Below are 56,469 nucleotides of genomic sequence, written 5' to 3' on the forward strand. Positions count from 1 at the left end.
CACCGCGCCGCGTACCTCCTCTACCAGGACCGCCGGCGGTACGCGGGCGGGATCCTGATCGTCTCGCCGACGCCGCTGCTGGTGGCGTACACCGAGGGCGTGCTGCCGTCGCTGGGCGAGGAGGGGCAGGTGGCGATCCGCGCGGTCGGCAGCCTGGTCGACGGCGCGGAGGCGACCGCGTACGACGAACCCGCCGTGGCCCGCGTGAAGGGGTCCTCGCGGATGCTGCAGGTGTTGCGGAGGGCGGCGCGCGGTGCGCTGGAGGTGGCACCTGCCGCGCCCGCCGCACCGGTCGAGGACGACGGGCAGCTCTCGTTCGGGGACTTCGAGGACGCGGTCGACGAGGAGTCGCCGGCCCGTGCCGTACGGACCGACCTGCTGCGGGTGGTCGCCTTCGGGCGCCGGCTGGAGCTGGCGTCGGGCGAGCTGAAGCGGATCCGCCAGACCGTGCTCAGCGGCACCGCGCCCGTGAACCTGCTGCGGCCCCGGGCCCGTCGACTGCTGTTGGACGCGCTGTACGCGCAGTCCGGCGCGGTCGGCCGGCACGCGGACCCCGAACTCGCCGCCGAACTGCGGTCCTCCTTCGACGAGGACGTCACCGGCGAGGACTCGTTCACCGCCTTCCTGGACGCCTGGTGGCCCGAGTTGACGCCGCGTCGGGTGCTCGCCGCGATGGCCGACGAGCGCCGGCTCGGCCGCTGGGCGCGCCGGGTGCTGACCCCGGGCGAGGTCCGCCGGCTGGCGCGCTCGCTCAAGCGGGCCGGCGCGGACGGCACCGGGCCGCTGTCGGTGCACGACGTGGCCCTGCTGGACGAGCTGAACATCCTGCTCGGCACCCCGGCCCGCCCGAAGAAGAAGCGGGAGTACGACCCGCTGGACCAGCTCAGCGGCCTGGAGGAGCTGATGCCCCAGCGCGAGGAGACCCAGCGCGAGCGGGCCGAGCGCCTGGCCGCGGAGCGCACGGAGTACGCGCACGTCATCGTCGACGAGGCACAGGACCTCACGCCCATGCAGTGGCGCATGGTCGGCCGGCGGGGGCGGCACGCCACCTGGACGGTCGTCGGGGACCCGGCGCAGTCCTCGTGGCCGGAGCCGGAGGACGCGGCGCAGGCGCGGGACGAGGCGCTCGGCACCCGGCCGCGGCGGCGCTTCGAGCTGACGGTGAACTACCGCAACCCCGCGGAGATCGCCGAGCTGGCCGCGCGGGTGCTGGCGCGGGCGATGCCGGGGGCCGAGGCGCCGTCGGCGGTGCGGTCCACGGGCGTCGTGCCGCGCTTCGTGGCCGTGTCCGGCGACGGCGCGGGCCGGCGCGGCCGTGACGGTGCGGTGGGCGCGCTCGTACGGGCCGAGGCCGAGCGGCTGCTGGCACGGGTGGACGGCACGGTGGGCGTGGTCGTGGCCATGCACCGGCGCGCGGAGGCGGCCCGCTGGCTCGACGGCCTGGGGGACCGGGTGGTGCCGCTGGGCTCCCTGGAGGCGAAGGGGCTGGAGTACGACGCGACGATCGTGGTGTCCCCGGCGGAGATCGCCGACGGGACGGCGGTTGGCCTGCGGGTGCTGTACGTGGCGCTGACCCGGGCGACGCAGGAGCTGACGGTGGTCTCCGGGCTCCGGGACGAGGCGGACGGCGCGGGCGTGCCGGAGCTGCTGCGGCCCTAGGGGCAGCGGCCCGTGCGCCTCGCTCGTACGGCTTCGGGGGCACCTTCCCGGCGGGCCGCGCAACACGTGCTGGGCTGATGGGGTGTCAACCCGTGAGGGGGGAATCACTTACCGGGGTGGTTTGTTAGCCTGGGTGTGGCACCGGCTCGATCCAAGCCCCCGGGCCCAACCTTCGTCGCTTCGAGCGACCACTTGCCGCGAGGCGAGCATGGCGGGTCGGTGCCGCTTACGTCACGTACCACCAGGTCCGCGCCCCAGGAATGGGTGCGGACCTGGTGGCGTTTTGGGGTGCACCGGACGGTTGTGCTTCCAGTGCGGGGCGCTCATCTCGTATGGTGGAAGTTGGCTTTCGAAAACAAAACGACCACTATTACCAGCTACTCGCTGGTAGGTGCGACCATCGGATAGCGCTGCCGGGGCCATTCGTGCAAGAGGGCCGCGGCGGCGGTGCGGTCTTCAAGAAAAGCTAGGAAAGTTGAGGAATCCGGCCATGGCAACGGCGCCAAGCGTCTCGTACTCGATGACGGTCCGGCTGGAGGTGCCCGCGAGCGGAACCGCGGTCTCCCAGCTCACCACGGCCGTGGAATCCTCCGGCGGGTCCGTGACCGGCCTCGACGTGACCGCGTCCGGTCACGAGAAGCTGCGGATCGACGTCACCATCGCCGCCTCCTCCACCGCCCACGCGGACGAGATCGTCGAGGGGCTGCGCTCCATCGAGGGCGTCGTCCTCGGGAAGGTCTCCGACCGGACCTTCCTGATGCACCTCGGCGGCAAGATCGAGATGCAGTCCAAGCACCCGATCCGCAACCGTGACGACCTCTCGATGGTCTACACCCCGGGCGTGGCCCGGGTCTGCATGGCGATCGCCGAGAACCCCGAGGACGCCCGCCGCCTCACCATCAAGCGCAACTCCGTCGCCGTGGTCACCGACGGCTCCGCCGTGCTCGGCCTCGGCAACATCGGCCCCAAGGCCGCGCTGCCCGTGATGGAGGGCAAGGCGGCCCTCTTCAAGCGCTTCGCCGGCATCGACGCCTGGCCGCTGTGCCTGGACACCCAGGACACGGACGAGATCGTCGCGATCGTCAAGGCGATCGCCCCCGGCTTCGCCGGGATCAACCTGGAGGACATCTCCGCGCCGCGCTGCTTCGAGATCGAGGCCCGGCTGCGCGAGGCCCTGGACATCCCGGTCTTCCACGACGACCAGCACGGCACCGCGATCGTCGTCCTCGCCGCGCTCACCAACGCGCTGCGGGTGGTCGGCAAGGCCGTCTCGGACGTACGGGTCGTCATGTCGGGCGCCGGCGCCGCCGGTACGGCCATCTTGAAGCTGCTGATCGCGGCGGGCGTGAAGCACGCCGTCGTGGCCGACATCCACGGCGTGGTGCACGCGGGCCGCGACGACCTCGTCGACGCCGCCCCGGGCTCCGCCCTGCGCTGGATCGCGGACAACACCAACCCCGAGGGCGTCACCGGCACGCTCAAGGAGGCCGTCGTCGGCGCGGACGTCTTCATCGGCGTCTCCGCGCCCAACGTCCTCGGCGCCGAGGACGTCTCCGCGATGGCCGACGACGCGATCGTGTTCGCGCTCGCCAACCCGGACCCCGAGGTCGACCCGGCCGTCGCCCGGCAGACCGCCGCCGTGGTCGCCACCGGTCGTTCCGACTTCCCGAACCAGATCAACAACGTGCTGGTCTTCCCGGGCGTCTTCCGCGGTCTGCTGGACGCGCAGTCCCGCACGGTCAACACCGAGATGATGCTGGCCGCGGCCGCGGCCCTGGCCGACGTGGTGACCGAGGACGAACTCAACCCGAACTACATCATTCCGTCCGTCTTCAACGACAAGGTCGCCGGGGCCGTCGCCGGTGCCGTGCGCACCGCGGCGAAGGCGGCTGGCGCGGATGTGACGGGTTCCACGTCCGCCTGACCTCCGGCGCGTCGCGGGGTCCCGGGCCCCCGCCACCGATCTAGGGTGGCCGGACCACGGACCGGGCGGCTCCGGTGAGTCCCCGCCGTGTCGACGGAACGTCACCACCGCGAGGCAGTGGCGCTTTTCGTGTGACCCAGGAGGGTGCCGGATTGGCGTTCGCGCCGTCGGTGGAGGCAGGATGCTGCTCCGAGGACCTGCGTCCCTGGGGAGTTTCACCAGACAGGGCGGGGTTCACTGACGGACCCCCGGTTCGGGGGAGTGTCAGAGGGCCCTGGCAGCATCGGCTTCGACTCACGCCTCACAGGCAAGAAGAAACACGGGAGTAAGAACATGAACCGCAGTGAGCTGGTGGCCGCGCTGGCCGACCGCGCCGAGGTGACCCGCAAGGACGCCGACGCCGTGCTGGCCGCCCTTGCCGAGACCGTCGGCGAGGTCGTCGCCAAGGGCGACGAGAAGGTCACCATCCCCGGCTTCCTGACCTTCGAGCGCACCCACCGTGCCGCTCGCACCGCGCGCAACCCGCAGACGGGCGACCCGATCCAGATCCCCGCGGGCTACAGCGTGAAGGTCTCGGCCGGCTCGAAGCTGAAGGAAGCGGCCAAGGGCAAGTAAGTCCCCGGGTCCCTCCGGACACGCCCTCGGCCCGTGGCGCCCAGCGACGGGCCGGGCGCGGGACGCGGGAGCTTGCGGACGGACGCTTGAGCACAAACGCAAGGGCGGTCACCACCGGGTGGTGACCGCCCTTGGGCGTTGCTGCGGCCGTCAGCCGAGCCGGCCGGACGGCAGCTCGACCTTCGCGCCGAGGTCGCCCAGCTTCTGCATGAAGTTCTCGTAGCCGCGGTTGATCAGGTCGATGCCGTGCACCCGGGACGTGCCCTGCGCCGCCAGCGCGGCGATCAGGTACGAGAAGCCGCCCCGCAGGTCCGGGATGACCAGGTCGGCGCCCTGGAGCTTGGTGGGGCCGGAGACGACCGCGGAGTGCAGGAAGTTGCGCTGGCCGAACCGGCAGTCCGAACCGCCCAGGCACTCCCGGTACAGCTGGATGTGCGCCCCCATCTGGTTCAGCGCGGAGGTGAAGCCGAGCCGCGACTCGTACACCGTCTCGTGGACGATGGAGAGCCCGGCGGCCTGGGTGAGGGCCACCACCAGCGGCTGCTGCCAGTCGGTCTGGAAACCGGGGTGCACGTCCGTCTCCAGGGCGATCGCGCTCAACGAGCCGCCCGGGTGCCAGAAGCGGATGCCCTCGTCGTCGATCTCGAAGGCGCCGCCGACCTTGCGGTAGGTGTTCAGGAACGTCATCATCGAGCGCTGCTGGGCGCCGCGGACGTAGATGTTGCCCTCGGTCGCCAGCGCCGCCGACGCCCAGGAGGCGGCCTCCAGCCGGTCCGGCAGCGCCCGGTGCGTGTAACCGCCGAGGCGGTCGACGCCCGTGATGCGGATGGTGCGGTCGGTGTCCATGGAGATGATGGCGCCCATCTTCTGCAGGACGCAGATCAGGTCCTCGATCTCCGGCTCGACCGCCGCGTTCGACAACTCCGTGACGCCCTCGGCGAGGACGGCGGTCAGCAGCACCTGCTCGGTGGAGCCCACGGAGGGGTACGGCAGCCGGATCTTCGTGCCGCGCAGCCGCTGCGGGGCCTCCAGGTACTGCCCGTCGTCCCGCTTCTCGATCTTCGCGCCGAACTGCCGCAGCACGTCGAAGTGGAAGTCGATCGGCCGGCCGCCGATGTCGCAGCCGCCGAGACCGGGGATGAACGCGTGGCCCAGGCGGTGCAGAAGCGGGCCGCAGAAGAGGATCGGGATGCGGGAGGAGCCCGCGTGCGCGTCGATGTCGGCGACGTTCGCGGACTCGACGTGCGTCGGGTCGAGCACCAGCTCGCCCGGCTCCTCACCGGGCCGGACCGTCACCCCGTGCAACTGGAGCAGCCCGCGCACCACCCGGACGTCACGGATGTCCGGCACGTTGCGCAGTCTGCTCGGTTCACTGCCCAGGAGAGCGGCGACCATTGCCTTCGGCACCAGGTTCTTGGCGCCGCGGACGCGGATCTCGCCCTCCAGCGGGGTGCCGCCGTGGACAAGCAGTACATCGTCTGTGCCGGTCATGGATCTCGCGTTCCGGAGTGGTCGGGCAGTGGGACAGAGAAAAGGGTAAGGGGCGGGGGGCGGTGCCCCGTAAGGCCGAGGAGGGTCCCGGTACGTAATGATTTCGGTACAGCACGCTGTGTCCCCGCGCGGCGCCACAGCGTGACCCCCTGCGGGGTGCGCGTGCGGTCCGCGCTCTCGCCGTGCGGCGCGCTCCTGTCCGGCGTCCGCGGGCTGGGGCATGGGGCAGGGGCTTTTAGGGGCGCGGGGAACTGCGCGACAAGCTCACCACCGGGCCGCAGAGACCAAACTTGCCCGCAGGGCTACGGCGGGTATGTCAGGGTGCGCCGGAGGCGGGGCGCGGAGCGGAGCACCCGGCGCTGGGTGGGTTTCGCCGCAGCGGGCCCGCAGCCGGGCCCGATGCGGGATCATGTGTCGCATGACCGAGGTGTCCTCGCTCACAGGGCGACTGCTCGTCGCCACACCGGCACTCGCGGACCCGAACTTCGACCGCACCGTCGTCCTCGTCCTCGACCACGACGACGAGGGCTCCCTCGGCGTGGTCCTCAACCGCCCCACGCCCGTTGGCGTCGGCGACATCCTGGAGTCGTGGGCCGCGCTCGCGGGCGAGCCCGGGGTCGTCTTCCAGGGCGGACCCGTCTCGCTCGACTCCGCGCTCGGCGTCGCCGTCATCCCGGGTGACGAGGGCCCCATCGGCTGGCGGCGGGTGCACGGGGCGATCGGCCTGGTCGACCTGGAGGCGCCGCCCGAGCTGGTCGGCGCGGCGCTCGGGTCGCTGCGGATCTTCGCGGGGTACGCGGGCTGGGGCCCCGGCCAGTTGGAAGCCGAACTGGACGACGGCGCCTGGTACGTCGTCGACTCCGAGCCGGGCGACGTGTCGTCACCGCGGCCCGAGCAGTTGTGGCGGGCCGTCCTGCGCCGCCAGCGCAGCGAGCTGGCGATGTTCGCGACCTATCCGGAGGACCCCTCCCTCAACTGATGCCCGGGGACCACCAGCCCCGTCTCGTACGCCGCGATGACCAACTGGGCCCGGTCGCGCGCGCCGAACTTCCCCAGCAGATTGCTGACGTGCGTCTTCACCGTGGACAGGCCCACGTACAGCCGGCGGGCGATTTCGGTGTTGTTCAGGCCGCGGGCCACCAGCTCCAGGACCTCGCGCTCCCGGCCGGTGACCGCGGCCAGCGCGCCGGCGTCCGGGCGGCCCTGCGGCGGGCGCAGCGCGAACTCGGAGATCAGCCGGCGCGTCACGCCGGGGGCGATCAGCGCGTCGCCGGCCGCGACGACGCGTACCGCGGCGAGCAGTTCCGCGGGCGGGGCGTCCTTGAGGAGGAAGCCGCTGGCGCCCGCGCGCAGCGCGCCGTACACGTACTCGTCGAGGTCGAACATGGTGAGCATCAGCACGCGGGTGCCGGCCGTCTCGGGTGAGGCGCTGATGCGGCGGGTGGCCTCGATGCCGTCGGTGCCGGGCATCCGGACGTCCATGAGGACCACGTCGGGTCGGGTGCTCCGGGCCAGCCGCACGGCCTCGTCGCCGTCCGCCGCCTCCCCGACGGGGGAGAGGCCCGGCTCGGCCTCCACCAGCAGCCGCAGGCTGCCGCGGAGCAACGCCTGGTCGTCGGCGACGAGCACCCGGATCACGGGCCCACCTCGACATGCGTGCGGGCGGCGTCGGGGCCGGTCGCAGGGCCGTCCGCGGGGTGGCGGACGCGGTCGTACGGGATGGTCGCCCGGACCTCGAAGCCGCGGGGCGCTCGCGGGCCGGCCGCGAAGACGCCGCCGTACAGCGCGACGCGCTCGCGCATGCCCACGATGCCGTGGCCGTCGGGCGCGGGGCCGCGGGGCGGGCCCTCGTCGGTCACGACCAGGTGCACCGCCGTGCCGTCGGCCTCGACCGCGATCCGGCACGGGGTGTCCGGGCCGGCGTGGCGCAGGACGTTCGTCAGGGCCTCCTGGACGATCCGATGGACGGTGAGGCCGACCCCTTCGGGCAGTCCTTCGAGGCCGTCCGCGGTCAGCTCGGCGCCCGCACGGGCGGCCAGCTTCGGCAACTCGGCGACCGTGGGGGCGGGGGCGAGCTCCGCGGGGACGCGCTCGCCGGTCTCCGTGGCGCGCAGCACGCCCAGCATGTGCCGCAGCTCGGTCAGGGCCTCCCGGCCGGTGGCCTCGATGACCCGCAGCGCGTCGCGGGCCGCGTCGGGCCGGGTGCGCCCCACGTGGTTGGCCACCCCGGCCTTGACGACGATGACTCCCATCGAGTGGGTGACCACGTCGTGCAGCTCGCGGGCTATGCGCAGCCGCTCCTCGGTGACGGCCCGCTGCGCGAGCTGCTCGGCGGCACGGATCGCGAAGGCGCGCCGCTCCCGGGCCGCCCGGCCCAGCTCCCACGCGCCCAACAGCGCGCCGAAGCCGAGGAGGAGCAGGCCGAGGCCGCTCGACCACCAGGCGCGGCCGCCCTCGCGCACCGGGCTGATCAGGGAACTCAGCGACAGCGCGGCGATCGCGAGCGCGGGCAGCCATCGCTGCCACCAGTGCTCGCGTGCGCCTTCCACGGCGACCGTGTACAGCGCGAGGGCGGCGGGGACGAACGGGTCGTGCACCGCGTCCAGCAGCATGCCGACGCAGGTGGCGACCAGGACGCAGGCGAAGACCGGCAGCGGCCAGAGCCGGCGGACCAGGACCGGCGCCACCGTCGCCAACAGCAGCAGCGCCGCGAGCCCGTCGGGGAGGTCCGACGCGCCGGCGTCCGCCGAACTCCCGGCACCGGTGGCCGAGACGAGGAGGAGATACGCGGCGACCGCGAGCCCGTCCCGCGCCACCAGGGCCGCTTTCGGTCTTCGGTGGACGGTCATCCTCCGACGGTAGACCGGCAGTTGGCGCCGCGCCTCCCCCGCCAGAGGGAGACGTGCCTTTCCCCCCGGCGGGGGAGGCGCGGAGCCGGCGGCGTGCGTCACGGTGGAGAACGTGATCGACATCCACGACCTGACCAAGCACCGCGGCCGGACCCCGGCCGTGGACGGCCTGAGCTTTTCCGTGCAGCCCGGCCGCGTCACCGGTTTCCTCGGGCCCAATGGCGCGGGCAAGTCCACCACGCTGCGGCTGATGCTCGGCCTGGAGCGGCCCACCCGCGGCTCCGCCCTCTTCGACGGCGTGCCGTACGCCCGGCTGCGCCACCCGCTGCGCACGGTGGGCGCGCTGCTGGAGGCCAAGGCCGTGCACCCGGGCCACTCCGGCCGCTCCCATCTGCGCTTCCTCGCGCGTACGCACCAGATATCCGACGCGCGGGTGGACGAGGTGATCGAGCAGGTCGGCCTCGGGGCCGCGGCGCACCGCCGCGCGGGGACGTACTCCCTGGGCATGGGGCAGCGACTGGGGATCGCGGCGGCCCTGCTCGGCGACCCCCGCTATCTGCTGCTGGACGAGCCGGTGAACGGGCTCGATCCGGAGGGCATCGTGTGGATCCGCACGCTGATGCGCGACCTGGCGCGGCAGGGGCGGGCCGTGTTCGTCTCCTCGCACCTGATGGGGGAGGCCGCGCTGACCGTGGACCAGGTGGTGGTCATCGGCCGCGGCCGGCTGCTGGCCGAGGGCGGGGTGCAGGAGGTGGTGGCCGCGCACGCCTCACCCGGTGGCTCCCTGGAGGAGGCGTTCATCCGGCTCACCGCCGCAGGACCGCCCACGGACCGGGCCGACGGCACAGGCGCCGGCAGTGCAGGCGCCGGCGGCACCGGCGGCACCGGCGTCAGCGGGGGTGTGCGATGAGGGCGGGCGCGCTGGCCCCCGCGCTGGTCGCCGAGTGGTTCAAGCTGCGGACCCTGCGCTCCACCTGGTGGACGCTGGCGGCGGCCTTCGGGGCGAACGTCACCTTCGGGCTCCTGTACGGGACGATGATCCGGACGAACGCGGCGGACTACCGCACCGAGGACTTCGACCCGGTCCTGACGGGCTTCGCCGGGGTTTCCCTGGGGCAGCTCGCCGTGGTCTGCCTGGGCGTGATGGCCGTCGCCGGCGAGCACACGACGGGCCTGGTGCGCTCCTCGCTGATAGCCGTGCCGGACCGTACGGCGTACTGGACCGCGAAGGTCGCCGTGCTGGGCGCGGTGACGCTCGCGGTGGCCCTGCCCACCGCCTTCGCCACCTTCTTCACGGCCCAGACCGCGATGGGCGGGGAGCTGAACGCCTCCCTGGGGGACCCGGGAGCGCTCCGGGCGGTGTTCGGCTTCGCCCTCCACCTGACCCTGCTGTGCCTGGTCTCCGCCGGGGTCGCCGCGGTGCTGCGCAGCACGATCGCCTCGCTGGCCGTCCTGGTGCCGCTGTTCTTCGTGATCGGGGACGTGCTGGCGACGCTGCCGGGGATCACGGCGGCGGGTCGCTTCCTGCCGCACCTGGCCGGTTCGCGGCTGATGTCCACCGTCCCCTTCGACCGGATCGACTACGGCCCGCAGACGGGGCTGGTGGTCATCCTGACCTGGACCGCGGCGGCGGTGCTGGCCGGTCTGCTGGCCCTGCGCCGGCGCGATGCGTGACCCGGCCACACAAGGGCCGCGCCCCGCGGGCACCCGGGTACCCTTGGATTTCATGAGCACTCTTGAGCCCGATCGCGGGACAGGGACGGGAACCCTCGTAGAGCCGACGCCGCAGGTGTCGCACGGCGACGGCGATCACGAGCGCTTCGCCCACTACGTCCAGAAGGACAAGATCATGGCGAGTGCCCTCGACGGCACTCCCGTGGTCGCGCTGTGCGGGAAGGTCTGGGTGCCGGGTCGCGACCCCAAGAAGTACCCGGTCTGCCCGATGTGCAAGGAGATCTACGATTCCATGGGTCCCGGCGGGGACAAGGGCGGCAAGGACAAGAAGTAGGGCAGCGCCGCCGGGTACCGGCGGCGGGTCCACGACGGCCCCTGGGGCGCGCGATGAGTCGCGCCCCAGGGGCCGTTCTGTGTTTTCTGTGGCGATGTGCAGGTTTCTGGGGGGTTTTCGGCGGCCGTTGCACAGGATGCTCCGCCCGGTCACAGAGTGGTTGAGACCACTTGTCCCCAGGTTTGAGCCGTTCTATGTTCGCCTCCTGTTGTGCAGCACGAAACATGCGTTGCATATGTCGCAATGCATACCTCGCACTCACCCCGAGGGACCGCCCATGAAGATCCGCTCCCGCATAGCCGCTCCGGTCACCGCGCTCGTCCTCGCCGGCCTCACCGCCACCGCGTGCGCACCCCAGACCTCCGACAACAGCTCTTCCAAGGACGAGAAGTCCGGAACCCTGCGGGTCTGGCTCTTCCAGGAGGTCAACAACGGGCCCAAGAAGAAGGTGGTGGACGACGCCATCGCCGCCTTCACCAAGCGGAACAAGGACACCAAGGTCGAGGTGGAGTACATCCCCGTCGACACCCGCGCCCAGAAGATCAAGGCCGCCTTCAACGACCCGAAGAGCGCCCCCGACCTGATCGAGTACGGCAACACCGACACCGCCAGCTATGTGAAGGACGGCGGCCTCGCCGACGTCAGCAAGGAGTTCGGCGACTGGGCGGACTCCAAGGACACCGACGCGACGGCCAAGCAGTCCGTCACCGTCGACGGCAAGGTCTACGGCTCCCCGCTCTTCGTCGGCGTGCGCGCCCTGTACTACCGCACCGACGTGTTCAAGGAGCTGAACCTCAAGCCGCCCACCACCCAGGACGAGCTGATCTCCACCGCCAAGCAGATCCGCAAGGCCAAGCCCGAGCTGTACGGCCTCGCCGTCGGCGGCACGTACACCTACGGCGCCATGCCGTTCATCTGGTCCAACGGCGGTGAATTCGCCAAGCAGGACGGCAGCAGCTACAAGTCCGCGATCAACAGCCCCGAGGCCCAGAAGGGCATCACCGCCTACACCTCCCTCTTCGGCGACGACAACTGTCCCGCCGCCAAGTGCGCCTCCATGGGCGGCAACGCCACCATCACCGCCTTCGCCTCCGGCACCGCCGCCATGGCCATCGGCGGCGACTTCAACCACCAGGCCGTCGAGGCGGGCAAGGCGAAGGGCAAGTACGCCGTCGTCCCGCTGCCGGGCGTCAAGGCCGGCTCCATCGCCCCCGCCTTCGCGGGCGGCAACAACGTCGGCGTCCTCAAGAGCAGCGAGCGCCGCACCCTCGCCGTCGACCTGATGAAGGAGCTGACCGGCAAGGAGAGCCAGCGCAAGCTCTTCGAATCGATGGGCTTCCTGCCCACCTTCACCGACGTGCGCACCGAGATCGCCGCGAAGGAGCCCTTCGTGAAGCCCTTCGTCGACACCCTCGCCGCCGGCGCCAAGTTCGTCCCCGCCTCCGCCGGCTGGGGCCAGATCGACGCCTCCACCGTCCTGCCGACGATGTTCCAGGAGATCGTCAGCGGCAAGAAGGACGTGGCCGCCGCCTCGAACGAGGCCGCCAAGAAGATGGACGCGGCCTTCTCCGCCGCGGGCTGACCGGACGGGACGCGGACACCTCGACATGACGCACGAAGCGACAGCGGGGCCGGGCGCGGTGGCCACCACCACCGCCCCGGCCCCCGCCGAGAAGCTCTCCGGTCGGAACGGGAAGTCAGGGTCCGCGCGCCGGCGCGGGCCCGGCGGGCGGCACGGCAGCCGCTGGACGCCCTGGCTCTACCTCGTCCCCGCGCTGGTGGTCCTGGCGACCCTGCTGGTCTACCCGATCTACCAGCTCGGCCTGATCTCGTTCCTCGAATACACCCAGGCCCAGGTCAGCGGTGGCGAGCCCACCACCTTCAAGGGCTTCGGGAACTACCAGACCCTCTTCGCCGACAGCCAGTTCTGGCAGGTCCTGCTGGCGACGGTGGTCTTCGCCGCCGCCTGCGTGATCGCCACCCTCGCCGTCGGCTGCGCCCTCGCCGTGCTGCTGACCCGCATCCGGGCGGTGCCGCGGCTCGCCCTGATGCTCGCCGCGCTCGGCGCCTGGGCCACCCCCGCCATCACCGGCTCCACCGTCTGGGTCTTCCTCTTCGACCCGGACCACGGCCCGGTCAACCGGCTGCTCGGCCTCGGCGACTTCTCCTGGACGTACGGGCGCTACAGCGCCTTCGCGCTCGTCCTCTTCGAGGTCGTCTGGTGCTCGTTCCCGTTCGTCATGGTCACCGTGTACGCGGGCATCAAGGCGATCCCCTCCGAGGTGCTGGAGGCCGCTTCGCTCGACGGGGCGTCCCAGTGGCGCATCTGGCGCACGATCATCGCGCCGATGCTGCGGCCCATCCTGATCGTCGTCACCATCCAGTCGATCATCTGGGACTTCAAGGTCTTCACCCAGATCTACGTGATGACCTCCGGCGGCGGCATCGCCGGGCAGAACCTCGTGCTCAACGTGTACGCGTACCAGAAGGCGTTCGCGTCCTCGCAGTACAGCCTGGGCTCGGCCATCGGCGTGATCATGCTGCTGATCCTGCTGGCCGTCACCCTCGTCTATCTGCGCCTCATGCGACGCCAGGGAGAAGAGCTGTGAGCACTTCTACAAGCACTTCTACGAGCAAGTCGGCGGGCGACCCCACGAGCAGTCCGACGGGCAAGTCGACGGGCCGCACGCGCTCCTTCCGCATCCGGCGGCCCTGGCGACTGGCCGCCGAGGCGTCCGCGCTCCTCGTCGCGGTCGTCGTCGCCTTCCCGCTGTACTGGATGGTGCTCTCCGCCTTCAAGCCGGCCGGCGAGATCCAGTCGACCGAGGCGCGCCCCTGGACGCTCAACCCGTCGCTCGACTCCTTCCGCCGCGTCTTCGAGCAGCAGGAATTCGGGCGCTACTTCCTCAACAGCCTTTTCGTGGCCGGCACGGTCGTGCTCGCCTCCGCGCTGATCGCCTTCCTGGCGGCGACGGCGGTGACCCGATTCAAGTTCAAGTTCCGCACGACGCTGTTGATCATGTTCCTGGTGGCGCAGATGGTGCCCATCGAGGCACTGACGATCCCGATGTTCTTCCTCATGCGGGACCTCGGCCAACTGAACTCCCTCTGGTCGCTGATCCTGCCGCACATCGCCTTCTCGCTGCCCTTCGCCATCTGGATGCTGCGGGGATTCGTGAAGGCCGTTCCCGAAGCGCTCGAAGAGGCCGCCTACATCGACGGCGCGAGCCGCACCCGATTCCTGTGGCAGATCCTCTTCCCGCTGGTCTTCCCGGGTCTCGTGGCCACCAGCGTCTTCTCCTTCATCTCCACCTGGAACGACTTCCTCTTCGCCAAGTCGTTCATCATCAGCGACACCTCGCAGTCGACCCTCCCGATGGCGCTCCTCGTCTTCTTCAAACCCGACGAGAACGACTGGGGCGGAATCATGGCGGGCTCGACGGTGATGACGATTCCGGTGCTGGTCTTCTTCGTCCTCGTACAGCGCCGACTGGTCTCCGGACTCGGCGGCGCAGTGAAGGACTGATACCCCCTCCGGCCGTTCCCCCGCGGCCGGAGGGAATTCCCGGACCCCCGAAAGCCAAGGCTCACCCGGCCAAGGAAGGATCCACACCATGCCCGACGCCACGACGACCGGCGGCCCGACGCAAGGCTCCCCCGAAGGGCCGGCGGGCCCCCTGCTGGTCCCCGCCCCGCAGTCCGTCCGCCCCGCCGACGGCGGCGGATCGTTCGCCCCCGACGCGCACACCACCCTGTACGCCGCCCCCGGCACCGAGCGGGCCGAACGCTGGCTGCGCAGCACGGTCGGCGCGGCCCTCGGGCTGCCCCTGGCCCCCGGCGCCGCGGCCGCCCCCAACTCCCTCACCCTCCTCGTCGACGAGGACCTCCAGCCCGAGGCGTACCGGCTGACCGTCACCGACGGCACCGGCGTGGAGATCCGCGGCGGCAGCGGCGCCGGCGTCTTCTGGGGCGCCCAGACCCTGCGCCAACTCCTGGGCCCCACCGCCTTCCGCGCCGCGCCCGTCGGGCCCGCCGGCGCCCCCGAACTGGCCGCGCAGACCATCGACGACGCGCCCCGGTTCGGCTGGCGCGGCATGATGCTCGACGTGGCGCGGCACTTCACCCACAAGTCCGACGTGCTGCGGATGCTCGACCTGCTCGCCGCGCACAAGCTGAACGTCTTCCACTTCCACCTCACCGACGACCAGGGCTGGCGCATCGAGATCAAGCGCCATCCGCGCCTGACCGAGGTCGGCTCCTGGCGCCCGCGCACCAAGTGGGGCCACCGCTTCTCCGACCTGTGGGACGAGAAGCCGTACGGCGGCTACTACACCCACGACGACATCCGGGAGATCGTCGCCTACGCCGCCGAGCGGCACATCCGGGTCGTCCCCGAGATCGACATCCCGGGCCACTCGCAGGCCGCGATCGCCGCGTACCCGGAACTCGGCAACACCGACGTCATCGACACCTCGGCGCTCACCCCCTGGGACACCTGGGGCATCAACCCCAACGTGCTCGCCCCGACCGAGACCGTGCTGCGCTTCTACGAGGGCGTGCTGGAGGAGCTGCTGGAGCTCTTCCCGGCCGACGTCTCGCCCTACATCCACCTCGGCGGCGACGAGTGCCCCAAGGACCAGTGGAAGGCGTCCGCGACCGCGCAGGCCCGCATCGCGGAGCTCGGCGTCGGCGACGAGGACGGCCTCCAGTCGTGGTTCATGCGCCACTTCGACAAGTGGCTGACCCAGCGCGGCCGACGGCTCGTCGGCTGGGACGAGATCCTGGAGGGCGGGCTCGCCGCCGGTGCCACCGTCTCCTCCTGGCGCGGCTACGAGGGCGGCATCGAGGCGGCCAAGGCCGGTCATGACGTCGTGATGTGCCCCGAGCACCGGGTCTACCTCGACCACCGCCAGAGCGACGACCCCGACGAGCCCATCCCGATCGGCTTCGTCCAGACCCTGGAGAGCGTCTACCGCTTCGAGCCGGTGCCGCCGGAGTTGACGCCCGACGCGGCCAAGCACGTGATCGGCACCCAGGCCAACGTCTGGACCGAGGTCATGCAGGAGCGCGCCCGGGTCGACTACCAGGTCTTCCCCCGGCTCGTCGCCCTCGCCGAAGTCGCCTGGTCCGAACTGCCCGCGCCCGACGAGCGGGACTTCGCCGACTTCGAGCGCCGATTGGGGGCGCACTACCCGCGGCTTGACGCGCTCGGCGTCGGCTACCGGCCGCCCACCGGGCCGCTGCCCTGGCAGAAGCGGCCCGGCGTGACCGGATATCCCCGCGAAGCGCCGAACCCGAACGTGTGATCCGCCCAGGAGCCCGGTGCCCGCGCGCCGGGCTCCTGGCACCGTGGGAACCGTGCTGCGGAACAACTCGTCCCGACCCATGGCGAACCGTGTCGATCCGCGCGGTGCGCCGAAGGCCCGTCAACCCGCCAAACAGGGTGATCGCCCCAGCAAAGGCGCATCCGTCGCGGAAGTGCCCTTCGCGGACCCCCGCGGCGGGCGGCTCGGAAGATGTGCCAGAGTTGCCACGTCCGGGCTGTGAGCACGTACGGTACGGCAACACAGGCGGGATCGCCGGACACCGGGAAGGGGCAGCTGGGGTGACCACGCACGCACCGCAGACATCGCAGTCGGTGACGATGCCGGCTTCGCTCGACGAGGCCGTGGCAGCGCTGACCGACATGCCCGCCGCGGTGCCGGTCGCGGGCGGCACCGACCTCATGGCCGCGGTCAACAAGGGGCAGTTGCGCCCCGCCGGACTCGTCGGCCTCGGCCGCATCAGCGAGATCCGCGGCTGGCGCTACCAGGACGGCCACGCCCTCCTCGGCGCCGGTCTCACCCACGCCCGCATGGGCCGCCCCGACTTCGCCGCGCTGATCCCCGCGCTCGCCGCGTCCGCGCGCGCCGCGGGACCGCCCCAGATCCGCAACGCGGGCACCCTCGGCGGCAACATCGCATCCGCCGCCCCCACCGGCGACACCCTGCCGGTGCTCGCCGCGCTGGAGGCCGACCTCATCGTGGCCGGCCCCGGCGGCAGCCGCCGCGAGGTCCCGGTCGCCCATCTGCTGGCCGGCCGCGAGGCGCTGGCCCCCGCCGAACTCATCGGACACGTGCGCGTACCTCTGCTGCACGCGCCGCAGGTCTTCCTCAAGGCGACCGGACGCACCGGCCCCGGCCGCGCCACCGCGTCCGTCGCGGTCGTCCTCGACCCGCAGCGGCGCGGGGTGCGTTGCGCCGTCGGCGCCATCGCGACGATGCCGCTGCGCCCGCTGGAGGCGGAGCGGTGGATCGCCTCGCTGATCGACTGGGACGGCGAGCGCGGGCTCGCGACGGAGGCGCTGGTGGCCTTCGGGGAGTACGTAGCCGCCGCGTGCATCCCCGACCCCGAGCCGGCCGCCCAGGGCGAGGAGCAGCAGGTGCTGCCGCCCGCCGTACTGCATCTGCGGCGCACCGTCGCCGCGCTGGCCCGGCGTGCACTGGGGAGGGCGCTGTCGTGAACGGCAACACCAACAACACTGAGAACGGGGCCGGGGAGCAGGACCACCAGCCCCACGCTGACCACACCGCCCCGGCCGCCCAGCAGGGCGGGCACCACCCGCAGTACCCGGCGCCGCACGCCCCCGAGCACGGCGGCTGGCAGCCCATGCCGCAGGGCGCGTTCGAGCAGGACGCGACCGCCTTCGTCCAACTGCCCTCGGAGGAGGCGCTGCGCGCCGCGCCCCTGGAGGCGCCCGGACACGGCTACGTGCCGCCGATGATCCTGCCGCTGACGCCCGTCGCCGACCCGCAGGTGCCCCAGGAGGCGCTGGCGCAGCCGCACGGCCCCGAGGGCTGGCCGGAGGCCCCCGGCTCGGCATCCTCGGCCTCCGCCGCCTCAGCGGTGCCGTACACCGACGACCCGCACGCCACCGCCCAGTGGGCCTTCCCGGACGCCGACCAGTCGACCGCGCCGACGCCCGCGCCCGCATCGGACGTCACCGGACAGTGGACGATCCCGGTCGCCCACGGCGACCTGCCGGAGGAGACGGGGGAGTACACCGCCGCCATGCTCCAGGCGCAGCAGTGGAGTTCCGCCCCGCCGACCCTGCCCGGCGGCGCCCCCGCGCCCTGGGCCACCGATGCGCCCACGACCCTGCCGGGCGGTGCGCCCGCGCCGTGGGCGACCGAACCCGAGCCCCCGCAGACCGAAGCGCCCGCCGACGGCCTCGACGCCTCGGCGCCCCGGCCCGCGCCCGAGAACGGCGGGTACGACACGGCCGCGCACGCGCCGGCGGCGCCCGCGGCGCACCCGGCGCAGCCGCACCCGGTGCCCGCGGAAGCGCAGGAGGAGCAGCCCGATACGCCGGCGCCGGCCGACGGCCACCAGGCCGCCGTGGACGCCCCCGAGACCGCCGCGCCCGCGCCCGTCGCACCGGAAACCGTCGCCCCCGATCCCGTCGAGCCTGAGCCGGCTGCGTCCGAGACGCCCGCACCCGAACCCGAGGCTGCGCCCGAGGAACCGTCCGCGGGGGCGGTGCCCGCGCCCCGTACCGCCGCGCCCGAAGCCCCCGAGGGCCCCGAAGCCCCGGACGCCGCCGAAGCCCCCGCGGCCGTCCCCCCGCCCGCCTTCGAGGAGCACCCGCCCACCTCGTACGTCCTGCGCGTCAACGGCACCGACCGGCCCGTCACCGACGCCTGGATCGGCGAGTCGCTGCTGTACGTGCTGCGCGAGCGCCTCGGCCTCGCCGGCGCCAAGGACGGCTGCTCCCAAGGCGAGTGCGGCGCCTGCAACGTCCAGGTGGACGGCCGTCTCGTCGCCTCCTGCCTGGTGCCCGCGGCCACCGCCGCCGGCAGCGAAGTCCGTACGGTCGAAGGGCTCGCCACCGACGGCGAACCGTCCGACGTGCAGCGGGCGCTCGCCGCCTGCGGCGCCGTGCAGTGCGGCTTCTGCATCCCCGGCATGGCGATGACCGTGCACGACCTGCTCGAAGGCAACCACAACCCCACCGAGTTGGAGACCCGCCAAGCCCTCTGCGGCAACCTGTGCCGGTGCTCCGGCTACCGAGGGGTCCTGGACGCGGTGAAACAGGTCGTCACCGAGCGCGAGGCGAGCGCCGCGGCCCTGGCCGACGACGCAGCAGCCGCAGAGGCCACCGAGGGCGCTGATCCGCACGGCCCGACCGGCCCCGGCCCGGACCCACTCATTCCGCACCAGGCGCCTCCCGGCGCGGGTAGTGTGCAGCCCCACCCGCACGACGGAGGCATGGCGTGAGCAACGACGCGGCCACCACCGCGACGCCCCAAGCGGCCGGTTCGCCCGGGCCGGAACAGCCCGTCGACGAACGGGGCCTCGGCTCGTCCCTGGCCCCCACCGACGCGCGCGCGAAGACCGAAGGCACCTTCCCGTACGCCTCCGACCTGTGGGCCGAGGGACTGCTGTGGGCGGCGATCCTGCGCGCCCCGCACCCCTCCGCCCGCATCGTCTCCGTCGACACCTCGGCCGCCCTGGAGATGAAGGGCGTACGCGCCGTCATCACCCACGAGGACGTCCCCGGCGACAAGGGCTACGGGCGGCGCGTCGCCGACCGGCCCGTCTTCGCCTCCACCGCGGTGCGCCACCACGGCGAGGCGATCGCCGCGGTCGCCGCCGACCACCCGGACACCGCCCGGCTCGCCGCCGCGGCCATCGCGGTCGAGTACGAGGTCCTGGAGCCGGTCACCGACCCCGAAGCCGCCTTCGAGGCGCCGCCGCTGCACCCCGACGGCAACCTGATCCGGCACATCCCGCTGCGCTACGGAGACCCCGACGTCACCGGCGAGGTCGTCGTCGAGGGGCTGTACCGCATCGGCCGCCAGGACCCGGCGCCCATCGGCGCGGAGGCGGGCCTCGCGGTGCCCCGCCCCGACGGCGGGGTGGAACTGTACGTCGCCTCCACCGACCCGCACACCGACCGCGACCTCGCCGCGTCCTTCCTGGGCCTCGCGCCCGACCGGGTCAAGGTCGTGGTCACCGGGGTGCCCGGCGCCACGTCGGACCGCGAGGACCCCGGCTTCCAACTGCCGCTGGCCCTGCTCGCGCTGCGCACCGGCTGCCCGGTGAAGCTGGCCGCGACCCGCGAGGAGTCCTTCCTCGGCCACCCCCACCGCCACCCCACGCTGCTGCGCTACCGCCACCACGCGGACGCCGACGGCCGCCTGGTGAAGGTGGAGGCGCAACTCCTCCTGGACGCCGGCGCGTACGCCGACGACTCCTCGGAGTCCCTGGCCGCCGCGGTCGCCTTCGCCTGCGGCCCCTACGTCGTCCCGCACGCCTTCATCGAGGGCTGGGCGGTGCGCACCAACAACCCGCCCGCCGGCCACGTCCGCGGCGAGGGCGCGATGCAGGTGTGCGCGGCGTACGAGGCGCAGATGGACAAGCTCGCCGCGAAGCTCGGCCTCGACCCCACCGACGTCCGGCTGCGCAACGTCCTGGCGACCGGCGACCTCCTGCCCACCGGGCAGACCGTGACCTGCCCGGCACCGGTGGCCGAACTGCTGCACGCGGTACGGGACTACCCGCTGCCCGCGCTGCCGAAGGACTCGCCCGAGGACGACTGGCTGCTGCCGGGCGGCCCGGAGGGCGCGGGCGAGCCGGGCGCGGTGCGCCGCGGCGTCGGCTACGCCCTCGGCATGGTCCACATGCTCGGCGCGGAGGGCGCCGACGAGGTCTCCACGGCGACCGTCCGCGTCCACGACGGCGTCGCCACCGTGATCTGCGCCGCCGTCGACACCGGCTCCGGCTTCGCCACCCTGGCCCGCCAGATCGTGCAGGACGTGCTCGGCATCGACGACGTCCGCATGGCACCGGTCGACACCGACCAGCCGCCCGCGGGCCCGGCCTGCCACGGCCGGCACACCTGGGTCTCGGGCGGTGCGGTGGAGCGGGCCGCGAAGATGGTCCGCACCCAGCTCCTCCAGCCGCTGGCCCATCAGTTCGGGATGTCCACGGAGCTGCTCCAGATCGCCGACGGCAAGATCACCTCGTACGACGGGGTGCTCTCCGTGACGGTCGCGGAGGTGCTGGACGGCAAGGAGCTGTGGGCGACCGCGCAGTGCCGCCCGCACCCCACCGAGCCGTTGGACGACAGCGGCCAGGGCGACGCCTTCGTGGGCATGGCGTTCTGCGCGGTGCGCGCGGTGGTGGACGTGGACATCGAGCTGGGCTCGATCCGGGTCGTGGAGATGGCGGTGGCGCAGGACGTCGGGCGGGTGCTGAACCCGGCGCAGCTCGCGACCCGCATCGAGGCGGGCGTCACCTTCGGCGTGGGCACGGCGCTCACGGAGAACCTGCGCACCTCGCGCGGCACGGTCCGGCGCCCCGACCTGACGGGGTACGCCCTGCCGACGGCGCTGGACGCGCCGGACATCCGGATCGTGAAGCTGGTGGAGGAGCGGGACGTGGTGGCGTCCTTCGGAGCGAAGGCGGCGAGCGCGGTGCCGATCGTGACGTCGCCGGCGGCGGTGGCGGCGGCGGTGCGGGCGGCGACGGGCCGCCCGGTGAACCGCCTCCCCATCCGCCCCCAGGCGGCGGTGACCCACGCGTAACGCGCTTGCGCTGCGCTGTGCTGTGCCGGGCGCGGTGGACATGTCCGCCGTTTCCCTGCGGGTGCGCTGGTCTCTGCGGACCGTGCGTGGTTTCTCGCGCAGTTCCGCCCCCTACGCCCAGGGGGCATGGGGGGGACCCCCAGCGCCCCTGGACACCACCGCCGTAGCCCTGTGGGTGACTTGGTCACTGCGGCCCGGTGGTGGGTTGTTCGCGCAGTTCCGCCCCCTGTGCCCTGCGGGCACGGGGGGACCCCCAGCGCCCCTAAACCCTCTCCCCTGCAGGTGCGATGACAAGCTGAGCGAATAAGAACCCCGACGAACCGAAGACGATCCGCACTCAACCGACGGGGGCAGCGAATCAGGGGCGCTGGGGGTCCCCCCATGCCCCTGGGCGTAGGGGGCGGAACTGCGCGAACAACCACGCACGGTCCGCAGCGAGCAACGCACCCGCAGAGCAACGGCGCTGGGGCCAGGGGCGCTGGGGTCCCGCCGCGCCCTCTGGGCATTGGTAGGAGTGCCCGCGTGCCCGCAGGGCACAGGGGGGAGGAACTGCGCGACAAGCCCACCGCCGGGCCGCGGAGACCAATGCGCCGGGAGGGCAACGGTGCCAGTGTCCAAGTGGCTCGCCCAGGAAGCCGAAATCGGTTGAGCGCGAGCGGCAGCGAGCCTAGCGTCGGCGCATGCCAACGACCCCCAGCCCCCTCGACTCCGCCGTCCTCCTCCTCACCGGGATCATGGCCTCGGGCAAGTCCACCGTCGCCCAGCACCTCGCCGAACGGCTGCCCCGCGCCGCGCACGTACGCGGGGACGCGTTCCGGCGCATGATCGTGACGGGGGGCGCGGACATGACCGTCGAGAGCGGTCCGGGGTCGCCCGCCCGGGAGGAGTTGCGGCTGCGGCACCGGATCTCCGCCGCCGCGGCGGACCTGTACGCGGAGGCCGGCGTGACCGCCGTCGTCCAGGACATCGTCATCGGCGAGGACCTGGCGCACTACGTGGACCTCGTGCGCACCCGCCCCCTGTACGTCGTCGTCCTCGCGCCCGCGCCCGACGCCGTCGCCGCCCGCGAGGCCGGGCGGGCGAAGACCGGGTACGGCGGCGACTGGACCGTGGCGCGGCTGGACGCGGTGCTGCGGCAGGAGACGCCGCCGATCGGGCTCTGGCTCGACTCCAGCGCCCTGACGCCGGAGGAGACCGTGGACGCCCTCCTCGCGCGGCTGCCGGAGGCGAAGGTCTGAGAACGCGCCGGTGACCGCCCCCCTCCTCGCCGGGGGCGGTCACTGACGCGTCCTGGAGACCGTGACCGGATTCGAACCGGTGTACCTCGCGTTGCAGGCGAGTCCCTGAGCCTCTCGGGCACACGGTCGGGTGTTCGTGAGAAGAACGTAGATCGCGCGCCCCGGCCCGGCCAAGGATTCCCGACCCCCTGCAATGTGACTGCCATGTGCCGTTCACATTTCTCCCGCCGGTCGTACGACCAAGGGACCAGCCCGGGCCCGCCCAGCGACAGGGTCGATTTCGCTCCACGCCACTTACCCTGAGCGCATGACCCCCGCCTCCGAACCCCGTGACGTCGACGTGGACGTCGACGGCGCAGCCGCGCCCGCCGTGACATCCGTGAGCAAGCCCGTCGGGTCCCGGCCCGCACCGCCCGACGTCCCGGAGCCGGGCCCGGACCCGGAGCCCGCGGGGATACTCGGCCGGACGCACCGGGCGCTGAGCATCGGGATCATCACGGTCGTCCTGCTCGTCGCCTTCGAGGCCACCGCCGTCGGCACCGCCATGCCCGTCGCGGCGCGCGAGCTCGACGGCGTCGGGGTGTACGCCTTCGCCTTCTCCTCGTACTTCACCACCAGCCTGTTCGCGATGGTGCTCTCCGGGCAGTGGGCCGACCGGCAGGGGCCGCTGCGCCCGCTGGCCACCGGCATCGCCGCCTTCGGGGTGGGGCTGCTGCTGTCCGGGACCGCGAACGCGATGTGGCTGTTCATCCTCGGCCGGGCGGTCCAGGGGCTCGGCGGCGGCCTGGTCATCGTCGCGCTGTACGTGGTGATCGGCCGCGCCTACCCCGAGCGGTTGCGGCCCAAGATCCTCGCCGCGTTCGCCGCGAGCTGGGTGATCCCGTCCATCGTCGGGCCGCTGGTCTCCGGCACGGTCACCGAGCACCTGAGCTGGCGCTGGGTGTTCGTCGGCATCCCCGCCCTCGTCGTCTTCCCGCTGGCGCTCGCGCTGCCCGCGATCCGGCGGATGGCGTCGGGACCGGCCGACCCGGGCGCGCCGCTGCCCGCGTTCGACGCCCGCCGCATCCGGCTCGCGCTGGGCATCTCGCTGGGCGCCGGGCTGCTCCAGTACGCCGCGCAGGACCTGGCGTGGCTGTCCGTGCTGCCGGCCGTCGCGGGCGCGGCGCTGCTGGTGCCCGCGGTCCTCGGACTGCTGCCCAGGGGCACCTACCGGGCGGCCCGCGGACTGCCGTCGGTGGTGCTGCTGCGCGGTGTCGCCGCGGGCTCCTTCATCGCCGCCGAGTCCTTCATCCCGCTGATGCTGGTCACCCAGCGCGGACTGTCCCCGACGATGGCCGGCCTCTCGCTCGCGGCCGGCGGGGTCACCTGGGCGCTGGGCTCGTTCCTCCAGTCCCGCCCCCAGATGGAGCCGCACCGCGAGCGGCTGGTGGCCCTCGGCATGGTCCTGGTCGCCGTGGCCATCGCAGCCGCCCCGACCGTACTGATCGACTCCGTGCCGGTCTGGAGCCTCGCCGTCGCCTGGGGCGTCGGCTGCTTCGGCATGGGCATGGTCATCGCGTCCACCAGCGTGCTGCTGCTCAAGCTGTCCGCGCCGGAGGAGGCCGGTTCGAACTCGGCCGCGCTCCAGATCTCCGACGGGCTGTCGAACATCATGCTGCTGGCGATCGGCGGCGCGGCCTTCGCGGCGCTCGGCGGCGGCTCCGTCGCGCACCACGCCTCCACCTCCGCCGCACAGTCCGCCGGCTCCCACCCGGGCGCCTTCGCCGCGGTCTTCCTGCCGATGGCGCTGGTGGCCCTGGCGGGCGCCTGGATCGCCACCCGGCTGCGCACCCGTACCCCCGAACGGGCGGACGCCTGACGCGTACCCGGGCGTGCGTCGCAGTCCGTGTGAGGTAACTCGCACTCGCCCACGGGCCGGCCCGGTCCGAGCCGGAGCGGTCCGGGCACACCGGTAGGGTGGCCCGGTTGTCATACCGAGCCCCCGCCGGGCTCGGCTGGAACCGCCCGCGACCGCGTCGAGCCCCGTCGAGCCGGGGCTCCGTGCCCGTCGCGCCCGTCGAACCGGAGACCGTGACTACCACCGCCGCCCACTCCCACCACCTCTCTCCCGCCTTCCCCGGCCGTGCCCCCTGGGGCACCGCGGGGAAGCTGCGCGCCTGGCAGCAGTCGGCCATGGACAAGTACGTGCAGGAGCAGCCGCGGGACTTCCTCGCGGTCGCGACGCCCGGCGCCGGGAAGACCACGTTCGCGCTCACCCTCGCCTCCTGGCTGCTCCACCACCACGTGGTGCAACAGGTCACCGTGGTCGCGCCGACCGAGCACCTGAAGAAGCAGTGGGCCGCCGCCGCGGCGCGGATAGGCATCAAGCTGGACCCGGAGTACAGCGCGGGGCCGCTCAGCAAGGAGTACCAGGGCGTCGCCGTGACGTACGCCGGCGTCGGAGTGCGGCCGATGCTGCACCGCAACCGGTGCGAGCAGCGCAAGACGCTGGTCATCCTGGACGAGATCCACCACGCCGGCGACTCCAAGTCCTGGGGCGAGGCGTGCCTGGAGGCGTTCGAGCCGGCGACCCGGCGCCTGGCGCTGACCGGCACCCCGTTCCGCTCGGACACCAACCCGATCCCCTTCGTCACGTACGAGGAGGGCAACGACGGCATCCGCCGCTCCGCCGCCGACTACACGTACGGATACGGCAACGCGCTGGCCGACGGCGTCGTGCGGCCCGTCATCTTCCTCTCCTACAGCGGCAACATGCGCTGGCGCACCAAGGCCGGCGACGAGATCGAGGCCCGGCTCGGCGAGCCGATGACCAAGGACGCGGTCTCCCAGGCGTGGCGCACCGCGCTGGACCCGCGCGGCGAGTGGATGCCGAACGTGCTGCGCGCCGCCGACCAGCGGCTGATCGAGGTCCGCAAGGCGGTGCCGGACGCCGGCGGCCTCGTCATCGCCTCCGACCAGGACTCGGCGCGCTCGTACGCCAAGCTGATCCGGGAGATCACCGGCACCAAGGCGACCGTCGTGCTGTCCGACGACTCCGGCGCCTCCCAGCGCATCGACGAGTTCAGCGACGGCACGGAGCGCTGGATGGTGGCGGTGCGGATGGTGTCCGAGGGCGTCGACGTGCCCCGGCTCGCCGTCGGGGTGTACGCGACCACCATCTCCACGCCGCTCTTCTTCGCCCAGGCCGTGGGGCGCTTCGTGCGCTCCCGGCGGCGCGGCGAGACCGCGTCCGTCTTCCTGCCGACCATCCCCAACCTGCTCGGCTTCGCCGGCGAGATGGAGGTCGAGCGCGACCACGTCCTCGACCGGCCGAAGAAGGAGGGCGAGGAGGACCCGTACGCCGAGTCCGAGAAGGAGATGGACGAGGCGAACCAGGCGCAGGACGAGGACACCGGCGAGCAGGACCAGTTGCCCTTCGAGGCGCTGGAGTCGGACGCCGTCTTCGACCGGGTGATGTACAACGGCGCCGAGTTCGGCATGCAGGCGCACCCCGGCAGCGAGGAGGAGCAGGACTACCTCGGCATCCCCGGTCTGCTCGAACCCGACCAGGTGCAGATGCTGCTGCAAAAGCGCCAGGCCCGCCAGATCGCGCACAGCCGCAAGAAGCCGGACACCGAGGCCGACCTGCTGGAGCTGCCGGCCGAACGCCGGCCCGTGGTCTCGCACAAGGAACTGCTGGAGCTGCGCAAGCAGCTCAACACGATGGTCGGCGCGTACGTCCACCAGAGCGGGAAGCCGCACGGCGTCATCCACACCGAGCTGCGGCGGGTGTGCGGCGGACCGCCGAGCGCGGAGGCGACGGCCGGACAGATCCGGGAACGGATCAAGAAGGTCCAGGAGTGGGCCACCCGGATGCGGTGACCGGCGATCCGGTCGGCCCGGCTGATCACGGCGCGCTCCTCGGGGAGGAACGGGGAGGAACCGGTCCCATATCACAGTCGGGAGACCGGATTCTGGACGGGGTCTTCCGCTGAGCGGACCAGCTCGCTACTGTCCCGGTCACACAATCCAAGCGCCCCGTGGCAGCGCAGCCGCGGTGCCCAACCGGTGTGCCATGGCCCGGCGGTGGGCCTTCGGCGCGACGCCGACGGGACCGGTGCCGCGACGACCGGGGGACCCGCCGTCACTCACTCCGAAGGAGAAGGGCGTCGTGACCGCGGAGACCTCCCAGACGCTCGACCGGGGACTGCGTGTCCTCAAACTGCTCGCCGACACCGACCACGGGCTGACCGTCACCGAACTGTCCGGAAAGCTCGGCGTCAACCGCACCGTCGTCTACCGACTGCTCGCCACCCTGGAGCAGCACGCCCTCGTCCGCCGCGACCTCGGCGGCCGGGCGAGGGTCGGCCTCGGCGTGCTGCGCCTGGGCCGCCAGGTGCACCCGCTGGTGCGCGAGGCCGCGATGCCCGCGCTGCGGGCGCTCGCCGAGGACATCGGCGCGACGGCCCACCTCACGCTCGTGGACGGCGCGGAGGCGCTGGCCGTCGCCGTGGTGGAGCCGACGTGGACGGACTACCACGTCGCGTACCGGGCCGGGTTCCGCCACCCGCTGGACCGGGGCGCCGCGGGCAAGGCGATCCTCGCCGCCCGCCAGGCCCCCGCGGACGACCCGGGCTACACCCTCACCCACGGCGAACTCGAAGCGGGCGCGAGCGGCGCGGCGGCGCCCCTCGTCGGGGTGACCGGCATAGAGGGCAGCGTCGGCGTGGTGATGCTCGCCGACTCCATCCCCGAACGCGTCGGCCCCCGCGTGGTCGACGCGGCGCGCGAGGTGGCCGAGGCCCTACGGTGACGCGTGCCGCGCCCGCTGGGGCAGAACCGGGTGGAGAACCGCAAACGGCCCGCAGCCACCCGCCGGCAGTCCTTGGCACAGGGAGCCCCGGGGCGGCCCCGGCGGCCAAGACGTGGTCGGGGCGCTGCCCGCGTGGCGCTGGCACTAGATTGGCTCCGTGCTCTCCCGTCTCACTCGCCCCCGCGCCATCGCCCTCAGCAGCCTCCCCGTCATCGCGCTGCTCGCGGTCGCGGCCTTCGTGCCGTTGCCGTTCGTGATCGCCCAGCCGGGGACCACGGCCGACGTGCTCGGGACGCAGGAAGGCCAGCCCGTGATCTCGATCGAGGGCGCGCCCGTGCGCAAGACCAGCGGGCAGTTGCGGATGACGACGATCGTGGCGACCGGGCCGTCCACGGACGTGGACGTCGAGGACGTCGTGGACAGTTGGTTCCGCACGGACCGGGCGGTCCTGCCCCGGGAGTCCGTCTACCCCGCGGGCAAGTCCGACCAGCAGGTGGAGAAGATCAACCTGGAGGCGATGGAGGAGTCGCAGCACGACGCGGCGAAGGCGGCGCTGTCGTACCTGGACGAGGACCCCGCCAAGGTGAAGGTCTCCCTGCGGCTGGAGGACATCGGCGGGCCGAGCGCCGGGCTGCTGTTCTCCCTCGGGATCGTGGACAAGCTCGACGGGAACGGCGCCGGCGGCGACCTCACCGGGGGCCGCACCGTCGCCGGTACGGGCACGATCAGCCCGGACGGCGAGGTCGGCGAGGTCGGCGGGGTCTCCCTGAAGACGCAGGCGGCCAAGCGGGACGGAGCGACCGTCTTCCTGGTGCCCGAGGGGGAGTGCGCCGACGCCAACGCCGAGTTGCCGAAGGGGCTCCAACTCATTCCCGTCACGACGCTGGACGGCGCGGTGGACGCGCTGCGGGCGCTCCAGAAGGGCGAGAAGGTCCCGTCCTGCTGAGCGGACCGTTCGAGGGCGCCCGCGAACGGTCCGTAGGGGCCGATCAAGCGGTACCGCACATCAAGCGGTACGGCACATCCGGCCGTAGCGAACGTCTGGCCGTAGCGAACTTCAGGCCGTACGGGACCGCAACGGCACCGCCTGCCGCTGCACCAGCCGCAGTCCCACCTCCACCAGGGTCCATCCCATGCGCACCCGTAGCGGCGTGCGCGGCGGGCTCAGGGCCCGGGCCTGCGCGGCCAGCGCGGCCGCCGCGGCCCGGCCCCGCAGTCGCGCGGCGTGCTCCGCGGCCAGGCGGAGCCGGAAGTCCGGGTGGGCCTCGTTCATCGTCCGTCCCCTCTCGGATCGTCCCGCCGGCCCGCGCCGCGCGGGAAGGCGTGCAGGTGCACCCGGACCTTCTCCGCGTCCGCCGCGTCCGCCGCGTCGGGCTCGGCGTGCTGCGAGTGGAAGTCCTCGATCAGGGCGTGAACCCTGTCCCGCAGGTCCAGTGCCTGCGCGGGCGTCAGCCGCAGGGTGAAGTCGCTGAGGTCCGAGCTCCGCCGCCAGGCTTCGGGCCACTCGTGCGCGGTGCCGAGCCAGGTGCTGACCTCCTCGGTGTGGAGCGTCGCGATCTCGTGGATGAACAGGTCCGCAGCGCCCCGCACCGCGGGGTCGGGGTCGGTGAACAGCGAGTGGTCGATGCTCGTGCCGTCCGCGGACGCCCGCCACCACCGCTCCCTGCCCTTGCCGCGTTCGGGCGCGTCCTCGACGAAGCCGTGTGCGGCGAGTTGCCGCAGGTGGTAGCTGGTGGCCCCGCTGGACTCGCCGAGCTTCTCCGCGAGGCCCGACGCGGTGGCGGGTCCGTCGTGGCGCAGGGAGGCCAGCAGGCGGATGCGCAGGGGGTGGGCGAGGCCGCGCAGCGACCGCGGGTTCAACGGCCGATACGCGCGCCGGTCATCGGGGTCGTGCGGCGTGACGGGAGAGGGTTCGGAGCGGTCCGACATGATGCAAAGATAGCTTTGCATGCATCTCGTTGCAAAGCTTTCTTTGTAACGGGTTCCCGGGGTCAGGCGGGCCCCGGCTCGTCGGCCGCCTGCTCCACCAGCGGGATGATCCGCAGCGGTACCGGGTTCTCCATCACGATCGCCGTGGACGACCGGACGATCCCCTCGAAGCCCACCACCCGGTCGATCACCCGCTGGAGGTCCGCGTTGGAGCGCGCCACCAGCCGGCAGAGCATGTCGCCGTGCCCGGTCGTGGTGTGCAGTTCCAGCACCTCCGGCACGGACGCCAGATGGCTGCGCACGTCCGGCCCCTGCCCCTGCTTGATCTCCAGCGTCGCGAACGCCGTCACCGGATAGCCGAGGGCCGCCGGGTCGACGTCCGGGCCGAAGCCCCGGATCACCCCGTTGGACCGCAGCCGGTCCAGCCGTGCCTGGACCGTGCCCCGGGCCACCCCCAGGCGCCGCGACGCCTCCAGGACGCCGATGCGGGGCTCCCGGGCCAGCAGCACGATGAGCCGGCCGTCCAAATGATCGATCGCCATACCCGCTCCCCGATGGTCACCATGTACAGAAGGGGCCACCATCGTGGACCCGGGCTGGACAGATTGCCCAGGGGAATGACGAACTATTGCGCACCTTGTGGATCGGGTGGAGCCTGCAACCATGACTGAGACCATCGATCACCACCCCACCACCGCGCGCGAGGCCGACCCCTTCCCGGTGAAGGGAATGGACGCGGTCGTCTTCGCCGTCGGCAATGCCAAGCAGGCCGCCCACTACTACTCCACCGCCTTCGGGATGAAGCTCGTCGCCTACGCCGGGCCGGAGAACGGCAGCCGCGAGACGGCCAGTTACGTGCTGGAGAACGGCTCCGCCAGGTTCGTCTTCACCTCCGTGATCAAGCAGACCTCGGAGTGGGGCGCCTTCCTCGCCGGGCACGTCGCCGAGCACGGCGACGGCGTCGTGGACCTCGCCATCGAGGTGCCGGACGTCCGGGCCGCGTACGCCTACGCCACCGCGCACGGCGCCCGCGGCATCACCGAGCCGTACGAGGTCAAGGACGAGCACGGGACCGTCGTGCTCGCCGCGATCGCCACCTACGGCCAGACCCGGCACACCCTCGTCGAGCGCTCCGGCTACGACGGGCCGTACCTGCCCGGCTTCACCGCGGCCGCCCCGATCGTCGAGCCGCCGGCCCGCCGCACCTTCCAGGCGATCGACCACTGCGTCGGCAACGTCGAACTCGGCCGGATGAACGAGTGGGTCGGCTTCTACAACAAGGTCATGGGCTTCACCAACATGAAGGAGTTCGTGGGCGACGACATCGCCACCGAGTACTCCGCCCTGATGTCGAAGGTCGTGGCCGACGGCACCCTGAAGGTGAAGTTCCCCATCAACGAGCCGGCGATCGCGAAGAAGAAGTCGCAGATCGACGAGTACCTGGAGTTCTACGGCGGCGCCGGCGTCCAGCACATCGCGCTCGCCACCAACGACATCGTCGCCTCGGTGCGGACCATGCGGGCCGCGGGCGTCCAGTTCCTCGACACCCCCGACTCGTACTACGACACCCTCGGCGAGTGGGCCGGCGAGACGCGGGTGCCGGTGGAGACGCTGCGCGAGCTGAAGATCCTCGTCGACCGCGACGAGGACGGCTACCTGCTGCAGATCTTCACCAAGCCCGTCCAGGACCGGCCGACGGTCTTCTTCGAGATGATCGAGCGACACGGCTCCATGGGCTTCGGCAAGGGCAACTTCAAGGCGCTGTTCGAGGCGATCGAGCGCGAGCAGGAGAAGCGCGGCAACCTCTGACGCCCTGGGCCGCGTCCGCAAGTCCCGCGCACGCCCCTGTGCGTGGACGTGGCCCTCGTGGTCCGGCGGGAGCTTGGGTCTCCACCGGCCGGTGGAGACCCAAGCTCCCGCAGGGAAACGGCGGCTACGTCCAGAGGCGCAGGGGCGGACACGCCCTGGGTCGGGGCCCTGGGTGCGGAGTTATCCACAGGCCCGAGCGCGTGTTCGTTCCGCTGCCTACCATCGTTGGCGTGTGCGCACATGTGATGATCGCCGAGGACGACGACAAACAGGCCGAGCTGGTCCGCCGCTACCTCCAGCGGGAGGGCCACACGGTCACGGTCGTGACGGACGGCCGCGCCGCCGTCGAGCAGATCAGACTCCGGGCGCCGGACCTCCTCGTGCTCGACGTGATGATGCCCCGCACCGACGGGCTCGACGTGCTGCGCATCCTGCGGGCCGAGTCGTACGGGCTCCCCGTGCTGATGCTCACCGCCCGCTCCACCGAGGACGACCTCCTGCTCGGACTCGACCTCGGCGCGGACGACTACATGACGAAGCCGTACAGCCCGCGGGAGTTGATGGCCCGGGTGCGCACGCTGTTGCGCCGCACCGCGCCCGCCGCGGTGCCGGGCGCCGCAGCCGGCCCACTCCCCGTCCCCGTCGAGGAGCACCTGATCACCGTCGGCGCCCTCGTGATCGACCCCGAGCGGCACGAGATCACCCTGGACGGCGCAGGAGTCGAGTGCACCCCGGGGGAGTTCCGCATCCTCAGCGCCATGGCCGCCGAGCCGGGCCGGGTCTTCACCCGTCAGCGCCTCCTCCAAGAGCTCCACGGTTACACCCGCTACATCGGCGACCGGACCGTGGACGTCCACATCATGAACCTCCGCAAGAAGATCGAGCAGCAGCCGAAGAAGCCCCGACGGCTGCTCACGGTCTTCGGCGTGGGCTACAAGCTGGCCGACCCGGCGAAGGGGGCCGGCCGTGCGTCCTGACCGAGCCGCCGCCACCGGTGCCGGTACCGGTACTGGCACCCCGCGCGGGCGTCGACTGCCCTTGCGGAAGAGCCTGTTGGGCCGGCTGCTCGCCGTCTCCGCGCTCGTCGCCGTCTGTTCCGTCGCGGCGACCGCCTGGCTGGCCGCCCAGACCACCTCCGGCGCCATCAAGCAGGAGCAGGGGCGGAACCTCACCAATGACGCCGTGATCTACCGGACGCTCCTCGGTCGCGCCGCGACCAACGCGCAGTGGGACGGCGTGCAGGGCCAAGTCGCCGCGCTGGCAAAGAAGTACGACCGCCGGATCGCGCTCACCACCCGCGCCCGCGTCCCCATCGCGGACTCCGCGGCCGACGGCACGCCGCCCGCGCTGCCCGAGAACGCCTCCGCCGTCATCGACCCGCTCAACACCGAAGCCGTGCTCGACCCGACCGCGGAGCAGAAGGCCGACCAGCCGTCCGTCCCCGTCGGCACGGCCGGCAGCGGGACGGGCGGGCTGACCCCGGGCGGCATCGACGCCCGGGCCGTGGGTCCCTTCCGGCTGACCGCCGACGAGGGCGCCCGGCTGCGTTCCGTCGCGGACGCAGCCGTCGACTGCCTGCGCGATCAGTCCGTCACGGCCGAGCGGGTGACCGCCCCCAGCGGGCGCTCCTGGGTGCGGGCCGCGGGATACGAGAGCGGCGAGATCCGCGACCAGTGCGGGCTCAGGCGCCTGGAGGTCCCCACCGAAACCGAGAGCGCGGCGCTCAAGGCGCTCAACAAGCTGTCCGACGACTGCCTGAGCCGCAAGGGCCACAAGAGCGTTCCGCTCACGATGGAGTTCGGCTCCGGACCGGACACGAGGATCGCCGTGCTGGGCCAAACCCCCCGGGAGAAGATCCTGTTGGTGGCGCCGGCCGATCCGGACAGCGCCGTGCAAGCCGTCCCGCGGGCGGCCGAGCCGAGGAAGGAGGCGGAGGCCCGGGTCGTCGTCCGGTTGGACAGCGTCGTGGAGAACTGCGTCGACACCGCCCGCCGCGACCAACTCGGCTCGTACGTGTCGTCCCCCGCGCTGCTGTTCATCAGCGACCCCGACGGCGCGGAGGTCCCCGGCTTCGACCTCTCCCCGGAGAACACGGCGCGCATCGCCGGCGCCGCGGCGCTGGTGCTGGCGCTGACCGTGGGGGCTTCGGTACTGGCCGCCACCCGGCTCGTCCGGCCGCTACAGGCCCTCACCTCCGCCGCACAGCGGATGAAGGACGGCGGGGCCGCGGAGCCGGTGCCGGTCCGCGGGGACAACGAAATGGGCCGGCTGGCCGCCGCGTTCAACGACATGGCGGAGCACCGGACCCGGCTGGAACACCAGCGCCGCGAGATGGTCGGCGACGTCGCGCACGAACTCCGTACCCCGCTGAGCACCATCCGGGGCTGGCTGGAAGGCGCACAGGACGGGGTGGCGGACCTCGACCCGGCCTTCGTCTCCTCCCTCCTGGAGGAGGCCGTCCAGCTCCAGCACATCATCGACGACCTACAGGACCTGGCCCAGGCGGACGCGGGCGAGCTGCGGCTGTCCCCGGTGCCGGTGCGCATAGCCGAGCTGCTGCCGCAGGTCGCCGCGGCACACGCGCCGCGCGCGGAGGCGGCGGGCGTCACCTTGACGGTGTCGGAAGCGGGCGCCGACGCGGGGGAGTTGGCGGCCGATCCCGTCCGGCTGCGCCAGGCCGTCGACAACCTGGTCTCCAACGCCGTGCGCCACACCCCGCGCGGCGGCACGGTCACCCTGCGGGCGTACGGGGCGGGCGCGGGTGAGGGCGAAAGTGAGGGCGCGGGCCGCCGGGTGGCCATCGAGGTCGCCGACACGGGCAGCGGCATAGCGGCCGACGACCTCCCGTACGTCTTCGACCGCTTCTGGCGAGCGGACAAGTCCCGCAACCGGCGCACCGGCGGCAGCGGGCTCGGGCTGGCGATCGTCCGCAAGCTGGCGGAGGCGCACGGCGGGTCGGTGGAGGCGGCCAGCCGGGTGGGGAATGGGTCCGTCTTCACACTGCTGCTGCCGGTCGCGCCCAGGGCTGACGGGGAGGACATCGGGACCTGACAGGATCCTCACAACTCCCGGCCAGCCTTGCGGTCACACGGTTCCGAATCTCTTCGGGACCCTCGGATAGGAGTCATCCGTATGACCGAAGCGTCTGTGCGCCGCCGTCGTCGCCCCTTGCGGGCCCTGGCCGTCACGGCCGTCGTCGTGGGCGCCGTGCTGGTGCCGGCCGGTGCGGCGTTCGCCGACGAGAAGCCGAAGCCGGTGCAGGACAAGGCCACGAAGTGCATGCCCTTCGAGGAGAGCCGTGCGGCAGCGGTGAAGCCGGCCGACAAGGCGACCATGTGCATCGACCTGGTGAAGGACAAGGACGGGACGCCCCGTGCGACTGTGCTGCCGCGCGGCGGCGTGGCAGCGGGGGAGCGGCCGGTGACCGAGGCGGGTACGTCTGGCGGCGCGGGTGCGGGAACCGTCGTCGCGGCTTCGGCTGCGGGCACGGTGCTGCTGGCCGGCGCGGCCGTGTTCGTGCGCCGTCGCGGAGCAGCTCGCGCTGACGCGACTTCCTGACGGCGGGTGCGCAGGGGCGGGCCGTCTCGTCTGACGCGGCCCGCCCTCTGGGCGTAGGGGGGCGGAACTGCGCGACTCGCCACCCGCCCCGCCGCAGGCGCCATCACTGCACATGCATCACGGCGCTGTCGCGCCTGCCAGGCCACGGTGTTGCCCCGAAGGGCGTGGGGAACCCGGTGCCCCCGATTTGCTCAGCCCTCCCCATGGAGCCTCCCATGCGTCGACCCTTCCCTGCTCGCCTCCTCGCTCTGGTGCTCTGCGCGCTGCTCGTCGGCGTCGTGGCCGGGTGTGCGGGGGGTGGGAGCGGGGTTCGGGACGAGGGCGGAGGGCAGGCCGCTCAGGTGCAGGCGTCGGTCGGTGCCGTGGCACCGTCGACGGCTCAGTCCCCGGGGCAGGCCGCGACGTCGGCCGTCGCCGAACCCGTACACGTCGCCATCCCCTCCGTCGGAGTCAGCAGCGACCTGATGAAGCTGGGGCTCAACGCCGACCAGACCGTCGAAGTGCCGCCCGCGGAGAAGGGGATGACCGCGGGGTGGTACACCGGGGGTGCCCGGCCCGGGCAGGTCGGGGCCGGGGTCATCATCGGGCACAACGACACCAAGTACGGGCCCGCCGTCTTCCACGACCTCAAGAAGCTCGCGAAGGGCGCGAAGATCGAGGTGCGCGACGCCCGCGGGACGACGCGGACCTTCACGGTCACCGCGACCGAGACCGTGAAGAAGACCGCGTTCCCCACCCAGCGCGTCTACGGGCCGACCCCCGGCGCCGAACTGCGACTCGTCACCTGTGACGGAGCCTTCGACGACGAGGGACACCCGGTGGACAACCTGATCGTTTACGCCACCCTCTGACCCGTCGAGGTGCTGCGCTGCCGGTTCGCCGGCTTGCCGCTGGAGCCGCCCTGGCCCTCGCGACCGGTCATCTTGCGCGGGCCGCCCCCCGGGGGTTCGCCCAGCGCCGTGAGCGCCGAGCGGGCGGCCGGGGCCAGCAGCGGGGAGAAGGACGGGTTCGTGCGCAGCGCCTCGCCGATGTGGCGGCGGGCCGCGCCGTACATGCCGAGGGAGCGTTCGATCTCGCCGCGGTGGTACGCGAAGAGCGCGCTGCGCGGCCCGTCCTTCATCGCCTTCACCAGCCCCGGCAGGCCCTCCTTCGACTGCCCCGCCCGGTGCAGCGCCCACGCCAGCGCGTCGGCCGTCTCCGGGCTGCGCCGGCCCCCGTCCCACTCGGCCCGCAGCAGCCGCACCGCCTCGGCCGGGTCCCCGTGGTCCGCCTCGTAGCGGGCCAGCGTCAGGCGGACGTTCACCCCCTGCGCCGAGGCCCGTTCCCCGGCGGCGCGCACCTGCCCGTAGAAGGCGGTGGCCTCCGCGTCGAGGTCCAGGGACTCCGCCAACTCGCCCGCCTCCAGGGCGTACTCCGGCAGCGCCGCCTTCGTCAGCGCCGCGCGGTAGTCGCGCAGCGCCTCGTCCGTGCGGTCGAGGGCGGCGAGCGCACGGGCCCGGGCGGCGAGCGCCGGGTGCAGGTCGGGGGCGAGCCGCAGCGCCGCGTCGTAGGAGCCGACCGCCTCCTCCGGCTCGCCCCGCTCCCACGACAACTCGCCGAGCCGCCACAGCGCGTGCGCCCGCTCGGCGGCCCCGCGCGCCGCGCCGACCGCGTCGTACGCGCTCGCCGCCGCGTCCTCGCGCCAGCCGCGGTCGCGGTACACCCGGGCCGCCAGGCTGCGCGCCTGCGGACCGTCGTAAAGGCTCTGCACCGACTCCAACGACTTCTCGGCCGCCTTGTGGTCCCCGAGCCCGCTGTACGCGTCGACCAGCGCGCGGTGCACCGTCCACCGCCGCGGTTTCTGCTTGCGCGCCAGCGTCGCGTACTCCTTCGCTGCGACGAAGTCGTTGCGGGCGCCCGCGAGGACCGCGAGGCCCAGCAGCGCGTCGGTGTTGCCGCGCTCGCCCGGGAGCGTCGCGAGGGACCGCTTCAGCGCCTGCTCGGCCTTGCCGTACGCCGACCAGTCCGCGGCCCGCACCGCCCGCTCGGTGTACGCGGAGCCCAGCGCCGCCCAGGACGCCTCGTCCTTCGGGTGCTCCTTGAGCCACGTGCGGCGGTCCGCGATCAGCGCGTCCAACTCCGGCACCGACGCGGGCGCGCCCGCCAGCGCCGCCGTCTCGGCGCGCGCGAGGGGGCCGGGCAGCGGCGGCGGGCCCTGCCGGCCCGAGCCGGGGAAGGCCAGCACCACTCCGGTGATCAGCGTCGCGGCGACCAGCGTGCCGACCGCGACGTTCTTCGCAGCTTCGCCCTTCATGACGATCACTGTGCGGCAGTTTGCGTACGGTACGACGATCATCCAGGTGGGCGGGGCACGGGTTCACACCGATGGCCGCCGGTGCGAGGCTGGACGCATGGACGATCCCCTCGACCAACCGCGCGGTGACGACCTCAACGACCTCAACGGCTCCAACCGCTCCAACCGCTCCAGCGACGCCAGCGGCCTCAGCGACGCCGGCCGCGCAGTGGACCTCGGCGACCTCCTCGACCGTCTGCGCGCCGGACTCCCCGCCGACGCCCTGATCACCGACCCGGACGTCACCGTCTCGTACGGCCGGGACATGGCGAGCTTCTGCGCCGCCGGCACCCCCGCCGTCGTCGTCCTGCCGCGCACGGTCGAGCAGGTGCAGCACGTGCTGCGCACCGCGACCGCGCTGCGCGTCCCCGTCGTCCCGCAGGGCGCCCGCACCGGCCTGTCGGGCGCGGCGAACGCCACCGACGGCTGCATCGTGCTCTCCCTGGTCAAGATGGACCGCATCCTGGAGATCAGCCCGGTCGACCGGATCGCCGTCGTGGAGCCGGGCGTGGTGAACGCAGTGCTGTCGCGCGCGGTGGAGGAGCGCGGGCTGTACTACCCGCCCGACCCCTCCAGCTGGGAGACCTGCACCATCGGCGGGAACATCGGCACCGCGTCCGGCGGGCTGTGCTGCGTCAAGTACGGGGTGACCGCGGAGTACGTGCTCGGGCTGGACGTCGTGCTCGCCGACGGCCGACTCCTCACCACCGGCCGGCGCACCGCCAAGGGCGTCGCCGGCTACGACCTGACCCGGCTGTTCGTGGGCTCCGAAGGCAGCCTGGGCGTGGTCGTGCAGGCGGTGCTGGCGCTGAAGCCCAAGCCGCCGCGGCAGTTGGTGCTCGCCGCGGAGTTCCCGAGCGCGGCGGCGGCCTGCGACGCCATCTGCGCGATCATGGCGCGCGGGCACGCGCCGTCGCTGCTGGAGCTGATGGACGCGACCACCATCCGCGCCGTGAACGCACTCGGCCGGATGGGGCTCCCGGAGACCACCGAGGCGCTGTTGCTGGCCGCGTTCGACACCCCCGACCCGACGGCGGACCTGACCGCGGTCGGCGAGCTGTGCACGGCCGCCGGCGCCACCGAGGTCGTGCCCGCGGACACCGTCGCCGAGTCCGAACTCCTCCTCAAGGCACGGCGCACGGCGCTGACCGCGCTGGAGGCCGTGAAGTCCGCGACGATGATCGACGACGTGTGCGTACCCCGTTCCCGACTGGGCGCGATGATCGACGGCACGGCCGCGATCGCCGAGAAGCACGGGCTGACGATCGGGGTTTGCGCCCACGCCGGCGACGGCAACACCCACCCCGTCGTCTGCTTCGACCACACCGACCCGGACGAGACGCGGCGCGCCCGCGAGTCGTTCGACGAGATCATGGCGCTCGGACTGGAACTCGGCGGCACGATCACCGGGGAGCACGGCGTCGGAGTGCTGAAGAAGGAGTGGCTGGCACGGGAGTTGGGGCCGGTGGGGCTGGAGTTGCAGCGGGGCATCAAGCGAACCTTCGACCCACTGGGCATCCTCAACCCGGGCAAGGTGTTCTGACACCCCATTCGCCGCGGCCTCCCCTGCGGGGCGCGCTGGCGGGCTGACCGCGCAGCTCCGCCCCCTGCGCCCCGCGAGCAGGGTGGTCCCCCGCGCCCCAACCTCGCCGTTTCCCCGCGGGAGCGTTAGCCTCTGCGGCCCGTCTGTGGCTGTTGCGCAGCTCCGCCCCCTGTGCCCGGAGGGCGTGGGAGGACCCCCAGCGCCCTAAATCCCCGTCCGTGACCCGCAGACGAAATACGGGGGCAGCACATCAGGGGCGCGGGGAACTGCGCGAACAACCCACCACCGGGCCGCGGAGGCCAACGCTTCCGCAGGGAAACGGCGAGGTTCTGGGGCGGAACTGCGCGACCAGCCGCAGACGGGCCGCAGACGCAACACCACAGCCCGCCGCACGGCGAAACCGGCGTGGTCAGCCCCAGGCGCCGCCCCCCACCGCATCCGCCGCGAACTCGGCGAAGTCCCGCGGCTGGCGCCCCAGCGCCTCCTGCACCCCCGTGGACAGGTGCGCGTCCAGGCCGCGACGCACCGGCGAGAGGATCTCCACGTACCCCTCGGCGTCCTCCCGCGACCACCCCTGCGCGGTCATCTCGGCCACGAAGTCCACCGGCGCCAGCGGCACGTAGCGCACCGGGCGCCCCGAAGCCGCGGAGATCTCCCCGGCCACCTCGGCCAGGTTCAGCGCCCGCGGCCCGGAGAGTTCGTACGTGCGTCCCGCGTGCCCGTCCTCGGTGAGCGCGGCCACCGCGACCGCCGCGATGTCCTCCGCGTCCACGAACGACGCCGCGCCGTCGGCGCCGGGCAGCCTCAGCTCCCCCGAGCGCACCGCGTCCCGGAAGAACCCTTCGCTGAAGTTCTGCGCGAACCACCCCGGCCGCAACACGGTCCACTCCAGCGAGCGCGTCGCCCGGATCGCCGCCTCCCCGTCGACGTGCGTCTGCGCCGCCGGCTGCGAGAGGTCCATGTACCCCGGCACGTCCACGCCGCGCCCCGACAGCAGGACGACCCGCCGCACCCCGCGCTCCTCGGCCCGCGCCACGAACGGGCGGGTGAGCCGTGCGCCGTCGAACGGTACGAGGTAGACGGCGTCGACGCCGTCGAGCGCCGCGTCCCAGGTGGCGGCGGACTCCCAGTCGAAGCGCGGATCGGCGGAGCGCGAACCGATCCGGACGGAGTGCCCCAACTCCTTCAGCCGGCGGGTGACGCGGCGGCCGGTGGTGCCCGTACCGCCGATTACGAGGATGTCGCGCTGTGTCATGCCCCCCAGTGAATCCGGACGGGGGAAGACGTTCCATGGCTCAGTAGCTCGTATCCATGTCTCAGCGTCTACGCTCTCTGGTCATGGCGACGAGTGCGGAAACGGCGGGCGCGGGCGGTAGGGACGTCCTGGCCGAACTGCTCGAAGGAGTGCGGGCGCGCGGCGCGCTCTTCCGGTGCGCCTGCGTGGACGGGCCGTGGTCCCTGCGGTTCGCGGGCGGCGCGCCGCTGACGCTGCTGACGATGGTGCGCGGCCGGGGCTGGCTGGTGCCCGACGGCGGCGATCCGGTGGCCCTCGACGAGGGCGCGGTCGCGGTGGTGCGCGGCCGGGCGCCGTACACCGTCGCCGACGAACCGGGCGCCGCACCGCGGACCCTGGTGACCGCCGCGGCCTACTGCCCGCCGCCCGGTGCCGGCGTCGACGTACTGGCCGGTGCAGCGGACCCGCACGATGCGCCCGAGCCCGCCGCGATGCTGCTCAGCGGGGTGTACGAGGCCCCCGGCAGCGTCAGCGACCGGCTGCTGCGCGCCCTGCCCGACGTCCTCGTCGTCCCCGGCGCGCAGTGCGGCCACCCGCTGCTGGAACTGCTCGCCCAGGAGATCGCAACGGCCCGCCCCGGCCGCCGCACCGTGCTCGACCGGCTGCTCGACCTCATGCTGCTCGCGGCCCTGCGCGCCTGGTTCGACCGCCCCGGGGCGCAGCCGCCGCCCTGGTACCGGGCCTGGGACCACCCCACGGTCGGCCCGGCGCTGCGGCTGCTCCACGACGACCCCGCCCGCCGCTGGACCGTCGCGGACCTCGCCGCCCGCACCGGCGTCTCCCGCGCCGCGCTCGCCCGCCACTTCACCGCCGAGGTCGGCGAGCCCCCGATGGCGTACCTGGCGTCCTGGCGCGTCGACACCGCCGCCGACCTGCTGCTGACGACGGACGACACCGTGGAGGCCGTCGCCCGTCGGGTCGGGTACGCGAACGCCTTCGCCCTGAGCGTCGCGTTCAAGCGCCTGCGCGGCGTGGCCCCGGCCGCCCACCGGGCCGCCCACCGAGCAGCCCGCAACAGCACGTCGTAGTCGGGACCTAAGCCGGGTCCGCCCCCGCCACCGGCCGGGGGACTAGGCCCAATTCCCGATGGATCCGTGGCACTTGGCGCTCCTACGGTGGCAGGAGAACGACACCGCCGAGAGCAGAAGGAGATGGCGAAGCCGTGACCGCGCACCTGGACCACACGATCGTCTACAGCAACGACCGCTTCCGGGGGGCCCGCTTCCTCGCCGAGCTGATCGAGGCGCCGGAGCCGACCGCCTTCGGTCCGTTCGCCGCCCTCGAACTGGCGGGCGGCACCACGCTCGACTACTACGAGGGAGACGGCGCCGAGATCACCGTCCAGCACCTCGCCTTCCGGGTGTCGGACGACCTCTTCGAACGCATCCTCGCCAAGCACGTCGAGCGCGGGCTGCCCTACTGGGCCGACCCGGTGCACGAGGAGCCCGGGCGGACGTATCTGATGCACGGCAGCCGCGGCTTCTACGCCGACGACCCGGACGGCCACAACCTGGAGTTCCTGACCGCGCCCCAGGGCGAAGCGGACCCCTCCGCCTGAGCGCACCCCGCCGTCCGAGCGCGCGCCGCTGCCCGAGCACACCGCGTCACCGTCAGGCATCGCCGTCCCGCGGCTCGCCGTCCGCCGGCGTACCGCGCCGGTCGCGCCCCGCGCGGCCGTCGGCCGGGTGGTGCGCCAGCAGCCCGGCGATCCCGTCGTCAATCCCGAGGTTCTCCGACTCCTCCCCGGGGGGCACCACCCGCAGCGTGCGCTCCAGCCACGCCGACACCGGCGCCGACGGCGCTTCGAGCAACGCGTCCCCGTCCGGCGAACTGAGCGCCATCAGCACCACGCTCCGCCCGTCCGCCTTGGTCGGCCAGATCCGCACGTCCCCGTGGCCGCACGGCCGAAAGACCCCCTCCACCAGCAACTCCCGGGCGAACGTCCACATGACCGGGCTCTCCGAGCCGATGTGGAACGTGACGTGCACGGCGTACGGGTCGTCGGAACGGTAGGACAGTCGGGCGGGCACGGCGACGCTCCGCTCCGGGGACAGCACCAGCCTGAGTTCCAGTTCGCGTTCCACCACGGAGTGCATGTTCTCTCCCTCGTTCTCGGGGCCCCGGTTCGGGCCCACACACGTGAGAGCGGGTTGTCGGCCGGCCATTACGCGACTTCGGAGATATTTTTTTCGCCGGCCTCCGCGCACCCGTCGCCCGCCGGCGGCACGGGCGGCGCGGGACACACCGGATGGGGGTCGTTACCGCAGGACAGACGCGGGGGTGTGCAAGCGTCTGGTACATGTGGTGGGTTGAACGAGGCTCGCGAGGAGATACGGGACCACGGTGATGAGCGCCCCAACCCCGAACGGCGGCGACGGCAGTCCTGCGCCCGGGTACTACCCCGACCCGTCCATTCCTGGATACGTCCGGTATTGGAACGGTGCGTCCTGGGTGCCCGGTACGAGTCGGCCCGCACCCAAGGAGGACCAGACGGCGGCGGCGCCCGAGCAGCCCGTCCCGCTCGCTCCTCCCGCCACCCCGGTTCCGCCGGCTGCGCCTGCCGCGTCGGCCCCGCACGCCGGAGGTCCGAGGGACGCCGCGGCGGGTCCGTCGGCCGTCGAGGAGACCGGGCCGGTGTTCTTGGACGAGGACCCGGTCGACGAGCCCCCGCGGCCGGAGCCGGCGAGCGTCTGGCAGGCGGACTCCTCGCGGCAGAGCGGCTTCCAGGGCGCGCAGGGCGGCCGGGTGGCCTGGGGCGGTGGCGGCGCCGGGGCGGACCCGCGGATTCCGGAGCAGGGCGGGGACCCCACGGGCGGTGCGCTGCCCGGCGTGCGGTCCCCCGCTGCCGGCCGGCGGTCGGACGCCCCGGCCGGCGACGAGCGTCCCGCGGAGCGGCCGGTGCCGGACAGCACCGTGACCATTCGGGCCGTACGACCCAGGGCCACACAGCCGTCGAACCCGCAGCCGCAGCCGCCGGTACAGCCGCAGCCCCCAGCGCAAGCGCAGGCGCCGGCGCCCGCACCCGTGCAGCCCCTCGTCCCCGAGCAGGTCCAGCCCCAACCCCAACCCCAGGCCCAGGCCCAGCCGCCGGTCCAACCGCAGGCCCAGCCGCCGGTGACCGACGGGCCCGGCGGCGGATCCGCCTCCTGGGCCCAGCAGGTGCACCAGCTCGCGCAGGACGGCGACGCCGAACCGGCCGTCGTGCCCTGGAAGCCGCCGGTGAACGACCCCTTCCTGGCCATCGCACAGGCCCAGGCCGCCGCCCGCCCCGCGCCGCTCGGCCGACGGATCGCCGCCCGGCTGATCGACAGCGTGCTCCTCGGCGGTGTCCTCAGTGCGATCGCCGTCCCCCTCGTCACCAGCGCCGTCGACCACGTCGACGGCAAGATCGAGGCGGCGAAGCAGTCCGGCGAGACGGTCACCGTCTGGCTCCTGGACGGCACGACGGGGGTCCAGTTCGGCATCGTCCTCCTCGCCTTCCTGGTCCTCGGGGCGCTGTACGAGGCGCTGCCGACGGCCAAGTGGGGGCACACGCTCGGCAAGAAGCTGCTCGGCCTGTCCGTGGTGGACATCGAGTCGCACGAGCCGCCGCCGTTCGGCGCCGCGCTGCGCCGTTGGCTCGTGTACGGCGGGCTCGGGCTCGTCGTGCTCGGCGTGGTGAACGTCCTGTGGTGCCTCATCGACCGGCCCTGGCGCCAGTGCTGGCACGACAAGGCGGCGCACACCTTCGTCCGGAGCTGAGGCCGGGTCGGCTGAGTCCGCATCAGCCGGGGGTCCCCCGAACGGCGTGCGTCCTTTTGCGGGGGTCCCGGTCGCGGGTTGCACTGCCCACATGAGCAACGACCAGCCGCCGCCCTCCGGAGACGACCCGTTCCGCAAGCAGCCGCCTGAGCCGAGCGGGCCGGGAGGCGGCGGCGAACCGCCGCAGCAGCCGCCCCCGCCGCCTCCGCAGGGCCCCCCGCCCGGTTCCCCGTACGGCCCGGGCCAGGGCGGCGGTCCGTACGGCGGGGCGGGTCAGGGCGGTCCGTACGGCAGCAGCGAGGGCGGCACCCCGCCCCCGGGCTCGCCCTACGACCAGGGGCCCTACGGCGGCGGCCCGTACGGCGGGGCCCCCGACCCCCTCGCCGGCATGCCGCCGCTCGCCGACTTCGGCCGGCGCTTCGCGGCCCGCGTCATCGACGCGCTGATCATCTTCGTACCGCTCTTCGTGATCTCCCTGCTGGTGGGGTGGGGCACGAACGAGAGCGGCAGCGACTGGGGCGACGTCACCAACCAGGTCAACACCGGCCGCCAGTGGCTCTGGTCGCTGATCTCACTGGTCGCGTACGTCGCCTACGACACCCTGATGGTCAAGAAGAGCGGCCAGACCGTCGGCAAGCGGCTGCTGAAGCTGCGCGTGGCGATGCTCAGCGACGGCAGCACCCCGGACACGGGGGCGTCGCTGATCCGCGCGGCCGTCCTGTGGGTGCCCGCGCTGGTCTGCTGCTTCTGCGTCTGGTGGCTCGTCATCATCATCACGATCATCGCGGACAAGCCGTATCGACAGGGGCTCCACGACAAGGCGGCCAAGACCGTGGTGGTGACCGTCCCCGAAGGGCCGGTGACGAGGACGGGCGACGTCGGAACCGGTACCTAACGGCTCCGGGAGTCCGCGCCCGCTCCCACGCGGGCCCGCGCGGTCGGTGCCGACGCGGCCGACCGCTGCGCCGCGGCACCGCGCGCTCGGGCACCCCGCACCGCCCGGCCCATCGGCAGTGCGGCGCACACCAACAGCCCGAGGGCCATGGCGGCCACGCCGATGGCGGCCACCCCGAGGGCGTGCGTCGTGCGGGTGAAGAGCAGGAGGGCGAGCGCCGAGAAGACGACGGTCGCCGAACCGGAGGCGAGCTGTGCGGCAGTCGGACGCGGCATCACGGTTTCCATCCTCTACAGATGGGGAAACAGGTCGGGGGGTGTCGCTCAACGCGGTCGCACTGTCAAGTGACTCTACGGTCCTGGATGCCCTGGGGGAATCGGCGATAAGCGTGACGTCCTGCACGCCGCCGGTGCACAGGGGGGCGCACGGGTTCATGGGTCCCGTCCCCCGGTCGGTCCGATGCGCCCGTCGCGGCCGAGCCCCGTCCGGATATCGGAACTCGGCTTGTACATAGTGCAGTTGGTGTGTCCAAGTCAAGGTCTTGGTTTTCTCTCGCACCTACGGTCGAATGCCGTCACTTGAGACGCGACCCCGCACCCGGACCCGCCCCACCACACCCACTGGATCCGGGCCGCCGGGGCGCGGGGGAGGACTTTCCACTCGTGACCACCAAGAGCACCGGCAGACGCAGCGGCAGACGCGCCGTCAGGGCGTCCGCGGTCTTCGTCGCGCTGGCCGCGACCACCGCGGCGGCGTCGGCCTTCAGCACCGCCCAGGCGGAGGACCGGGCACCCCGGTCGACCGCCGGAGCGGCCGCCGCGTCGAGCGCCGTCGAGCGCCACGACCCGGCACCCCAGCGGGACCACGTCGACCACGACCTCGACGGCCCGTTCAGCAAGCAGCAGGAGGCGCAGCGCGCCAGCGCCCTCGAAGCGGTCATGGCCGGGGACAAGGCCGTGGAGAAGCGCGGCGCGTCCAAGGTCGTCAAGCTCGACAAGGGGAAGTACGTCGAGTTGGGCCGGGAGAAGACCGACAAGATCTTCACGATCCTGGTGGAGTTCGGCGACAAGGTCGACGGCACCACGACGTACGACCCGGACGGCCCGGAGGGCCCCGAGGCGCCGATCACCAAGTACGGCGGCACGCCCGGCCCGGCCCACAACGCGATCAAGCAGCCGGACCGCACCAAGGACAACGCCACGGACTGGCGGGCGGACTACAACCGCCAGCACTTCCAGGACCTCTACTTCGGCACCGGCAAGGACGCCAAGGGGCAGCCGAAGCAGTCCGTGAAGACGTACTTCGAGAAGGCGTCGTCGGGCCGCTACTCGGTGGAGGGCACGGTCTCCGACTGGGTCAAGGTCGAGTACAACGAGGCCCGTTACGGCTCGAACTACTGCGGCGAGAACAACTGCGAGAACGTCTGGGACGCGGTCCGCGACGGCGTCAACGCGTGGGTGGCCGACCAGCAGGCCCGGGGGCGCACGGACGAGCAGATCACCGCGGACCTCAAGCAGTACGACGTCTGGGACCGCTACGACTTCGACAACGACGGCGACTTCAACGAGCCGGACGGCTACATAGACCACTTCCAGTTCGTGCACGCCGGCGAGGACGAGTCCGCCGGCGGCGGCGCGCAGGGCACGGACGCCATCTGGGCGCACCGCTGGTACGCGTACGGCACCGACAACGGCCGCACCGGTCCGGCGAACAACAAGGCCGGCGGCGCCCAGATCGGCAACACCGGCATCTGGGTCGGCGACTACACCGTCCAGCCCGAGAACGGCGGGCTCGGCGTCTTCGCCCACGAGTACGGCCACGACCTGGGACTGCCCGACCTGTACGACTACTCCGGGCGCGGCGAGAACTCCACCGGCTACTGGAGCCTGATGTCCTCCGGTTCGTGGCTCGGTCGCGGTCAGGGCGCCATCGGCGACCTGCCGGGCGACATGACCGCCTGGGACAAGCTGCAACTGGGCTGGCTCAACTACACCAAGGCCAAGGCGGCGACGGACTCGACGCACACCCTCGGGGTGTCCGCGTACAACACCAAGCGGCCCCAGGCACTGGTGGTCGAACTGCCGAAGAAGCCCGGCACCACCCCGGTCGTGAAGCCGGCGGAGGGCAACCTCCAGTGGTGGAGCGACATGGGCGACGACCTGCGCAACACCTTGACCCGCAGCGTCGACCTCACGGGCAAGTCCACGGCCTCGCTGGAGCTCACCGCGTGGTGGCAGATCGAGCGGGGCTACGACTACCTCTACACCGAGGTCTCCACCGACGGCGGCGCGAACTGGACGCCGATCGACGGCACCGCGGGCGGCAAGCCGATCACCCGCGACTCCAGCAACAAGCCCGCGCTGACCGGCCGCTCGGGCGCGCACGCGGCGCTCGTGTACCCGCTGGACGCGTACGCCGGCAAGAAGGTCGACCTGCGCTTCCAGTACCGCACGGACGGCGCGACCGCGGAGAAGGGCTTCACCGCCGACGCCATCACCGTGAAGGCGGACGGCGCGGCGCTGGTCACCGACGGCGCGGAGAACGGCGACGCGGGCTGGACCGCGAAGGGCTTCAGCCGCATCGGGGAGTCCTTCACCAAGGACTACGAGCAGTACTACATCGCCGAGAACCGGCAGTACGTCTCGTACGACCAGGGCCTGAAGGTCGGCCCGTACAACTTCGGCTTCAACGCGCCGATGAACCGCTGGGTGGAGCACTACCCGTACCAGAACGGCCTGATGATCTGGCTCTGGGACACCTTCCAGCGGGACAACAACACCGGCGTCCACCCCGGCACCGGTCAGATCCTGCCGATCGACGCGAATCCCGAGCCGATGAAGTGGGCGGACGGTAGCGTGATCCGCAACCGCATCCAGGCGTTCGACGCGACCTTCACGACGCGGCCCTACGACGGCTTCACCCTGCACAAGGCGGGCGTCCCGACCAAGATCCCGGCGAAGCCGGGGCGCGGCGTCTTCGACGACCGCAAGGGCACCTACTGGTACGCGGAGAACCCCACGGGAAGCGTGAAGGTAACTGACACCAACACCAAGATCTCGATCGTGAAGGAGCCCCGGAGCGGTGAAACGATCACCGTGAAGGTTGGTCCGTCGACCAAGTAATTGGTGAAGTAGCAGGTCAGAGCTTGATCGGCCGTTGCCCCCTAGCGGGCGACGGCCGATCGTGTTTAGGTGCGTGATGACCGACCCTTATTGACACACCAATCCACGGGGGAGTGTTGCAGCATGTCCGGCGGAGGTTTCAGCAAGCTGCCGAACGGCACCGTCGTCGTCGCCGTGAGCCTGCCGAGCCCACTGGGTGACGGGAGCCCGGCGAGATACCTGGTGCACGCGGGGAACCGGGCGCGGGCGCTGACGCGACTGCGGAACCTGGGGCTGCGGTCGGTGTACCTGAGGGGGAACGCGGAGCCGCCGACGCCGGACGAGATCACGGCGGTGCTCCACCACCCCGACGGTCTCCTCTGGCGCCTCCAGACCGCGTCCCCCCGCGGCCTGTGGCACCCCTTCCGCGCCAGCCACTACGCGTAGCTCACATCAAGCCCCGCCGGCGATTGAGGCGCGGGGTTCGGGGGCTGGCCCCCGACGAGTGGTCGCGCATTCCTGGCGAGGGTGCGCAAATTTCAGCCCCGCCGGCGATTGAGGCGCTGGAGCGTCCGCACTCCTGCGGGGGAGGGTGCGCACAATTCAGCCTCGCCGGCGATTGAGGCGCGGGGTTCGGGGCGGAGCCCCGACGGAGGTGCAGGTGCCTTCGGGTGCCGCGGGCCCCGGAAACCCGGCTCGCTCCCAGGGCGCGGCGCCATCGTGGGGGGCCAGCCCCCGAACCCCCGCGCCTCAATCGCCGGCGGGGCTGAAAATTTGCGCGTCCTCGCTCGCGGAGTGCAGGCGCTTCAGCCGCCTCAATCGCCGGCGGGGCTGAATCTTGCGCGTCCTCAAGCGATGGGGAGGCCGGCTGAAGGGCGTGGCTACGCCACCGGGGTGCCGGTGAGGGTGATGCCGGCTTCGCGGAGTTCGGGGAGGACCCGGGAGGTGCGGTCCTTGGAGACCGCCGCGGTCAGGTCCAGCAGGACCCTCGTGGCGAAACCTTCCCTCACAGCATCCAGCGCCGTCGCCCGCACGCAGTGGTCCGTCGCGATCCCCACCACGTCCACCTCCGTCACGCCCTGCTCCCGCAGCCACGCCGCCAGGCCCTTGCCGTTCTCGTCCGAGCCCTCGAAGCCGCTGTACGCCGCCGCGTACGCGCCCTTGTCGAAGACGGCGTCGATCGCGCCCGAGGCGATCGCGGGGGCGAAGTTCGGGTGGAAGCCCGCGCCCTCCGTGCCGGCGACGCAGTGGACCGGCCAGGACGTCTCGTAGTCCGGGGTGTCCGAGAAGTGGTCGCCGGGGTCCACGTGGTGGTCACGGGTGGCCACCACGTGGCGGTACCCGGTGCCCTCCCCGATCATCTCGGTGATCGCCGCCGCGACCTCCGCACCCCCCGCCACCGCGAGGCTGCCGCCCTCGCAGAAGTCGTTCTGGACGTCGACGACGATCAAGGCGCGGTGCATGGCGGGTGTCCTTCGGAGGTCGAGGGCGGGGCGGTGCCGCCCGAGCCTAGGGACTCGGGCCGCCGCACGGGAGGGGCGTACGTACAGGTCCACGGGATGCTCACAGCCGGGGCCGGCGCGGGCGCGGTCGCCCTTCCCGAGGGAAGCGTCCCCGCGCCGCCGCGCCCCACACGTCGTCGGCGCCCGCTTTCACGCGGGTGCGCTCACGCGTACTCCGTCGGCAGCACCGGCTCGCCGCGGGAGAGCTGGGTCGCGGACAGCGGGAGCGCCGCCCGGGCCGCGCGGTGGCGGTCCCGGGGCACGTCGAGGGGCTCGCGGGCCACGATCTCGCCGCCGCGGACCAGCTCCACCAGCAGTTGGTCGCCCGCGAGCCGGTCCGGCACCGGGCCGGTGCCCAGCACCTCCGCCTCCGCGACGCCCTCCGCGTCCCGCCGGCGCGCCGCCCACTTGCGACCGCCGACGGAGGTCTTCGCGCCGAGCGACTTCTTCGCCACCGGCTCCAGCGGGGCGTCCGGCTCGGTCGAGCGGGCGCGGGCCACCAGCTTGTAGACCATGGAGCAGGTGGGGTGCCCGCTGCCGGTGACGAGCTGGGTGCCGACGCCGTACGCGTCCACCGGCGCCGCGGCCAGCGAGGCGATGGCGTACTCGTCCAGGTCCGAGGTGACCGTGATCCGGGTGTTCCGGGCGCCCAGCTCGTCGAGCTGCTGGCGGACGCGGTGCGCGACCAGCAGCAGGTCGCCCGAGTCGATGCGCACCGCGCCCAGCTCGGGGCCGGCGATCTCCACCGCCGTGCGGACCGCCTCGGCGACATCGTAGGTGTCCACCAGCAGGGTGGTGCCCCGCCCCAGCGATTCGACCTGCGCCCGGAAGGCGTCGCGCTCGCTGTCGTGCAGCAGTGTGAAGGCGTGGGCGCTGGTGCCGACGGTGGGGATGCCGTAGCGGAAGCCGGCCGCCAGGTCCGACGTGGAGTCGAAGCCGCCGACGTACGCCGCGCGGGAGGCGGCCACCGCGGCGAGTTCGTGGGTGCGCCGCGCGCCCATCTCGATCAGCCGCCGCCCGCCGGCCGCGGTGGACATCCGGGAGGCCGCCGCCGCGATCGCCGAGTCGTGGTTGAGGATGGAGAGGATCACCGTCTCCAGCAGGACGCACTCGGCGAAGGTGCCCTCGACCCGCAGGATCGGGGAGCCGGGGAAGTACACCTCGCCTTCGGGGTAGCCCCACACGTCACCGCCGAAGCGGTACGACGCCAGCCAGTCGAGCGTCGCCGCGTCCACGATCCGCTGCTCGCGCAGGAAGGCCAGCACGTCCGCGTCGAAGCGGAAGTTCTCGACGGCGTCCAGCACCCGACCGGTGCCGGCGACGACGCCGTAGCGCCGTCCCTCGGGCAGCCGGCGGGTGAAGACCTCGAAGACGGAGCGACGGTGCGCGGTGCCGGCCCGCAGGGCCGCTTGCAGCATCGTGAACTCGTACTGGTCGGTGAAGAGGGCGGTGGAGGGCACATCGACCGGTAGCCCCAGGTCAGAGGGGTTCACAGGACTCGACCTCACGCTTTCGTCAGCTTCGCAAGCATTTGTCGGTATGCGTCAGTACTTGCCGCCGATTCGTGGGAATCCACGAGCCGATCCGGCCATGGCCAGGATGCTACCCCACATTTCGTCAGAGTGACGAAATGGGATGCCCGTTTGTGCGATTCGTCGCCGTGAGTGGCAGCATGGATCAGGTGAGTGTTGCTCCCACTGAGATCGAACGCCCCGAGTCGGCGGAGCAGAGCTTCGCCGTCCCCGAGCCCGACGTGCCGTGGGTGACGCTCGTCCACAACGACCCGGTCAATCTGATGAGCTACGTCACCTATGTCTTCCAGGCGTACTTCGGATACTCCAAGGACAAGGCGCGCAAACTGATGCTCGACGTCCACCACAAGGGACGCGCCGTCGTCTCCAGCGGTACCCGCGAGGAGATGGAACGCGACGTCCAGGCGATGCACGGCTACGGCCTGTGGGCCACCCTGACCCAGGACCGCGGCTGATGCCGGGACACTTCGAGCCCGCGCCCGGCGGCGGCGCGACCATCGCGCTCGACGACGTCGAGGTCTCCATCCTGCGCTCCCTCGCGGTCCAGTTGATGGAGTTGATAGGGCCCGGTGACGAGCCGGTCGAGGGCGAGGACCCGCTGGCGGCGCTGTTCGCCGAGGGGCCGAGCGAGGCGCCGTCCGATCCGGCGCTCGCCCGGCTGTTCCCGGACGCCTACCGCGATCCGGCGGCGGTGGCCGGAGCCAAGAGCGCTGCGGAGGAGGAGGAACTGCGGGCCGCGTCCGCCGAGTTCCGCCGCTTCACCGAGAACGACCTGCGCGCCGGCAAGCGGCAGAACGCCTTCGCGATGGTGCGCGCGCTGGACTCGCTCGACGCGGCGGGCGAAGCCGGCGCGGTGCTGGTGCTGACCCCGGACGACGCCCGGTGCTGGCTCGGCACGTTGAACGACCTGCGGCTGACCATCGGCACCCGGCTGGAGATCACGGAGGACGACCAAGGGGGCGCGGGCGACGAGGGCGACCCGACCGGCGGGCTGTACCGGCTGCCGGACTCCGACCCGCGCAAGCCGATGGTGATGGCGTACCTCTGGCTCGGGGTGCTCCAGGAGACCCTGGTCGAGACCCTGATGGGCTGAGCCCCGCGGCCCGCGAACACGGCCCGCGAAGGGTCCGCGAACGCGGCCCGTGAACGGCCTGTGAGCAGCCCTTGAGGGGCCTGTGGGCGGCCCGTGCGCGAGGCCGCGCAGACGCCCGCCCGTCCGTTCGGTTGTTCGCTCAACGGACGCTCAAATCCGAATAACGTTTCCGTCACCGCCCCGGGGCGCTTTGCCGCTCCGGGGCGCGTTTTGTCCGGTTCTCGCTGTGCAGTGCGCCACAATCGGCCCGTTCGATCTTCGTGGCTACCGTGATAGATCTTCACGACCGCCAGGGGCGCCACCCATGCCCCTGGGGGCGCTTGGACCGGCGGATCGCCGGTGGCACTCCATCCACATCCGGGGGGATCAGGAACTGGTCCGCAGCCGCACGCCGGGGGGCGGGCGACGCGGATCGGCATGGAGAAAGGGCGCACCACATGACGTCGGTGCAGATCGACGACAAGCACGACGGGCAGAGCGGACCGCCGCAGGGGACCGCCGCCGAGGACCAGGGTTACCACCGCGGACTCGGGGCCCGGCAGATCCAGATGATCGCCATCGGCGGTGCCATCGGCACCGGCCTCTTCCTCGGCGCCGGCAAGGGCATCTCCAAGGCCGGGCCCAGCCTCATCCTCGCCTACGCCATCGCGGGCGTGGTCATCTTCTTCATCATGCGGGCGCTCGGCGAACTGCTGATGTACCGCCCGGTCTCGGGGTCCTTCTCCGAGTACGCGCGCGAGTTCGTCGGCCCCTTCGCGGGCTTCGCCACCGGCTGGACGTACTGGCTGTTCTGGGTCGTCACCGGAATGACCGAGGTCACCGCCGCCGCCGAGTACATGACGTACTGGTTCGACATCCCGCAGTGGGTCTCGGCCCTCGCCTTCACGATCGTCCTCTACCTGGCGAACCTGATCTCCGTGAAGCTGTTCGGGGAAATAGAGTTCTGGTTCTCCATGATCAAGGTCACCGCCATCGTCGGCATGATCCTGATCTGCGTCGGCATCCTCACCCTCGGCTTCTCCGACGCCGGCGACACCGCCTCCGTCACCCTGCTGTGGGACGACGGCGGCTTCTTCCCCAAGGGCATCGGCGGCACCCTGATGACCCTCCAGATCGTGATGTTCGCCTTCCTCGCGGTCGAGCTGGTCGGCGTCACCGCCGGCGAGTCCAAGGACCCGGAGAAGAACCTGCCCAAGGCGATCAACACCGTGCCGTGGCGCATCGCCGTCTTCTACGTCGGCGCGCTGATCATGATCCTGTCGGTGGTCTCCTGGACCACCTTCGAGCCCGGCGTCTCGCCGTTCGTCGCCGCCTTCGACCAGATGGGCCTCCAGATCGGCGCAGGCATCGTCAACTTCGTGGTGCTCACCGCGGCGCTGTCGTCCTGCAACTCCGGGATGTACTCCACCGGCCGGATGCTGCGCGACCTCGCGCTCAACAGCCAGGGCCCGAAGGTCTTCACCAAGCTCACCAGCCGCGGCACCCCGCTGATCGGGACGACCTTCTCCGCCGGTCTGATGCTGATCGGCGTCTGGATCAACTACCAGTGGCCCGGCGACGCCTTCCACAAGATCGTCTCCTTCGCCACCATCTCCGGCATGTGGGCCTGGGTGATGATCCTGGTCAGCCACATCATCTACCGGTCCAAGGTGGCCAAGGGCGAGGTCCCGGCCTCGCCCTTCAAGGCCCCCGGTGCGCCCTGGACGAGCTGGTTCGCGCTCGCCTTCATCGGCATGGTGATCGTGCTGATGGGCATCGACAAGGACGCCCGGATCTCCCTGTACGCGGCGCCGGTGTGGGCGCTGGTGCTGGGGGTTTCGTACCTGGTGCTGCGGGCGAAGAACCCGCAGGGCGCGGCCTTCGTCAAGCGCGAGCGGGCCAAGCAGGACGGCTGACCGTCCACGATGTGGACCGGGGCCGGTCCGTACCCGACGGGGTGCGGACCGGCCCTTCCGCCATGCGGACGGACGCATATCCTGATCGACATGCTGACCCTCACCCAGGACCTGTACGACCGGATCGTCGCGCACGCCCGTGCCGACCACCCCGACGAGGCGTGCGGCGTGGTCGCGGGCCCCGAGGGCAGCGGGCGGCCCGAGCGCTTCATCCCCATGCTGAACGCGGCCCGCTCGCCCACCTTCTACGAGTTCGACTCGGCGGACCTGCTGAAGCTCTACCGCGAGATGGACGACCGGGACGAGGAGCCCGTGATCGTCTACCACTCGCACACCGCGACCGAGGCGTACCCCTCCCGCACCGACATCAGCTACGCCAGCGAGCCGGGCGCGCACTACGTCCTCGTCTCCACCGCGGACACCGACGAGGCGGGCCCGTTCCAGTTCCGCTCGTTCCGGATCGTGGACGGGGAGGTCACCGAGGAGGAGGTCCGGGTCGTGCCCTCATACTGATCCGGTGCTCCTAGACGTCGAGGCACCTCTCGACGTATCTCTAGAACTCGACAGAACCCTGACCGAGTTCGGCACTCGGCAGGACTCCACAACAGAACACGGGCGGTGGGCCCCAGGAAGCCGGTGCGAATCCGGTGCGGTCCCGCCACTGTGAGTGAAACGTTCCACCGCACCGTTGCGTGCAGTGACACGTTCCATCAGCCAGGAACTGACTCGCCGCCCTTCTCCCACACCCAGGGGACGTGGAAATCCCCGGAGGAGGACCCACGCATGTCCCGGCAGCCCCGGTCGACCAGCCGTCGCGCGCTCGTCGCCGCCACCGCCCTGCTTCCGCTCGCCCTCACGGCCACGGCCTGCTCGTCCGACCCGAGCCCCGACACCAAGGCCGCGGGCGCGCCCGCCGCCGGCTTCCCGTACACCGTCGACAACTGCGGCGTGAAGACCACCTACGACGCGCCCCCCAAGCGGGCCGTCACCATGAACCAGCACGTCACCGAGATCATGCTGGAGCTGGGCCTGGAGAAGTCCCTCGTCGGCACCGCCTACCTCGACGACCAGGTGCTGCCGGAGTACCGCGAGGCGTACGAGTCGGTCCCCGTCGTCGCCAAGACGTACCCCTCCAAGGAGAAGCTGCTCTCCGTCAACCCGGACTTCGTGTACGGCGGTTACGGCAGCGCCTTCGACGCCAAGGACGGCCGCACCCGCGAGGACCTGAAGAAGGCGGGCATCGAGACCCGGCTGAACCTGGAGTACTGCACCAAGCAGCGCACCACCATGGACGACGTGTACCGCGAGGTCGACGAGGTCGCCCGCACCTTCGGCGTCGGCGACCGCGCGCAGAAGTGGATAGCCGAGGCCCGCGCCACGGTCGCCAAGACCGAGGCCGAGCGGGCGAAGACCAAGGCCGCCCCCGTCCCCGTCTTCGTCTACGACAGCGGCGACAAGACCGCGTTCACCGTCGGCGGCAAGGGCATCGGCAACGAACTCATCAGCCGCGCCGGCGGGCACAACGTCTTCTCCGACATCGACAAGAGCTTCGGCGACGCCAGTTGGGAGCAGGTCGTGGCCCGCAAGCCGGAGGTCATCGTGATCTACGACTACGGAGCGACGACGCTGGAGCAGAAGAAGCAGCGCCTGCTGAAGGACCCGGCGCTGAAGGACGTACCGGCCGTCAAGAACAAGAGGTTCGCCGTCCTGCCGCTGTCCGACGCGGTCGTCGGCGTGCGCGCACCGGACGCCATCGCCAAGCTGGCCCCGCAGCTCGCCCGGTGACGGGGCCGAAGGTCGTGAAGGACGTGACCGCGGGCCCCTCGGCGGGCCCGCCCGCCACCGCCTCCCCGCCCGCCACCGCTTCCGGGACCGCCGCCGGCGAGGGGAAGCCGGCCGGCACCACCTCCCGGCTCCGCTTCGGCGCCGTGCTGACCGGCCTGCTGCTGGCGCTGGCCGCCGCAGTCGTCGCGGCCCTCGCACTCGGCTCCGTACGCATCCCGCCCGGGGAGGTCGTCGCCGCGCTGCTCCCGGGCGCGGAGCCCAGCCCCCTGCGCACGGTCGTCATCGACGTGCGACTGCCGCGCGTCGTGCTCGGCGCCCTCGTCGGCGCCGGGCTCGGCCTCGTCGGCGTGGTCCTCCAAGCCCTGGTGCGCAACCGGCTCGCCGACCCCTTCCTGCTCGGGATCTCCTCCGGCGCGTCCACCGGCGCGGTCGTCGTGCTGACCCTCGGCATCGGCGTCACGACCACCGTCGCCCTGCCCGCCGGCGCCTTCGCCGGGGCGCTGGCCGCCATGGTGCTGGTGTACGCGCTGGCGCGCCGCGGCGGCTCGATGACCGGCACCCGGCTCGTCCTCGCCGGCGTCACCATCAGCTACATCTTCACCGCGCTCACCACCCTCGTGCTCGTCGCCTCCTCCCGGCCCGAGCACTTCCGCGAGGCCATGTTCTGGTCGCTCGGCGGCCTCGGCAGCGCCCGCTGGGACACCCTGTGGCCGCCCGCCGTCGTCATGGCGCTGGCCCTGCCGCTGCTGCTGGCGCTCGCCCGCCCGCTGGACCTGCTGCTGGTGGGGGAGGAGGGCGCGACCGTGCTCGGCCTGGACGTCGCCCGCTTCCGCGCCGCCGTCTTCGTCCTCGTCTCGCTGGTCACCGCGGTCATGGTCGCCGCGAGCGGCGCCGTCGGCTTCATCGGGCTGATGGTCCCGCACGCCGCCCGCCTCCTCGTCGGCGCCGCCCACCGGGCGCTGCTGCCCGTCGCGGCGCTGTGCGGAGCCGTCGCCCTGGTCGTCGCCGACCTCGGCGCCCGTACCCTCGTCGCCCCGCAGGACGTGCCCGTCGGGGTGCTCACCGCGCTGATCGGCGGACCGCTGTTCCTGTGGCTGATGCGGTCCCGCCACCGAGAAGGAGCCCCGGCATGACCGACGCGACCGCACCGGGTTCCACCGCGGGGGAGGAACTGGCCGTACGGGCGCTGTCGTACGCCGTCGAAGGGCGCACCCTCCTCGCCGACGTCGACCTCGACGCCCGCCCCGGCGAGACGATCGGGCTCGTCGGCCCCAACGGCAGCGGCAAGACGACCCTGCTGCGCTGCGTCTACGGCA

Annotated in this window: 50 protein-coding genes, 1 tRNA gene and 1 riboswitch (2 of these 52 running past the window's edge); of the genes, 38 read left to right on the forward strand and 13 right to left on the reverse strand. The window is 72.5% G+C overall.

What is annotated here, in order from left to right; translation table 11 throughout:
- The 3 genes from ACH4E8_RS28740 to ACH4E8_RS28750 all read left to right on the forward strand — a co-directional run.
- On the forward strand, positions 1 to 1,659 hold the 3' portion of the coding sequence (locus tag ACH4E8_RS28740; protein ID WP_398453942.1) for a HelD family protein. Its footprint begins 783 nt before the window's first position; the window shows 1,659 of its 2,442 coding nt (coding positions 784-2,442); its start codon lies beyond the left edge, outside the window; it ends in the stop codon at positions 1,657 to 1,659.
- Between the two features lie 490 nt (positions 1,660 to 2,149).
- On the forward strand, positions 2,150 to 3,583 hold the full coding sequence (locus tag ACH4E8_RS28745; RefSeq protein ID WP_398453574.1) for an NAD-dependent malic enzyme: 1,434 nt from the start codon (positions 2,150 to 2,152) through the stop codon (positions 3,581 to 3,583).
- Between the two features lie 333 nt (positions 3,584 to 3,916).
- A complete protein-coding gene (locus ACH4E8_RS28750) occupies positions 3,917 to 4,198 on the forward strand; it encodes an HU family DNA-binding protein (protein WP_004571953.1) in 282 nt (93 codons plus the stop codon).
- 150 nt (positions 4,199 to 4,348) lie between these two features.
- Here the strand turns inward: ACH4E8_RS28750 and murA are convergent, their stop codons facing one another.
- Entirely contained in the window at positions 4,349 to 5,689 is a 1,341-nt protein-coding gene (gene murA, locus ACH4E8_RS28755) for a UDP-N-acetylglucosamine 1-carboxyvinyltransferase (protein ID WP_398453577.1), read from the reverse strand.
- 418 nt (positions 5,690 to 6,107) lie between these two features.
- On the opposite strand from murA, the gene ACH4E8_RS28760 reads away from it, so the two are divergent.
- Entirely contained in the window at positions 6,108 to 6,668 is a 561-nt protein-coding gene (locus tag ACH4E8_RS28760; protein WP_398453580.1) for a YqgE/AlgH family protein, read from the forward strand.
- Here ACH4E8_RS28760 and ACH4E8_RS28765 read toward each other — a convergent pair.
- The gene (locus ACH4E8_RS28765) at positions 6,641 to 7,327 is read right to left on the reverse strand and encodes a response regulator (protein WP_398453583.1); all 687 of its coding nucleotides are present in this window, start codon (positions 7,325 to 7,327) and stop codon (positions 6,641 to 6,643) included. The two genes, ACH4E8_RS28760 and ACH4E8_RS28765, sit on opposite strands and share 28 nt — an antisense overlap.
- Positions 7,324 to 8,538 (reverse strand): sensor histidine kinase, encoded by a 1,215-nt coding sequence (locus ACH4E8_RS28770; protein WP_398453585.1) that lies wholly within the window; start codon positions 8,536 to 8,538, stop codon positions 7,324 to 7,326. Before ACH4E8_RS28770 ends, ACH4E8_RS28765 begins: the two co-directional genes overlap by 4 nt.
- A gap of 112 nt (positions 8,539 to 8,650) precedes the next feature.
- On the opposite strand from ACH4E8_RS28770, the gene ACH4E8_RS28775 reads away from it, so the two are divergent.
- The 11 genes from ACH4E8_RS28775 to ACH4E8_RS28825 all read left to right on the forward strand — a co-directional run bounded on the left by ACH4E8_RS28775 (position 8,651) and on the right by ACH4E8_RS28825 (position 22,352).
- The gene (locus ACH4E8_RS28775; RefSeq protein ID WP_398453587.1) at positions 8,651 to 9,448 is read left to right on the forward strand and encodes an ABC transporter ATP-binding protein; all 798 of its coding nucleotides are present in this window, start codon (positions 8,651 to 8,653) and stop codon (positions 9,446 to 9,448) included.
- Entirely contained in the window at positions 9,445 to 10,212 is a 768-nt protein-coding gene (locus ACH4E8_RS28780) for an ABC transporter permease (protein WP_398453589.1), read from the forward strand. The genes ACH4E8_RS28775 and ACH4E8_RS28780 overlap by 4 nt, the downstream gene beginning before the upstream one ends.
- A gap of 52 nt (positions 10,213 to 10,264) precedes the next feature.
- Entirely contained in the window at positions 10,265 to 10,546 is a 282-nt protein-coding gene (locus ACH4E8_RS28785; protein WP_361962150.1) for a DUF3039 domain-containing protein, read from the forward strand.
- A 277-nt stretch (positions 10,547 to 10,823) separates the two neighbouring features.
- A complete protein-coding gene (locus tag ACH4E8_RS28790; RefSeq protein WP_398453591.1) occupies positions 10,824 to 12,128 on the forward strand; it encodes an extracellular solute-binding protein in 1,305 nt (434 codons plus the stop codon).
- Positions 12,129 to 12,153: 25 nt separating this feature from the next.
- Positions 12,154 to 13,155: a carbohydrate ABC transporter permease gene (locus ACH4E8_RS28795; protein ID WP_398453597.1), complete on the forward strand. Its 1,002-nt coding sequence runs from the start codon at positions 12,154 to 12,156 to the stop codon at positions 13,153 to 13,155.
- Positions 13,156 to 13,247: 92 nt separating this feature from the next.
- Positions 13,248 to 14,072 (forward strand): carbohydrate ABC transporter permease, encoded by an 825-nt coding sequence (locus ACH4E8_RS28800; protein ID WP_361962517.1) that lies wholly within the window; start codon positions 13,248 to 13,250, stop codon positions 14,070 to 14,072.
- Positions 14,073 to 14,160: 88 nt separating this feature from the next.
- Entirely contained in the window at positions 14,161 to 15,852 is a 1,692-nt protein-coding gene (locus ACH4E8_RS28805; RefSeq protein WP_398453599.1) for a beta-N-acetylhexosaminidase, read from the forward strand.
- A gap of 299 nt (positions 15,853 to 16,151) precedes the next feature.
- Positions 16,152 to 17,048: an FAD binding domain-containing protein gene (locus tag ACH4E8_RS28810; protein ID WP_398453601.1), complete on the forward strand. Its 897-nt coding sequence runs from the start codon at positions 16,152 to 16,154 to the stop codon at positions 17,046 to 17,048.
- Positions 17,049 to 17,194: 146 nt separating this feature from the next.
- A complete protein-coding gene (locus ACH4E8_RS28815) occupies positions 17,195 to 18,802 on the forward strand; it encodes a 2Fe-2S iron-sulfur cluster-binding protein (RefSeq protein ID WP_398453944.1) in 1,608 nt (535 codons plus the stop codon).
- Entirely contained in the window at positions 18,799 to 21,114 is a 2,316-nt protein-coding gene (locus ACH4E8_RS28820; RefSeq protein WP_398453604.1) for a xanthine dehydrogenase family protein molybdopterin-binding subunit, read from the forward strand. Before ACH4E8_RS28815 ends, ACH4E8_RS28820 begins: the two co-directional genes overlap by 4 nt.
- Before the next feature lie 680 nt (positions 21,115 to 21,794).
- Positions 21,795 to 22,352 carry an AAA family ATPase gene (locus ACH4E8_RS28825; protein ID WP_398453607.1) on the forward strand — a complete coding sequence of 186 codons (558 nt, stop codon included), beginning with the start codon at positions 21,795 to 21,797 and terminating at the stop codon, positions 22,350 to 22,352.
- A 53-nt stretch (positions 22,353 to 22,405) separates the two neighbouring features.
- Here ACH4E8_RS28825 and ACH4E8_RS28830 read toward each other — a convergent pair.
- Positions 22,406 to 22,480: transfer RNA gene (locus ACH4E8_RS28830), tRNA-Cys, on the reverse strand.
- 179 nt (positions 22,481 to 22,659) lie between these two features.
- Here ACH4E8_RS28830 and ACH4E8_RS28835 point away from each other — a divergent pair.
- The 4 genes from ACH4E8_RS28835 to ACH4E8_RS28850 all read left to right on the forward strand — a co-directional run bounded on the left by ACH4E8_RS28835 (position 22,660) and on the right by ACH4E8_RS28850 (position 28,090).
- Positions 22,660 to 24,210, forward strand: coding sequence for an MFS transporter (locus ACH4E8_RS28835; protein WP_398453609.1), 1,551 nt, complete (start codon positions 22,660 to 22,662; stop codon positions 24,208 to 24,210).
- 212 nt (positions 24,211 to 24,422) lie between these two features.
- Positions 24,423 to 26,213 carry a DEAD/DEAH box helicase gene (locus tag ACH4E8_RS28840; protein ID WP_398453611.1) on the forward strand — a complete coding sequence of 597 codons (1,791 nt, stop codon included), beginning with the start codon at positions 24,423 to 24,425 and terminating at the stop codon, positions 26,211 to 26,213.
- A 289-nt stretch (positions 26,214 to 26,502) separates the two neighbouring features.
- Positions 26,503 to 27,144 carry an IclR family transcriptional regulator gene (locus ACH4E8_RS28845; protein ID WP_398453613.1) on the forward strand — a complete coding sequence of 214 codons (642 nt, stop codon included), beginning with the start codon at positions 26,503 to 26,505 and terminating at the stop codon, positions 27,142 to 27,144.
- A 157-nt stretch (positions 27,145 to 27,301) separates the two neighbouring features.
- Entirely contained in the window at positions 27,302 to 28,090 is a 789-nt protein-coding gene (locus tag ACH4E8_RS28850; protein ID WP_398453616.1) for a PDZ domain-containing protein, read from the forward strand.
- A gap of 111 nt (positions 28,091 to 28,201) precedes the next feature.
- Here the strand turns inward: ACH4E8_RS28850 and ACH4E8_RS28855 are convergent, their stop codons facing one another.
- The 3 genes from ACH4E8_RS28855 to ACH4E8_RS28865 all read right to left on the reverse strand — a co-directional run bounded on the left by ACH4E8_RS28855 (position 28,202) and on the right by ACH4E8_RS28865 (position 29,615).
- On the reverse strand, positions 28,202 to 28,417 hold the full coding sequence (locus tag ACH4E8_RS28855; RefSeq protein ID WP_398453619.1) for a hypothetical protein: 216 nt from the start codon (positions 28,415 to 28,417) through the stop codon (positions 28,202 to 28,204).
- Entirely contained in the window at positions 28,414 to 29,073 is a 660-nt protein-coding gene (locus ACH4E8_RS28860) for an ArsR/SmtB family transcription factor (RefSeq protein WP_398453621.1), read from the reverse strand. Before ACH4E8_RS28860 ends, ACH4E8_RS28855 begins: the two co-directional genes overlap by 4 nt.
- A gap of 62 nt (positions 29,074 to 29,135) precedes the next feature.
- On the reverse strand, positions 29,136 to 29,615 hold the full coding sequence (locus ACH4E8_RS28865) for an Lrp/AsnC family transcriptional regulator (protein WP_398453624.1): 480 nt from the start codon (positions 29,613 to 29,615) through the stop codon (positions 29,136 to 29,138).
- 121 nt (positions 29,616 to 29,736) lie between these two features.
- On the opposite strand from ACH4E8_RS28865, the gene hppD reads away from it, so the two are divergent.
- The 5 genes from hppD to ACH4E8_RS28890 all read left to right on the forward strand — a co-directional run bounded on the left by hppD (position 29,737) and on the right by ACH4E8_RS28890 (position 35,291).
- Positions 29,737 to 30,882 (forward strand): 4-hydroxyphenylpyruvate dioxygenase, encoded by a 1,146-nt coding sequence (gene hppD, locus ACH4E8_RS28870; protein ID WP_398453626.1) that lies wholly within the window; start codon positions 29,737 to 29,739, stop codon positions 30,880 to 30,882.
- A 245-nt stretch (positions 30,883 to 31,127) separates the two neighbouring features.
- Positions 31,128 to 31,859 carry a response regulator transcription factor gene (locus ACH4E8_RS28875; protein WP_398453947.1) on the forward strand — a complete coding sequence of 244 codons (732 nt, stop codon included), beginning with the start codon at positions 31,128 to 31,130 and terminating at the stop codon, positions 31,857 to 31,859.
- The gene (locus tag ACH4E8_RS28880) at positions 31,849 to 33,933 is read left to right on the forward strand and encodes a sensor histidine kinase (protein ID WP_398453628.1); all 2,085 of its coding nucleotides are present in this window, start codon (positions 31,849 to 31,851) and stop codon (positions 33,931 to 33,933) included. Before ACH4E8_RS28875 ends, ACH4E8_RS28880 begins: the two co-directional genes overlap by 11 nt.
- An 81-nt stretch (positions 33,934 to 34,014) precedes the next feature.
- Positions 34,015 to 34,440, forward strand: a complete 426-nt coding sequence (locus ACH4E8_RS28885) for a hypothetical protein (RefSeq protein ID WP_398453630.1) — start codon at positions 34,015 to 34,017, stop codon at positions 34,438 to 34,440.
- A 215-nt stretch (positions 34,441 to 34,655) separates the two neighbouring features.
- Positions 34,656 to 35,291, forward strand: a complete 636-nt coding sequence (locus ACH4E8_RS28890) for a class F sortase (RefSeq protein ID WP_398453633.1) — start codon at positions 34,656 to 34,658, stop codon at positions 35,289 to 35,291.
- On the opposite strand, the gene ACH4E8_RS28895 is transcribed toward ACH4E8_RS28890, so the two are convergent.
- Positions 35,276 to 36,733 carry a hypothetical protein gene (locus ACH4E8_RS28895; protein ID WP_398453636.1) on the reverse strand — a complete coding sequence of 486 codons (1,458 nt, stop codon included), beginning with the start codon at positions 36,731 to 36,733 and terminating at the stop codon, positions 35,276 to 35,278. The genes ACH4E8_RS28890 and ACH4E8_RS28895 overlap by 16 nt on opposite strands.
- A 97-nt stretch (positions 36,734 to 36,830) precedes the next feature.
- Here ACH4E8_RS28895 and ACH4E8_RS28900 point away from each other — a divergent pair, with 97 nt between their 5' ends.
- Positions 36,831 to 38,315, forward strand: coding sequence for an FAD-binding oxidoreductase (locus ACH4E8_RS28900; RefSeq protein WP_398453639.1), 1,485 nt, complete (start codon positions 36,831 to 36,833; stop codon positions 38,313 to 38,315).
- A gap of 409 nt (positions 38,316 to 38,724) precedes the next feature.
- Here the strand turns inward: ACH4E8_RS28900 and ACH4E8_RS28905 are convergent, their stop codons facing one another.
- Entirely contained in the window at positions 38,725 to 39,570 is an 846-nt protein-coding gene (locus tag ACH4E8_RS28905; RefSeq protein ID WP_398453641.1) for an NAD(P)H-binding protein, read from the reverse strand.
- 83 nt (positions 39,571 to 39,653) lie between these two features.
- Between ACH4E8_RS28905 and ACH4E8_RS28910 the strand changes: the two genes are divergently transcribed.
- The gene (locus tag ACH4E8_RS28910; RefSeq protein ID WP_398453643.1) at positions 39,654 to 40,637 is read left to right on the forward strand and encodes an AraC family transcriptional regulator; all 984 of its coding nucleotides are present in this window, start codon (positions 39,654 to 39,656) and stop codon (positions 40,635 to 40,637) included.
- Positions 40,638 to 40,771: 134 nt separating this feature from the next.
- Positions 40,772 to 41,167, forward strand: coding sequence for a VOC family protein (locus ACH4E8_RS28915; RefSeq protein ID WP_398453645.1), 396 nt, complete (start codon positions 40,772 to 40,774; stop codon positions 41,165 to 41,167).
- Positions 41,168 to 41,219: 52 nt separating this feature from the next.
- On the opposite strand, the gene ACH4E8_RS28920 is transcribed toward ACH4E8_RS28915, so the two are convergent.
- Positions 41,220 to 41,705, reverse strand: a complete 486-nt coding sequence (locus tag ACH4E8_RS28920) for an SsgA family sporulation/cell division regulator (protein WP_398453648.1) — start codon at positions 41,703 to 41,705, stop codon at positions 41,220 to 41,222.
- A gap of 250 nt (positions 41,706 to 41,955) precedes the next feature.
- On the opposite strand from ACH4E8_RS28920, the gene ACH4E8_RS28925 reads away from it, so the two are divergent.
- Together ACH4E8_RS28925 and ACH4E8_RS28930 are read left to right on the forward strand one after the other, a co-directional pair.
- On the forward strand, positions 41,956 to 43,350 hold the full coding sequence (locus tag ACH4E8_RS28925; protein ID WP_398453650.1) for an RDD family protein: 1,395 nt from the start codon (positions 41,956 to 41,958) through the stop codon (positions 43,348 to 43,350).
- Between the two features lie 91 nt (positions 43,351 to 43,441).
- On the forward strand, positions 43,442 to 44,245 hold the full coding sequence (locus ACH4E8_RS28930; protein WP_398453652.1) for an RDD family protein: 804 nt from the start codon (positions 43,442 to 43,444) through the stop codon (positions 44,243 to 44,245).
- On the opposite strand, the gene ACH4E8_RS28935 is transcribed toward ACH4E8_RS28930, so the two are convergent.
- Positions 44,242 to 44,520, reverse strand: coding sequence for a hypothetical protein (locus ACH4E8_RS28935; RefSeq protein WP_398453655.1), 279 nt, complete (start codon positions 44,518 to 44,520; stop codon positions 44,242 to 44,244). The genes ACH4E8_RS28930 and ACH4E8_RS28935 overlap by 4 nt on opposite strands.
- A 387-nt stretch (positions 44,521 to 44,907) precedes the next feature.
- On the opposite strand from ACH4E8_RS28935, the gene ACH4E8_RS28940 reads away from it, so the two are divergent.
- Both ACH4E8_RS28940 and ACH4E8_RS28945 read left to right on the forward strand, forming a co-directional pair.
- Positions 44,908 to 47,367 carry an immune inhibitor A domain-containing protein gene (locus ACH4E8_RS28940; protein WP_398453657.1) on the forward strand — a complete coding sequence of 820 codons (2,460 nt, stop codon included), beginning with the start codon at positions 44,908 to 44,910 and terminating at the stop codon, positions 47,365 to 47,367.
- A 123-nt stretch (positions 47,368 to 47,490) separates the two neighbouring features.
- Positions 47,491 to 47,793, forward strand: coding sequence for a hypothetical protein (locus tag ACH4E8_RS28945; RefSeq protein WP_398453659.1), 303 nt, complete (start codon positions 47,491 to 47,493; stop codon positions 47,791 to 47,793).
- Positions 47,794 to 48,227: 434 nt separating this feature from the next.
- Here the strand turns inward: ACH4E8_RS28945 and ACH4E8_RS28950 are convergent, their stop codons facing one another.
- On the reverse strand, positions 48,228 to 48,809 hold the full coding sequence (locus tag ACH4E8_RS28950) for an isochorismatase family protein (RefSeq protein ID WP_398453662.1): 582 nt from the start codon (positions 48,807 to 48,809) through the stop codon (positions 48,228 to 48,230).
- A gap of 203 nt (positions 48,810 to 49,012) precedes the next feature.
- Positions 49,013 to 50,341: a nicotinate phosphoribosyltransferase gene (locus ACH4E8_RS28955; RefSeq protein ID WP_398453664.1), complete on the reverse strand. Its 1,329-nt coding sequence runs from the start codon at positions 50,339 to 50,341 to the stop codon at positions 49,013 to 49,015.
- Between the two features lie 179 nt (positions 50,342 to 50,520).
- On the opposite strand from ACH4E8_RS28955, the gene clpS reads away from it, so the two are divergent.
- The 7 genes from clpS to ACH4E8_RS28990 form a co-directional block, all read left to right on the forward strand.
- Complete coding sequence (gene clpS, locus ACH4E8_RS28960) at positions 50,521 to 50,835, forward strand: ATP-dependent Clp protease adapter ClpS (protein WP_361534833.1); 315 nt, start codon at positions 50,521 to 50,523, stop codon at positions 50,833 to 50,835.
- Positions 50,835 to 51,473, forward strand: a complete 639-nt coding sequence (locus ACH4E8_RS28965) for a DUF2017 domain-containing protein (protein ID WP_398453667.1) — start codon at positions 50,835 to 50,837, stop codon at positions 51,471 to 51,473. The genes clpS and ACH4E8_RS28965 overlap by 1 nt, the downstream gene beginning before the upstream one ends.
- Before the next feature lie 437 nt (positions 51,474 to 51,910).
- Positions 51,911 to 53,368, forward strand: a complete 1,458-nt coding sequence (locus ACH4E8_RS28970; RefSeq protein WP_398453668.1) for an amino acid permease — start codon at positions 51,911 to 51,913, stop codon at positions 53,366 to 53,368.
- Between the two features lie 90 nt (positions 53,369 to 53,458).
- Positions 53,459 to 53,881 carry a Mov34/MPN/PAD-1 family protein gene (locus ACH4E8_RS28975; protein WP_398453669.1) on the forward strand — a complete coding sequence of 141 codons (423 nt, stop codon included), beginning with the start codon at positions 53,459 to 53,461 and terminating at the stop codon, positions 53,879 to 53,881.
- Between the two features lie 86 nt (positions 53,882 to 53,967).
- A riboswitch (cobalamin riboswitch) is annotated at positions 53,968 to 54,117 on the forward strand.
- Positions 54,118 to 54,151: 34 nt separating this feature from the next.
- The gene (locus ACH4E8_RS28980) at positions 54,152 to 55,153 is read left to right on the forward strand and encodes an ABC transporter substrate-binding protein (protein WP_398453672.1); all 1,002 of its coding nucleotides are present in this window, start codon (positions 54,152 to 54,154) and stop codon (positions 55,151 to 55,153) included.
- Positions 55,154 to 55,296: 143 nt separating this feature from the next.
- Complete coding sequence (locus tag ACH4E8_RS28985) at positions 55,297 to 56,286, forward strand: FecCD family ABC transporter permease (protein ID WP_398453949.1); 990 nt, start codon at positions 55,297 to 55,299, stop codon at positions 56,284 to 56,286.
- A protein-coding gene (locus ACH4E8_RS28990) for an ABC transporter ATP-binding protein (protein ID WP_398453674.1) crosses the window boundary here: on the forward strand, positions 56,283 to 56,469 show its 5' portion. Its footprint extends 614 nt past the window's final position; 187 of the gene's 801 nt are visible here — the first part of the coding sequence; it begins with the start codon at positions 56,283 to 56,285; its stop codon lies beyond the right edge, outside the window. Before ACH4E8_RS28985 ends, ACH4E8_RS28990 begins: the two co-directional genes overlap by 4 nt.

It is taken from the genome of Streptomyces sp. NPDC017979 (genome assembly GCF_044328175.1).
Classification (GTDB): domain Bacteria; phylum Actinomycetota; class Actinomycetes; order Streptomycetales; family Streptomycetaceae; genus Streptomyces.

Excerpts from the sequence above, each read along its gene's own strand:
- ACH4E8_RS28975 (WP_398453669.1), top strand. The coding sequence starts at position 53,459 with ATGCTGACCCTCACCCAGGACCTGTACGACCGGATCGTCGCGCACGCC.
- hppD (WP_398453626.1), top strand. The coding sequence starts at position 29,737 with ATGACTGAGACCATCGATCACCACCCCACCACCGCGCGCGAGGCCGAC.
- ACH4E8_RS28900 (WP_398453639.1), top strand. The coding sequence starts at position 36,831 with ATGGACGATCCCCTCGACCAACCGCGCGGTGACGACCTCAACGACCTC.
- ACH4E8_RS28750 (WP_004571953.1), top strand. The coding sequence starts at position 3,917 with ATGAACCGCAGTGAGCTGGTGGCCGCGCTGGCCGACCGCGCCGAGGTG.
- ACH4E8_RS28980 (WP_398453672.1), top strand. The coding sequence starts at position 54,152 with ATGTCCCGGCAGCCCCGGTCGACCAGCCGTCGCGCGCTCGTCGCCGCC.
- ACH4E8_RS28815 (WP_398453944.1), top strand. The coding sequence starts at position 17,195 with ATGCCGCAGGGCGCGTTCGAGCAGGACGCGACCGCCTTCGTCCAACTG.
- murA (WP_398453577.1), bottom strand. The coding sequence starts at position 5,689 with ATGACCGGCACAGACGATGTACTGCTTGTCCACGGCGGCACCCCGCTG.
- ACH4E8_RS28885 (WP_398453630.1), top strand. The coding sequence starts at position 34,015 with ATGACCGAAGCGTCTGTGCGCCGCCGTCGTCGCCCCTTGCGGGCCCTG.
- ACH4E8_RS28895 (WP_398453636.1), bottom strand. The coding sequence starts at position 36,733 with ATGAAGGGCGAAGCTGCGAAGAACGTCGCGGTCGGCACGCTGGTCGCC.
- ACH4E8_RS28965 (WP_398453667.1), top strand. The coding sequence starts at position 50,835 with ATGCCGGGACACTTCGAGCCCGCGCCCGGCGGCGGCGCGACCATCGCG.
- ACH4E8_RS28875 (WP_398453947.1), top strand. The coding sequence starts at position 31,128 with ATGATCGCCGAGGACGACGACAAACAGGCCGAGCTGGTCCGCCGCTAC.
- ACH4E8_RS28780 (WP_398453589.1), top strand. The coding sequence starts at position 9,445 with ATGAGGGCGGGCGCGCTGGCCCCCGCGCTGGTCGCCGAGTGGTTCAAG.
- ACH4E8_RS28770 (WP_398453585.1), bottom strand. The coding sequence starts at position 8,538 with ATGACCGTCCACCGAAGACCGAAAGCGGCCCTGGTGGCGCGGGACGGG.
- ACH4E8_RS28835 (WP_398453609.1), top strand. The coding sequence starts at position 22,660 with ATGACCCCCGCCTCCGAACCCCGTGACGTCGACGTGGACGTCGACGGC.
- ACH4E8_RS28825 (WP_398453607.1), top strand. The coding sequence starts at position 21,795 with ATGCCAACGACCCCCAGCCCCCTCGACTCCGCCGTCCTCCTCCTCACC.
- ACH4E8_RS28760 (WP_398453580.1), top strand. The coding sequence starts at position 6,108 with ATGACCGAGGTGTCCTCGCTCACAGGGCGACTGCTCGTCGCCACACCG.
- ACH4E8_RS28795 (WP_398453597.1), top strand. The coding sequence starts at position 12,154 with ATGACGCACGAAGCGACAGCGGGGCCGGGCGCGGTGGCCACCACCACC.
- ACH4E8_RS28890 (WP_398453633.1), top strand. The coding sequence starts at position 34,656 with ATGCGTCGACCCTTCCCTGCTCGCCTCCTCGCTCTGGTGCTCTGCGCG.
- ACH4E8_RS28935 (WP_398453655.1), bottom strand. The coding sequence starts at position 44,520 with ATGCCGCGTCCGACTGCCGCACAGCTCGCCTCCGGTTCGGCGACCGTC.
- ACH4E8_RS28925 (WP_398453650.1), top strand. The coding sequence starts at position 41,956 with ATGAGCGCCCCAACCCCGAACGGCGGCGACGGCAGTCCTGCGCCCGGG.
- ACH4E8_RS28970 (WP_398453668.1), top strand. The coding sequence starts at position 51,911 with ATGACGTCGGTGCAGATCGACGACAAGCACGACGGGCAGAGCGGACCG.
- ACH4E8_RS28855 (WP_398453619.1), bottom strand. The coding sequence starts at position 28,417 with ATGAACGAGGCCCACCCGGACTTCCGGCTCCGCCTGGCCGCGGAGCAC.
- ACH4E8_RS28905 (WP_398453641.1), bottom strand. The coding sequence starts at position 39,570 with ATGACACAGCGCGACATCCTCGTAATCGGCGGTACGGGCACCACCGGC.
- ACH4E8_RS28920 (WP_398453648.1), bottom strand. The coding sequence starts at position 41,705 with ATGCACTCCGTGGTGGAACGCGAACTGGAACTCAGGCTGGTGCTGTCC.
- ACH4E8_RS28910 (WP_398453643.1), top strand. The coding sequence starts at position 39,654 with ATGGCGACGAGTGCGGAAACGGCGGGCGCGGGCGGTAGGGACGTCCTG.
- ACH4E8_RS28860 (WP_398453621.1), bottom strand. The coding sequence starts at position 29,073 with ATGTCGGACCGCTCCGAACCCTCTCCCGTCACGCCGCACGACCCCGAT.
- ACH4E8_RS28745 (WP_398453574.1), top strand. The coding sequence starts at position 2,150 with ATGGCAACGGCGCCAAGCGTCTCGTACTCGATGACGGTCCGGCTGGAG.
- ACH4E8_RS28790 (WP_398453591.1), top strand. The coding sequence starts at position 10,824 with ATGAAGATCCGCTCCCGCATAGCCGCTCCGGTCACCGCGCTCGTCCTC.
- ACH4E8_RS28805 (WP_398453599.1), top strand. The coding sequence starts at position 14,161 with ATGCCCGACGCCACGACGACCGGCGGCCCGACGCAAGGCTCCCCCGAA.
- ACH4E8_RS28950 (WP_398453662.1), bottom strand. The coding sequence starts at position 48,809 with ATGCACCGCGCCTTGATCGTCGTCGACGTCCAGAACGACTTCTGCGAG.
- ACH4E8_RS28945 (WP_398453659.1), top strand. The coding sequence starts at position 47,491 with ATGTCCGGCGGAGGTTTCAGCAAGCTGCCGAACGGCACCGTCGTCGTC.
- ACH4E8_RS28785 (WP_361962150.1), top strand. The coding sequence starts at position 10,265 with ATGAGCACTCTTGAGCCCGATCGCGGGACAGGGACGGGAACCCTCGTA.
- ACH4E8_RS28930 (WP_398453652.1), top strand. The coding sequence starts at position 43,442 with ATGAGCAACGACCAGCCGCCGCCCTCCGGAGACGACCCGTTCCGCAAG.
- ACH4E8_RS28865 (WP_398453624.1), bottom strand. The coding sequence starts at position 29,615 with ATGGCGATCGATCATTTGGACGGCCGGCTCATCGTGCTGCTGGCCCGG.
- clpS (WP_361534833.1), top strand. The coding sequence starts at position 50,521 with ATGGATCAGGTGAGTGTTGCTCCCACTGAGATCGAACGCCCCGAGTCG.